The sequence below is a fragment of the Xanthobacter sp. genome, assembly GCF_041911315.1.
GTDB classification, from domain to species: domain Bacteria; phylum Pseudomonadota; class Alphaproteobacteria; order Rhizobiales; family Xanthobacteraceae; genus Xanthobacter; species Xanthobacter aminoxidans.
Genome location: NZ_JAYRPE010000001.1, coordinates 1 through 56,350, shown reverse-complemented (window position 1 = coordinate 56,350; position 56,350 = coordinate 1). Strand labels below are relative to the sequence as shown.

The 56,350-nt window shown below is 68.7% G+C and carries 53 protein-coding genes (1 of these 53 cut by a window edge); 37 read left to right on the top strand and 16 right to left on the bottom strand.

Going from position 1 to position 56,350, the window contains the following annotated elements; translation table 11 throughout:
• The 10 genes from ACE3QW_RS00265 to ACE3QW_RS00220 form a co-directional block, all read left to right on the top strand.
• Positions 1-248 carry the end of a branched-chain amino acid ABC transporter permease gene (locus ACE3QW_RS00265; protein ID WP_029554861.1) on the top strand. Its footprint begins 652 nt before the window's first position, so only the last 248 of its 900 coding nucleotides appear in the window; its start codon lies off the left edge, out of view; the stop codon is at positions 246-248.
• A gap of 5 nt (positions 249-253) precedes the next feature.
• Positions 254-2,245, top strand: coding sequence for an ATP-binding cassette domain-containing protein (locus ACE3QW_RS00260; RefSeq protein ID WP_024278225.1), 1,992 nt, complete (start codon positions 254-256; stop codon positions 2,243-2,245).
• Between the two features lie 10 nt (positions 2,246-2,255).
• On the top strand, positions 2,256-2,978 hold the full coding sequence (locus ACE3QW_RS00255; protein WP_024278224.1) for an ABC transporter ATP-binding protein: 723 nt from the start codon (positions 2,256-2,258) through the stop codon (positions 2,976-2,978).
• Between the two features lie 389 nt (positions 2,979-3,367).
• Positions 3,368-3,457: a K(+)-transporting ATPase subunit F gene (locus ACE3QW_RS00250; RefSeq protein ID WP_081762578.1), complete on the top strand. Its 90-nt coding sequence runs from the start codon at positions 3,368-3,370 to the stop codon at positions 3,455-3,457.
• A gap of 10 nt (positions 3,458-3,467) precedes the next feature.
• The gene (kdpA, locus tag ACE3QW_RS00245; protein WP_374249961.1) at positions 3,468-5,177 is read left to right on the top strand and encodes a potassium-transporting ATPase subunit KdpA; all 1,710 of its coding nucleotides are present in this window, start codon (positions 3,468-3,470) and stop codon (positions 5,175-5,177) included.
• 1 nt (position 5,178) lies between these two features.
• The gene (locus tag ACE3QW_RS00240; protein ID WP_280938437.1) at positions 5,179-5,310 is read left to right on the top strand and encodes a hypothetical protein; all 132 of its coding nucleotides are present in this window, start codon (positions 5,179-5,181) and stop codon (positions 5,308-5,310) included.
• A 17-nt stretch (positions 5,311-5,327) separates the two neighbouring features.
• Positions 5,328-7,391: a potassium-transporting ATPase subunit KdpB gene (gene kdpB, locus ACE3QW_RS00235; protein ID WP_374249959.1), complete on the top strand. Its 2,064-nt coding sequence runs from the start codon at positions 5,328-5,330 to the stop codon at positions 7,389-7,391.
• A gap of 188 nt (positions 7,392-7,579) precedes the next feature.
• Positions 7,580-8,188, top strand: coding sequence for a K(+)-transporting ATPase subunit C (locus tag ACE3QW_RS00230; protein WP_374249958.1), 609 nt, complete (start codon positions 7,580-7,582; stop codon positions 8,186-8,188).
• A gap of 38 nt (positions 8,189-8,226) precedes the next feature.
• A complete protein-coding gene (locus ACE3QW_RS00225; protein WP_374249957.1) occupies positions 8,227-10,932 on the top strand; it encodes a DUF4118 domain-containing protein in 2,706 nt (901 codons plus the stop codon).
• On the top strand, positions 10,929-11,618 hold the full coding sequence (locus tag ACE3QW_RS00220; protein ID WP_169122928.1) for a response regulator transcription factor: 690 nt from the start codon (positions 10,929-10,931) through the stop codon (positions 11,616-11,618). The genes ACE3QW_RS00225 and ACE3QW_RS00220 overlap by 4 nt, the downstream gene beginning before the upstream one ends.
• A gap of 10 nt (positions 11,619-11,628) precedes the next feature.
• Here the strand turns inward: ACE3QW_RS00220 and ACE3QW_RS00215 are convergent, their stop codons facing one another.
• From ACE3QW_RS00215 to ACE3QW_RS00180, 8 genes are all read right to left on the bottom strand, one after another.
• On the bottom strand, positions 11,629-12,537 hold the full coding sequence (locus tag ACE3QW_RS00215) for a CopD family protein (protein WP_374249956.1): 909 nt from the start codon (positions 12,535-12,537) through the stop codon (positions 11,629-11,631).
• Positions 12,537-12,902, bottom strand: a complete 366-nt coding sequence (gene copC / locus ACE3QW_RS00210) for a copper homeostasis periplasmic binding protein CopC (protein ID WP_374249955.1) — start codon at positions 12,900-12,902, stop codon at positions 12,537-12,539. The genes ACE3QW_RS00215 and copC overlap by 1 nt, the downstream gene beginning before the upstream one ends.
• A gap of 41 nt (positions 12,903-12,943) precedes the next feature.
• Positions 12,944-13,855 (bottom strand): hypothetical protein, encoded by a 912-nt coding sequence (locus tag ACE3QW_RS00205; RefSeq protein WP_374249954.1) that lies wholly within the window; start codon positions 13,853-13,855, stop codon positions 12,944-12,946.
• A gap of 43 nt (positions 13,856-13,898) precedes the next feature.
• Complete coding sequence (locus tag ACE3QW_RS00200; protein WP_374249953.1) at positions 13,899-14,306, bottom strand: hypothetical protein; 408 nt, start codon at positions 14,304-14,306, stop codon at positions 13,899-13,901.
• 261 nt (positions 14,307-14,567) lie between these two features.
• Positions 14,568-15,530, bottom strand: coding sequence for an amidohydrolase (locus ACE3QW_RS00195; RefSeq protein WP_374249952.1), 963 nt, complete (start codon positions 15,528-15,530; stop codon positions 14,568-14,570).
• Positions 15,531-15,618: 88 nt separating this feature from the next.
• A complete protein-coding gene (locus ACE3QW_RS00190; protein WP_374249951.1) occupies positions 15,619-16,458 on the bottom strand; it encodes a hypothetical protein in 840 nt (279 codons plus the stop codon).
• 626 nt (positions 16,459-17,084) lie between these two features.
• Positions 17,085-17,720 carry an NrsF family protein gene (locus ACE3QW_RS00185; RefSeq protein WP_029554873.1) on the bottom strand — a complete coding sequence of 212 codons (636 nt, stop codon included), beginning with the start codon at positions 17,718-17,720 and terminating at the stop codon, positions 17,085-17,087.
• A 9-nt stretch (positions 17,721-17,729) separates the two neighbouring features.
• The gene (locus ACE3QW_RS00180; RefSeq protein WP_024278211.1) at positions 17,730-18,275 is read right to left on the bottom strand and encodes a sigma-70 family RNA polymerase sigma factor; all 546 of its coding nucleotides are present in this window, start codon (positions 18,273-18,275) and stop codon (positions 17,730-17,732) included.
• A 451-nt stretch (positions 18,276-18,726) separates the two neighbouring features.
• Here ACE3QW_RS00180 and ACE3QW_RS00175 point away from each other — a divergent pair, with 451 nt between their 5' ends.
• The 7 genes from ACE3QW_RS00175 to ACE3QW_RS00145 all read left to right on the top strand — a co-directional run bounded on the left by ACE3QW_RS00175 (position 18,727) and on the right by ACE3QW_RS00145 (position 25,960).
• Positions 18,727-19,785 carry a carbon-nitrogen hydrolase family protein gene (locus ACE3QW_RS00175; RefSeq protein ID WP_374249950.1) on the top strand — a complete coding sequence of 353 codons (1,059 nt, stop codon included), beginning with the start codon at positions 18,727-18,729 and terminating at the stop codon, positions 19,783-19,785.
• Between the two features lie 76 nt (positions 19,786-19,861).
• Positions 19,862-21,055 (top strand): branched-chain amino acid ABC transporter substrate-binding protein, encoded by a 1,194-nt coding sequence (locus ACE3QW_RS00170; RefSeq protein ID WP_374249949.1) that lies wholly within the window; start codon positions 19,862-19,864, stop codon positions 21,053-21,055.
• 202 nt (positions 21,056-21,257) lie between these two features.
• Positions 21,258-22,178: a branched-chain amino acid ABC transporter permease gene (locus ACE3QW_RS00165; RefSeq protein WP_374249948.1), complete on the top strand. Its 921-nt coding sequence runs from the start codon at positions 21,258-21,260 to the stop codon at positions 22,176-22,178.
• Positions 22,179-22,185: 7 nt separating this feature from the next.
• Entirely contained in the window at positions 22,186-23,379 is a 1,194-nt protein-coding gene (locus ACE3QW_RS00160) for a branched-chain amino acid ABC transporter permease (protein ID WP_374249947.1), read from the top strand.
• A complete protein-coding gene (locus tag ACE3QW_RS00155) occupies positions 23,376-24,152 on the top strand; it encodes an ABC transporter ATP-binding protein (protein WP_374249946.1) in 777 nt (258 codons plus the stop codon). The genes ACE3QW_RS00160 and ACE3QW_RS00155 overlap by 4 nt, the downstream gene beginning before the upstream one ends.
• The gene (locus ACE3QW_RS00150) at positions 24,149-24,880 is read left to right on the top strand and encodes an ABC transporter ATP-binding protein (protein WP_029554880.1); all 732 of its coding nucleotides are present in this window, start codon (positions 24,149-24,151) and stop codon (positions 24,878-24,880) included. Before ACE3QW_RS00155 ends, ACE3QW_RS00150 begins: the two co-directional genes overlap by 4 nt.
• A gap of 30 nt (positions 24,881-24,910) precedes the next feature.
• Positions 24,911-25,960: a phenylacetaldoxime dehydratase family protein gene (locus tag ACE3QW_RS00145; RefSeq protein ID WP_374249945.1), complete on the top strand. Its 1,050-nt coding sequence runs from the start codon at positions 24,911-24,913 to the stop codon at positions 25,958-25,960.
• Positions 25,961-25,981: 21 nt separating this feature from the next.
• On the opposite strand, the gene ACE3QW_RS00140 is transcribed toward ACE3QW_RS00145, so the two are convergent.
• A complete protein-coding gene (locus ACE3QW_RS00140) occupies positions 25,982-26,875 on the bottom strand; it encodes a LysR family transcriptional regulator (RefSeq protein WP_024278203.1) in 894 nt (297 codons plus the stop codon).
• A 182-nt stretch (positions 26,876-27,057) separates the two neighbouring features.
• Between ACE3QW_RS00140 and ACE3QW_RS00135 the strand changes: the two genes are divergently transcribed.
• Both ACE3QW_RS00135 and ACE3QW_RS00130 read left to right on the top strand, forming a co-directional pair.
• On the top strand, positions 27,058-28,236 hold the full coding sequence (locus tag ACE3QW_RS00135; RefSeq protein ID WP_374249944.1) for an amidase: 1,179 nt from the start codon (positions 27,058-27,060) through the stop codon (positions 28,234-28,236).
• Positions 28,237-28,353: 117 nt separating this feature from the next.
• Positions 28,354-29,259, top strand: coding sequence for an AEC family transporter (locus ACE3QW_RS00130; protein WP_374249943.1), 906 nt, complete (start codon positions 28,354-28,356; stop codon positions 29,257-29,259).
• 77 nt (positions 29,260-29,336) lie between these two features.
• Here ACE3QW_RS00130 and ACE3QW_RS00125 read toward each other — a convergent pair whose 3' ends face one another.
• Positions 29,337-29,636 (bottom strand): putative quinol monooxygenase, encoded by a 300-nt coding sequence (locus ACE3QW_RS00125; protein ID WP_374249942.1) that lies wholly within the window; start codon positions 29,634-29,636, stop codon positions 29,337-29,339.
• A gap of 184 nt (positions 29,637-29,820) precedes the next feature.
• Between ACE3QW_RS00125 and ACE3QW_RS00120 the strand changes: the two genes are divergently transcribed.
• The 3 genes from ACE3QW_RS00120 (at position 29,821) to ACE3QW_RS00110 (ending at position 32,007) form a co-directional block, all read left to right on the top strand.
• Complete coding sequence (locus ACE3QW_RS00120) at positions 29,821-30,294, top strand: thioredoxin family protein (RefSeq protein WP_374249941.1); 474 nt, start codon at positions 29,821-29,823, stop codon at positions 30,292-30,294.
• A gap of 94 nt (positions 30,295-30,388) precedes the next feature.
• Positions 30,389-30,727 (top strand): Rieske 2Fe-2S domain-containing protein, encoded by a 339-nt coding sequence (locus ACE3QW_RS00115; RefSeq protein WP_374249940.1) that lies wholly within the window; start codon positions 30,389-30,391, stop codon positions 30,725-30,727.
• 56 nt (positions 30,728-30,783) lie between these two features.
• Complete coding sequence (locus tag ACE3QW_RS00110) at positions 30,784-32,007, top strand: NAD(P)/FAD-dependent oxidoreductase (RefSeq protein WP_374249939.1); 1,224 nt, start codon at positions 30,784-30,786, stop codon at positions 32,005-32,007.
• Positions 32,008-32,188: 181 nt separating this feature from the next.
• On the opposite strand, the gene aroB is transcribed toward ACE3QW_RS00110, so the two are convergent.
• Positions 32,189-33,979, bottom strand: coding sequence for a 3-dehydroquinate synthase (gene aroB, locus ACE3QW_RS00105; protein WP_374249938.1), 1,791 nt, complete (start codon positions 33,977-33,979; stop codon positions 32,189-32,191).
• A gap of 404 nt (positions 33,980-34,383) precedes the next feature.
• Between aroB and ACE3QW_RS00100 the strand changes: the two genes are divergently transcribed.
• Entirely contained in the window at positions 34,384-36,696 is a 2,313-nt protein-coding gene (locus ACE3QW_RS00100) for a PAS domain-containing sensor histidine kinase (RefSeq protein WP_374249937.1), read from the top strand.
• Between the two features lie 209 nt (positions 36,697-36,905).
• On the opposite strand, the gene ACE3QW_RS00095 is transcribed toward ACE3QW_RS00100, so the two are convergent.
• Entirely contained in the window at positions 36,906-37,787 is an 882-nt protein-coding gene (locus tag ACE3QW_RS00095; protein ID WP_374249936.1) for a hypothetical protein, read from the bottom strand.
• 117 nt (positions 37,788-37,904) lie between these two features.
• Here ACE3QW_RS00095 and ACE3QW_RS00090 point away from each other — a divergent pair, with 117 nt between their 5' ends.
• From ACE3QW_RS00090 to ACE3QW_RS00080, 3 genes are read left to right on the top strand one after another with little or no spacing between them, the layout of a single operon-like run.
• Complete coding sequence (locus ACE3QW_RS00090) at positions 37,905-39,500, top strand: serine hydrolase (RefSeq protein WP_374249935.1); 1,596 nt, start codon at positions 37,905-37,907, stop codon at positions 39,498-39,500.
• 22 nt (positions 39,501-39,522) lie between these two features.
• A complete protein-coding gene (locus ACE3QW_RS00085) occupies positions 39,523-40,020 on the top strand; it encodes a DUF6790 family protein (RefSeq protein WP_374249934.1) in 498 nt (165 codons plus the stop codon).
• Positions 40,021-40,051: 31 nt separating this feature from the next.
• A complete protein-coding gene (locus tag ACE3QW_RS00080) occupies positions 40,052-41,398 on the top strand; it encodes an AarF/ABC1/UbiB kinase family protein (RefSeq protein WP_029554892.1) in 1,347 nt (448 codons plus the stop codon).
• A gap of 179 nt (positions 41,399-41,577) precedes the next feature.
• Here ACE3QW_RS00080 and ACE3QW_RS00075 read toward each other — a convergent pair whose 3' ends face one another.
• Both ACE3QW_RS00075 and ACE3QW_RS00070 read right to left on the bottom strand, forming a co-directional pair.
• Positions 41,578-42,291: a sulfate transporter family protein gene (locus ACE3QW_RS00075; protein WP_374249933.1), complete on the bottom strand. Its 714-nt coding sequence runs from the start codon at positions 42,289-42,291 to the stop codon at positions 41,578-41,580.
• Between the two features lie 72 nt (positions 42,292-42,363).
• Positions 42,364-42,846, bottom strand: coding sequence for a DUF3574 domain-containing protein (locus tag ACE3QW_RS00070; protein WP_374249932.1), 483 nt, complete (start codon positions 42,844-42,846; stop codon positions 42,364-42,366).
• A 196-nt stretch (positions 42,847-43,042) separates the two neighbouring features.
• Here ACE3QW_RS00070 and ACE3QW_RS00065 point away from each other — a divergent pair, with 196 nt between their 5' ends.
• From ACE3QW_RS00065 to ACE3QW_RS00030, 8 genes are all read left to right on the top strand, one after another.
• Positions 43,043-43,693, top strand: a complete 651-nt coding sequence (locus tag ACE3QW_RS00065; protein WP_029554895.1) for a TetR/AcrR family transcriptional regulator — start codon at positions 43,043-43,045, stop codon at positions 43,691-43,693.
• 101 nt (positions 43,694-43,794) lie between these two features.
• Entirely contained in the window at positions 43,795-45,039 is a 1,245-nt protein-coding gene (locus ACE3QW_RS00060; RefSeq protein WP_374249931.1) for an efflux RND transporter periplasmic adaptor subunit, read from the top strand.
• The gene (locus ACE3QW_RS00055) at positions 45,039-48,170 is read left to right on the top strand and encodes an efflux RND transporter permease subunit (protein ID WP_374249930.1); all 3,132 of its coding nucleotides are present in this window, start codon (positions 45,039-45,041) and stop codon (positions 48,168-48,170) included. Before ACE3QW_RS00060 ends, ACE3QW_RS00055 begins: the two co-directional genes overlap by 1 nt.
• A 120-nt stretch (positions 48,171-48,290) precedes the next feature.
• On the top strand, positions 48,291-48,755 hold the full coding sequence (locus ACE3QW_RS00050) for a DUF1348 family protein (protein ID WP_374249929.1): 465 nt from the start codon (positions 48,291-48,293) through the stop codon (positions 48,753-48,755).
• The gene (locus ACE3QW_RS00045) at positions 48,755-49,318 is read left to right on the top strand and encodes a TetR family transcriptional regulator (protein ID WP_374249928.1); all 564 of its coding nucleotides are present in this window, start codon (positions 48,755-48,757) and stop codon (positions 49,316-49,318) included. Before ACE3QW_RS00050 ends, ACE3QW_RS00045 begins: the two co-directional genes overlap by 1 nt.
• A gap of 292 nt (positions 49,319-49,610) precedes the next feature.
• A complete protein-coding gene (locus tag ACE3QW_RS00040; protein WP_374249927.1) occupies positions 49,611-50,741 on the top strand; it encodes a methionine ABC transporter ATP-binding protein in 1,131 nt (376 codons plus the stop codon).
• Complete coding sequence (locus ACE3QW_RS00035) at positions 50,734-51,420, top strand: methionine ABC transporter permease (protein WP_051678687.1); 687 nt, start codon at positions 50,734-50,736, stop codon at positions 51,418-51,420. Before ACE3QW_RS00040 ends, ACE3QW_RS00035 begins: the two co-directional genes overlap by 8 nt.
• Positions 51,421-51,447: 27 nt before the next feature.
• Positions 51,448-52,239 (top strand): MetQ/NlpA family ABC transporter substrate-binding protein, encoded by a 792-nt coding sequence (locus ACE3QW_RS00030; RefSeq protein ID WP_374249926.1) that lies wholly within the window; start codon positions 51,448-51,450, stop codon positions 52,237-52,239.
• A gap of 18 nt (positions 52,240-52,257) precedes the next feature.
• Here the strand turns inward: ACE3QW_RS00030 and tam are convergent, their stop codons facing one another.
• Positions 52,258-53,031, bottom strand: coding sequence for a trans-aconitate 2-methyltransferase (tam, locus tag ACE3QW_RS00025; RefSeq protein WP_374249925.1), 774 nt, complete (start codon positions 53,029-53,031; stop codon positions 52,258-52,260).
• Positions 53,032-53,325: 294 nt separating this feature from the next.
• On the bottom strand, positions 53,326-54,360 hold the full coding sequence (locus ACE3QW_RS00020; protein ID WP_024278179.1) for a glutamine synthetase beta-grasp domain-containing protein: 1,035 nt from the start codon (positions 54,358-54,360) through the stop codon (positions 53,326-53,328).
• Between the two features lie 538 nt (positions 54,361-54,898).
• On the opposite strand from ACE3QW_RS00020, the gene ACE3QW_RS00015 reads away from it, so the two are divergent.
• The 3 genes from ACE3QW_RS00015 to ACE3QW_RS00005 all read left to right on the top strand — a co-directional run.
• Positions 54,899-55,096 carry a DUF2735 domain-containing protein gene (locus ACE3QW_RS00015; protein ID WP_024278178.1) on the top strand — a complete coding sequence of 66 codons (198 nt, stop codon included), beginning with the start codon at positions 54,899-54,901 and terminating at the stop codon, positions 55,094-55,096.
• Between the two features lie 108 nt (positions 55,097-55,204).
• Positions 55,205-55,519 (top strand): hypothetical protein, encoded by a 315-nt coding sequence (locus ACE3QW_RS00010; RefSeq protein WP_024278177.1) that lies wholly within the window; start codon positions 55,205-55,207, stop codon positions 55,517-55,519.
• 225 nt (positions 55,520-55,744) lie between these two features.
• Positions 55,745-56,350: solute carrier family 23 protein (locus ACE3QW_RS00005; protein ID WP_374249924.1), on the top strand; the 606-nt coding region annotated here is incomplete at its 3' end.

The following is a 56,350-nucleotide window of genomic DNA, read 5'->3' as shown; positions in this document are numbered from 1 at the left end:
TCACCCTCACCGGCGCCACCATGGGCGCGGTGCTGGGGCTGAAGGCGTTCGCGGTGGCCATCATCGGCGGCCTGTCGAGCGGCATGGGCGTCATCGTCGGCGGCCTCATCCTCGGCATCACCGAGACGCTGACCGGCTACTACATCTCCACCGGATACAAGGACGTGCCCGGCCTCGTCCTGCTGCTGCTGGTGCTCTCGCTGAAGCCCTCGGGCCTGTTCGGCCGCGCCACCATCAAGAAGGTCTGAGCCCCATGCTCGCGCGCCGCCTCCTCTCCTCCACGGGGTCGCTCCTCGGCCTCGCGGTGCTCGTCGTGCTGCCCTTCGTGGTGACGAGCCCCTATTATCTCCACCTGCTCGTCACCATCGCCATCTTCTCGATCCTGCTGCTCGGGCTCGATGTGGTGTTCGGCTATACGGGCGAGGTGTCCATCGGCCATGCCGCGCTGTTCGGCATCGGCGCCTACACGGCCGGCTGCCTCGCCATGCACTTCGGCATCGGCTTCTGGCCGGCGCTGCCACTGGCGATCATCGTCGCCTCCGTGTTCGGCGTGGTGCTGGCCCTTCCGGCGCTGCGCGTCACCGGCCCCTATCTCGCCATGGTGACTTTGGCCTTCGGCACGATCGTGCAGATCCTCATCAACGAGATGACGGACCTCACCAACGGCCCGCTCGGCATCAAGCTGACGACGCCCCTCTTCCTCGACCTGCGCTGGCTGGGCGACAGCATCCCGCTGTTCGACATGTCGCTGAAGCGCATGAAGGAAGTGGAGTATTACTACATCGCCGCCATCGCGCTGGTGCTGACGCTGATCATCATCAACCGCATCCTCGCCTCCCACCTCGGCCGGGCGTTCGAGGCGCTGCGCGACAGCCCCATCGCGTCGGACTGCATGGGCGTGTCGGTGTACAAGCACAAGGTGCTGGCCTTCGTGGTCTCCGCCGGCCTCGCGGGCCTCGCGGGCGCGCTGTTCGCCTATTCCGAGCAATATATCGCGCCGAACAATTTCGGCTTCGAGCTGTCGGTGCAATTCCTGCTGGCGGTCACGGTGGGCGGGCGCAAGTCGCGGCTGGGGCCGATCCTCGGCGCGGTCATCATCGTGTTCCTGCCGAACCTGCTCTCCGACATCGAACTGTTCCGCTACATCGCCGGCACCATCGCGCTCATCGCCGTCATCGCCGGGGCGCGGGCCTTCGTGAAGGACCCGGAGAACCGGGTGCGCAACGCCATCCCCGTGGTGCTGTGCCTCGCCTTCTTCGTCTTCTCGCTGCTGCTGCAGAAGATCACGGACTACAAGCTCGCCGTCTTCGGCGTGATGATCCTGTTCGTGGTCTATTACCTGCCGGATGGCATCGTCGGCTTCCTCAAGCGCGCCGCCGCCCAGCTCTGGCCGAGCCTCGTGCAGACCCACGCGGTGATCCATGCCGATACCCACGGCAAGGCCGTCACCGCCTCGCACGAGGGCCATGAGGGCGTGCTGCTCCACGTGGACAATGTGGTGATGCAGTTCGGCGGCCTCAGGGCGCTGGATCAGGTGTCCATCGAGGTAAAGCCCGGCACCATCCACGGCCTCATCGGGCCGAACGGCTCCGGCAAGAGCACCATGATGAACGTGCTCACCGGCATCTATGTGCCCACCGCCGGCGCCGTCCGGTTCAAGGGGCAGGCGGTGACCGGCAAGACCTCCGCCGACATCGCCAGCGAGGGCATCGCCCGCACCTTCCAGAACGTGCAGCTTTTCGCCGAGCTGACGCTCATCGAGAACGTGCTGGTGGGCCTCCACCACACCTATCAGGCGACCTTTGCCGAGGTGGCGCTGGGCCTGCCGCGCATCAGGCGGGAGGAGAAGGCGGCGCGCGAGCGGGCCATGAGCCTGCTCCACTTCGTCGGCCTCGCGGACCTTGCCAACGAGGAGGCGCGCAACCTGCCCTACGGCAAGCAGCGCCTGCTGGAAATCGCCCGCGCGCTGGCCCTCGACCCGGCTCTTCTCCTGCTCGACGAGCCCGCCGCCGGCCTCACCGCGCCTGATATCAAGCACCTGGTGGAGATCATCCGGAAGGTGCGCCACGCGGGGCTCACCATCGTGCTCATCGAGCACCACATGGATGTGGTCATGGGCCTGTGCGACACGGTGACGGTGCTCGATTTCGGCCAGAAGATCGCCGAAGGCAAGCCGGCCGAGGTGCAGGCCAACGAGCGCGTCATCGAGGCCTATCTCGGCGGCGTCGCCGCTGCGGCGGAATGAGGAGATCGCCATGCTCGAAGTGAACGATCTCGTCGCCGGCTACGGCAAGGTGAAGGTGCTGCACGGCCTCTCCCTCCATGTGGAGGAAGGCCGGCTCGTCACCCTCATCGGCTCCAACGGCGCCGGCAAGACCACCACGCTGCGCGCCATCTCCGGCATGATCGTGCCGGAGTCGGGCACGGTGCGCCTCGGTGGGGAGGATTTGACCGGCCAGCCCTCCTTCAAGATCACCAAGAAGGGCCTCGCCCACTCGCCGGAGGGGCGGCGCGTGTTCCCGACGCAGAGCGTGAAGGACAACCTGCTGCTCGGCGCCTTCCCCCGCCTCACCGGGGCGCGGGAGCGCGGCGACGTGGAGGGCGACCTCGACCGCATGTTCACCCTCTTCCCGCGCCTCGCCGAGCGCCGCGCGCAGCTCGCCGGCACCCTCTCCGGCGGCGAGCAGCAGATGCTGGCCATGGCCCGCGCGCTGATGCTGAACCCGCGCGTGCTGTTGCTGGACGAGCCCTCCATGGGCCTCGCCCCGCGCCTCGTGGCGGAGGTGTTCGCCACCATCGCGCGGCTCAAGGAGCAGAAGATCACCATGCTGCTGGTGGAGCAGTTCGCCGCCGCCGCGCTGGAGGTGGCCGACTTCGGCTATGTGCTGGAAAACGGCCGCGTCGCCGCGAAAGGCCCGGCCGAAGCCCTGCGCAACGACGCCGCCGTGCGCGCCGCCTATCTCGGCCACGCCCACTAGGGGCGACCGTCTGAACCCATGCGAAGGGCGCCCCCACGGGCGCCCTTTTTGCTTTTGCGCAGGCTTCCGCGCCGCGCTTTTCTTTATGCGATTTTTATTTCGGCCCATTGCGGCCCGTCTCGAATCTTTATGCGCAAGGTGACACCTTCCCATCGCTGAGCAGCGGCCGGGCAAAAGGTTCCCGGCGCTGCGGCCGACCGCGACGCAGGTCTTCCCGCGTCTTCGCGGCCCGACACTTCTGCGAGACCAACGTCCCATGCTCGACATTCTGATGCTCGCCCTGGCGGCAGGGCTTTTCGCCCTGGCCATCGGCTACGGCTACGCCTGCGAGCGGCTCTAGAGGCGGCCGAATACAGGCCGCGTGCGCGGCCGTATCGAAGGATACTCCAATGACCCTCGATTTCGCACTGGGAGGCCTCATCACCGTGGGCCTCCTCTTCTACCTCACCCTCGCGCTGCTGAAGCCCGAGCGGTTCTGAGGAGGCCCCGATGACTCCCAACGGCTGGATCCAGATCGCCCTGTTCTGCGCGATCATCCTTGCGCTGACGCCGCTGCTCGGCGGCTACATGACCCGCGTGTTCGCGGGCGAGCGCACCTTCCTCTCCCCCGTCCTGCGCCCCGTGGAAGGCGCCCTCTACGGCCTCGCCGGCGTGGACCCGAAGCGCGAGCAGACGTGGCTCGGCTACACCCTCGCCATGCTGGTGTTCCATGTCGGCGGCTTCCTGATCCTCTATGCCATCCTGCGCCTGCAGGACCTGCTGCCGCTGAACCCGCAGGAGATGGCGGCGGTGCCGCCGGACCTGTCGCTGAACACGGCCATCAGCTTCCTCACCAACACCAACTGGCAGAACTACGGCGGCGAGAGCACGCTGAGCTATCTCGCCCAGATGCTGGGGCTGACCCACCAGAACTTCCTTTCCGCCGCCACCGGCATCGCGCTGGCGGTGGCGCTGATCCGCGGCTTCTCCCGCGCCTCGGCGCAGACGGTGGGCAATTTCTGGGTGGATGTCACCCGCTGCACCCTCTACGTGCTGCTGCCGCTCTGCATCCCCTACACCCTGTTCCTGGTGTGGCAGGGCATCCCGCAGACGTTCGGCCCTTACGTGGATGCGACCACGCTGGAAGGCGCGAAGCAGACCATCGCGGTCGGCCCCGTGGCCTCGCAGGTGGCCATCAAGATGCTCGGCACCAACGGCGGCGGCTTCTTCAACGCCAATGCCGCCCACCCGTTCGAGAACCCCACCGCGCTCTCCAACTTCGTGCAGATGATCTCCATCTTCGCGCTGGGCGCCGGCCTCACCAACGTGTTCGGCCGCATGGTGGGCGACGAGCGCAAGGGCTGGGCGATCCTCGCCGCCATGGGCGTCATCTTCGTGGCCGGCGTCGCCGTCACCTACTGGGCGGAAGCGTCAGGCACGCCGGGGCTGAATGCGCTGGGGCTGACGGGCGGCAACATGGAAGGCAAGGAGGTGCGCTTCGGCATCGTCGCGTCCGCCCTGTTCGCCGTCATCACCACCGCCGCCTCCTGCGGCGCGGTGAACGCCATGCATGACAGCTTCACGGCGCTCGGCGGCATGATCCCGCTCATCAACATGGAGCTGGGCGAGATCATCGTCGGCGGCGTGGGCGCAGGCATGTACGGCATGCTGCTGTTCGTGGTCGTCGCCATGTTCGTGGCCGGCCTCATGGTGGGCCGCACGCCGGAATATGCCGGCAAGAAGATCGAGGCCAAGGAAGTGAAGATGGCCATGCTCGCTATCCTCGTCCTGCCCCTGATGATGCTCGGCTGGACCGCGGTCGCCACCGTGCTGCCCGGAACGGTGGCCGCCATCAGCAATCCCGGCCCGCACGGCTTCTCCGAGATCCTCTACGCCTACACGTCGGCGACGGCGAACAACGGCTCGGCCTTCGCGGGCCTCTCCGCCAACACGCCCTTCTACAACGTGACGCTGGCCGTCTCCATGTTCATCGGCCGCTTCATGATGATCGTGCCGGCCATGGCCCTGGCGGGATCGCTGGCGGCGAAGAAGACCGTGCCGGCCTCGGCGGGCACCTTCCCCACCCATGGCGGGCTGTTCGTCGGCCTGCTGGTGGGCGTCATCCTCATCGTCGGCGGCCTCACCTTCTTCCCGGCGCTCGCGCTCGGGCCGATCGTGGAGCACCTCGCGGCGGTGGCCGGCCAGACCTTCGGGGGCTGAGATGGCACGCCGCACCCTACATGCGCAGGCTTCGGCCCTGCGCACCTCCGAACTCATTCTCCTCGTGACCCTCGCCGCCTTCGTCCTCGTCGCCGCCATCCAGATGGTGGTGCTCGTTGTCGGCACACCCTGATCTATCGGGAGCCATAAATGGCCAAGCCCCGTTCCAGCAGCATCCCCGACCCGGCCATCCTGGTGCCGGCCATCGGCGCGTCGTTCAAGAAGCTCGATCCGCGCGCGATGGTGAAGAACCCGGTGATGTTCGTGGTGGAGGTGGTCGCTCTCCTCACCACCGTCCTCTTCGTGCGCGACCTCGTGACGGGAGGCGCCGGCCTCGGCTTCTCCTTCCAGATCATCCTGTGGCTGTGGTTCACCGTGCTGTTCGCCAATTTCGCGGAAGCGGTGGCGGAAGGGCGCGGCAAGGCGCAGGCGGATTCGCTCCGCCGCACCCGCACGGAGACGCAGGCAAAGCTCCTCACCGGCTCCGGCAATGACTGGCGCGAAGTGGCCGGCACCTCGCTCAAGGTCGGCGACGTGGTGCTGGTGGAGGCGGGCGATGTCATCCCCTCCGACGGCGAGGTGGTGGAGGGCGTCGCCTCGGTCAACGAGGCCGCCATAACAGGCGAGAGCGCGCCGGTGATCCGTGAGAGCGGCGGCGACCGCTCGGCCGTCACCGGCGGCACCACCGTCATCTCCGACCACATCAAGGTGCGCATCACGGCAGCGGCGGGCTCCACCTTCCTCGACCGCATGATCCACCTGGTGGAAGGCGCCGAGCGGCAGAAGACGCCGAACGAGATCGCCCTCAACATCCTGCTGGCGGGCATGACGCTCATCTTCGTCTTCGCCACCGCCTCCATCCCGAGCTTCGCCGCCTATGCGGGAGGCACCATATCCGTGGTCGTGCTGGTGGCGCTGTTCGTGACGCTGATCCCCACCACCATCGGCGCGCTGCTCTCGGCCATCGGCATCGCCGGCATGGACCGCCTCGTGCGCTTCAACGTGCTCGCCATGTCCGGCCGCGCGGTGGAGGCGGCTGGCGACGTGGACACCCTGCTCCTCGACAAGACCGGCACCATCACGCTCGGCAACCGTCAGGCGGCGGAATTCCGCCCCGTGCGCGGCGTGAGCCCGCAGGAGCTGGCGGACGCGGCACAGCTCGCCTCGCTCGCCGACGAGACGCCGGAGGGCCGCTCCATCGTGGTGCTGGCGAAGGAGAAGTACGCCATCCGCGGCCGCGACATGGCGACCCTCAACGCCCATTTCGTGCCCTTCACCGCCCAGACCCGCATGAGCGGCGTGGACGTGGACGGCACCGTGATCCGCAAGGGCGCGGTGGATGCCATCCTGAAGGATCTCCAGTCCCCCGGTTCGGCCATGCGTCCCGTCTCTCCGGAGACGCTGCGCGAGGTGCAGGCCATCGCCGAGGAGATCGGCAAGGCCGGCGGCACGCCGCTCGCCGTGGCCCGCGACGGCAAGGTGCTGGGCGTCGTCTATCTCAAGGACATCGTGAAGGGCGGCATCCGCGAGCGCTTCGCCGAGCTGCGCCGCATGGGCATCCGCACGGTGATGATCACCGGCGACAACCCGCTCACCGCCGCCGCCATCGCCGCCGAGGCGGGCGTGGACGACTTCCTCGCCGAGGCCACCCCCGAGGCGAAGCTGAAGCTCATCCGCGACGAACAGGCCAAGGGCAAGCTCGTTGCCATGTGCGGCGACGGCACCAACGACGCCCCGGCGCTGGCCCAGGCGGATGTGGGCGTCGCCATGAACACCGGCACGGTGGCCGCCCGCGAGGCCGGCAACATGGTGGACCTCGACAGCGACCCCACCAAGCTCATCGAGATCGTGGAGATCGGCAAGGCGCTGCTGATGACGCGCGGGTCGCTCACCACCTTCTCCATCGCCAACGACGTGGCGAAGTATTTCGCCATCATCCCCGCCATGTTCGTGGCCTTCTACCCGCAGCTCGGCGCGCTGAACGTGATGGGCCTCGCCTCGCCGCAGAGCGCCATTCTCTCGGCCATCATCTTCAACGCCCTCATCATCATCGCCCTCATTCCGCTGGCGCTGAAGGGCGTGAAGTTCCGGCCCATCGGCGCGGCGGCGCTGCTCAAGCGGAACCTGCTCATCTATGGCCTCGGCGGGATCGTGGTGCCGTTCGCCGGCATCAAGATCATCGACGTGGCCGTCACCGCCCTGCACCTCGTCTGAACGTCTGAAAAGGAGCACGCCTCCCTTCTCCCTTACGCCGTCATGGCCGGGCTTGTCCCGGCCATCCACGTCCGGCGGCCGGGCGCCCGCAAATCGAGCAGCGCACCAGCGGCACGACGTGGATACCCGGGACAAGCCCGGGCATGACGCAGGTGAAGGCAGGCGCCACGGCTCCAGGGAGATAGAACATGCTCAACACCCTTCGCCCCGCCTTCGTCCTCATCGTCCTGCTGACGGGGATCACCGGCCTCGCCTACCCCCTCGCCATGACCGGCGCCGCGCAACTCGTCTTCCCGTCGCAGGCCAATGGCAGCCTCATCGAGAAGAACGGCACCGTGGTCGGCTCCGCCCTCATCGGGCAGAATTTCACGTCCGACCGCTACTTCCACGGCCGGCCCTCCGCCACCACCGGCGCCGATCCGGCGGATGCCTCCAAGACTGTGCCGCAGCCCTACAATGCGGCCAATTCCATGGGCTCGAACCTCGGCCCCACCAACCCCGCCCTCATGGACCGGGTGAAGGGCGACATGGCGGCGCTGAAGGCCGAGAATCCCGGCGCGTCGGTGCCTGTGGATCTCGTCACCACCTCCGCCTCGGGGCTCGATCCGGATATCTCGCCGGAGGCCGCCCTGTTCCAGGTGCCGCGCATCGCCAAGGCGCGCGGCCTCAATGAGGACGTGCTGCGCCGGCTGGTGGCGCACGAGACGAGCGAGCGCACCTTCGGCCTCCTCGGCGAGCCCCGGGTGAACGTGGTCGCCATCAATCTCGCGCTGGACCGCTTCGCCGGCGCAAAATAGAACAGGCGGGACCGCAGCGGCCCGGCCGGGAGACGGCAATGCCCGAAGAGCGCGAGAGCGACCACCGCCCCTCGCCGGACGCCCTCCTGAAGGAGGCGCAGCGGGAGAGCCGTGGCCAGTTGAAGATCTTCCTCGGCGCCGCCCCCGGCGTCGGGAAGACCTACGAGATGCTCGCCTCCGGCCGCACCCGCCTGAAGGAAGGCGCCGACGTGGTGATCGGCGTGGTGGAGACCCACGGCCGCCGCGAGACGCAGGCGCTGGTGGAGGGCTTCGAGATCGTTCCCCGCCGCAGGGTCTCCTACAAGGGCCGGCAGCTGGAGGAGATGGACCTCGACGCCATCCTCGCCCGCAAGCCCGACCTCGTGCTGGTGGACGAGCTGGCCCACACCAACGCCCCCGACAGCCGCCACGCCAAGCGCTACATGGACGTGGAGGAACTGCTCGCCGCCGGCATCAATGTCTATTCCACGCTGAACATCCAGCATGTGGAGAGCCTGAACGACGTGGTGGCGCAGATCACCCGCATCCGCGTGCGCGAGACGGTGCCGGACGCCATCATCGACCGGGCCGACGAGATCGAGGTGATCGACATCACCCCCTCCGATCTCATCCAGCGTCTGCACGACGGCAAGGTCTACGTCCCCGACACCGCCCGGCGCGCGGTGGACAACTATTTCTCCCCCGGCAACCTCACCGCTTTGCGCGAGCTGGCCCTGCGCCGCACCGCCCAAAGGGTGGACGAGCAATTGCTCAGCCACATGCGCGCCCATGCCATCTCCGGCCCGTGGGCGGCCGGCGAGCGGGTGCTGGTCTGCATCAGCGAGGACAAGCGCTGCGCGGCCCTCGTGCGCTACGCCAAGCGCCTCGCCGACCGGCTGCGCGCGCCGTGGGTGGCGCTCTATGTGGAGACACAGCGCAGCTTCCAGCTCGGCGACACCGAGCGCGACCGCATCGCCGAGGTGCTGCGCCTCGCCGAGCGGCTGGGGGCGGAGGCCGTCACCGTGCCCGGCGGCGCGCACATCGCCGACGACGTGCTCGGCTATGCCCGCTCCGCCAACGTCACCCAGATCGTCATCGGCAAGTCGGACCGCTCGCGCTGGTTCGAGATCCTGCACGGCTCGGTGGTGCACGACCTCGTGCGCCGCTCCGGCAACATCTCCGTCCATGTGATCGCCGGCGACGCCGGGCCGCCGGCATCGGATGAAGCGCGCGCGGTCGCCCCGCTGCCGGTGCGCCGGGAGGTGCGGGCCTATGCGGAGGGCGCGTTCCTCGTCGCCGCCGCGACCCTCGTGGGCGTCGCCCTGCAACGGCTGCTGGGATTGCAGAACGTCGCCCTCGTCTTCCTCACCGCCGTGCTGGTCAGCGCTGTGCGCTCGGGCCTGTGGCCGGCGCTGGCGACCTCGGTCGCCGCCATGCTGGCGTTCAATTTCTTCTTCATCCCGCCGCTCTACACCTTCACCATCGCCGATCCGGAAAACGTGATCGCGCTGTTCTTCTTCCTGGTGGTGGCGGCCATCGCCAGCAACCTCACGGCGCGGGTGCGCGGGCAGGCGCTCGCCGCACGGGCGCGGGCGAAGACGACGGAAGACCTCTATCTCTTCTCGAAGAAGCTCGCGAGCGCGGTGAGCCTCGACGATCTCCTCTGGGCCACCGCCTTCCAGATCGCCTCCATGCTGAAGGTGCGCGTGGTGATGCTGCTGCCGGAGGATGGCGCGCTCACCGTGAAGGCCGGCTATCCCCCGGAAGACGCCATCGACGCCGCCGACCTCGCCGCCGCCAACTGGACCTATGAGAACAACCGCCCCGCCGGCCGCGGCGCGGACACGCTGCCCGGCGCGCGCCGCCTGTTCCTGCCCATGCACACCGGGCGCGGGGCGGTGGGCGTGGTGGGCATCGACAAGGACAAGGAAGGCCCGCCCCTCTCGCCCGAGGAACGCCGGCTGCTCGACGCCCTCGCCGACCAGGCGGCGCTGGCCGTGGAGCGGGCGAACCTCGTCTCCGACGTGGAGAAGGCGCGGCTCGACGCCGAGACCGACCGGCTGCGGTCGGCCCTGCTCACCTCCATCTCCCACGACCTGAAAACCCCGCTCGCCTCCATCCTCGGCGCGGCCGGCACCTTGAGGAGCTTCGCCGCCGCCCTCACCGAGGAGCAGCGCGGCGAGATGCTGGCGACCATCGAGGAGGAGGCGTTGCGGCTCAACCGCTTCATCGCCAATCTGCTCGACATGACGCGGCTCGAATCCGGGGCCATCGTGCCCAATGCCTCGCCCACCGACCTCGCCGAGATCGTCGGCAGCGCCATGCGGCGGGCGGCCTCCATCCTGAAGGACCACCGGGTGGAGATCGACCTTGCGCCGGACCTGCCCATGCTGAACGTCGATCCGGTGCTGTTCGAACAGGCGCTGTTCAACCTCCTCGACAATGCCGCAAAATACGCGCCCGCCGGCTCCCTCGTCTCCCTCCACGGCTGGGTCGAGAATGGACATGTGACGTTGCAGGTGCTGGACGAGGGGCCGGGCATTCCGGACGAGGACGTGGACAAGGTGTTCGACAAGTTCTTCCGCGCCCGCAAGCAGGATCAGGTCCGCGCCGGCACCGGGCTCGGCCTCGCCATCTGCCGCGGCTTCATCGAAGCCCTGGGCGGCACCATCGCCGTGGCCAACCGGGCCGACCGTTCCGGCGCCGTCTTCACCATCGACCTGCCCGCGCGGGCGCTCGCCCCCATGCTGGAGGCCGCCCCGTGAGCGCGGCGGTGAAGCTCCTGGTGGTGGACGACGAACCCGCCATCCGCCGCCTGCTCGCCACCGGCCTGCCGACGCAGGGCTACGGGGTGGAGAGCGCCGCCACCGGCGCCGAGGCGCTGGCGCTCATGGCCGCGGGCGCGCCCGATCTCGTCATCCTCGACCTCGGCCTGCCCGACATTCCCGGCCGCGACTTGCTGCGCCGCTGGCGCGAGGAGGGGCAGACCTGCCCCATCATCATCCTCTCCAGCCGCACCGACGAGCCCGGCATCGTGGAGGCGCTGGAGGCGGGGGCGGACGACTACGTCACCAAGCCCTTCGGCATGAACGAGCTGGTGGCCCGCATCCGCGTCGCTTTGCGCCATCGCCTCCAGCAGCAGGGCGAGAAGCCGCTGTTCGTGGTGGGCGACCTCTCGGTGGATCTGGTGCGGCGGATCGTGAAGGTGAAGGACAGGGAGGTGAAGCTCTCGCCCAAGGAATACGCCATCCTGCGGGTGCTGGTGCAGCACGCGGGCAAGGTGCTGACCCACCATTATCTGCTCTCGCAGGTGTGGGGCGAGATGCACGATCTGCAATATCTGCGCGTCTATGTCCGCCAGCTCCGGCAGAAGCTGGAGGATAACCCCGAAAAGCCCCGCTACATCCGCACCGAGACCGGCGTCGGCTATCGCCTCGCGGAGCCGGAGTGAGCCGACCCGGCTAAAGCTGCGGATCGCTCATGCCCAGCAGCGCCGCGAGGAAGACGGCGACAAGGGCCAGCGCCACCTCCAGCCGGCTGTTCATCGCGATGCGCGCAAGGTCCGCGCCCCGTGCGTCCGAGCGGGCGAGGCGCAGGGCGATGTGGCGGTTGCGCAAGGCGAGGCAGACGAGGCCGGCGAAGACCGAGGCTTTCAGGACGACGATGCGGCCGTAGATCGTCCCCGGCAGCGCGGCTGGCGTCTCGATGTGCAGGATCGCGGCAAGGCTACCGCCGAGGCCCACCATCAGCACCGCCCCGATGCCGACGCAGGAGAACCGCCGCAGTACGGCGCCCGGCGCCTTTCCGGCTTCATCAGGCGCTTTCGCCCAGCCGTCCAGCAGCACGATGAGCGGCAGCAGGCCGCCGATCCACACCGCCGCGCCCGTGCCATGGACGGCATGCACCGCCACCAGCATCACCGCCCGCGCCCCCTCGGCGGCACCGGGATGGCCGAGCAGGCTTTCGCTCGCGATCAGCACCACCCCCGCGCCGGCGACCGCCGCCAGCCTTCTGCGTCCGCGCAGGGCGAGGCAGGCGAGCGCGGCCAGAACCAGCACGACAAGGCGGAACGCCATGGCCCGGCCGAACCCGGTTTCCAGCAGGAAACCGGAGACGAGGCGCGGGTCGGCGAGGCTCGCCGGCGCACCAGTGATGTCCACCAGCGCAGCCCCCGCCCACATGAGCGCGGAGACAAGCGCGGCCGGCAGCGCGAGCAAAACCATCCGCTCCGCCGCCCGCACGGCTATGGCGCCCGCTGCCCCGGCCCACACCGGAACGGCGGTGAACACGAACAGCGGCGCCCCGAGCAGCACCAGCCCCGCCGCGAAGTGCACGAACCGCGCGGCGAGGATGAGGGGGAAGACGTCCACTATTTGCCGACCTGGAAGCCGAAGCTGCCCTCGGTCTTGTGGGTGTCCACCGAGACGATCTTCCACTGCACCTTGTAGGCGCCGGCCGGCAACGCCGCCCCCAGCTTCAGCACCAGCGCCTTGGGATCGGAGGCATCGGCCGCCGCGCCGGAGGCCACGGCCGAGCCATCCGCGCGGGTGACGACGATGGAGGAAAAGCGGGGCTCCACCGCCTCGCTGAAGACGAGGCGGACCTCGCTGGGGCCGGCGGAAACGGTGGTACCGACGCCGGGCACCGCCTTTTCCAGATGGGCGTGGGCGAAAGCGGCGGTGGCCGAGAGGAGGCCGAGGGCGGCCGCGGCGACGAGGGTTGCGATGCGCTTCATGATGCATCTCGCGAAAAGGGGATCAGGGAAGGAACGGACATTCAGGGAAAGAGAGGCTTTCCGATGCCGTTCGGGAAGATGTCGTCCAGGAAGAAATGCAGCTGGCCGATCACGCCCACATGGCTGCCGCTCTGGGCATTGATGGGAATGAGGGCCTCAAGGCCCACCTGCACCGCGCCGTTGGACCAGATGACACCGGGATTGATGGTGCCCGTGGTGATGCGCGCGCCGTCGCCGATGTTGGAGACCGGCGACTGGAAGCTGGCTTCGATGATGGGGGTGAGCTGCTTGATGAAATCCGGCTGGCCGGTCATCTCGCGCACGTTCTGATTGAGGTAGGGCAGGCTGTATTGCAGCGACAGGCCCCAGGTGAGCACGCGCGGGTTGGATTCGAAGGTCAGCGGATCAGTGAGCTGGGTGGGCAGGCCATAGCCCAGCTGGCCGGTGATGGCGAAGGGCCGGAGCAAGGCGAGGCTGTCCGGCAGGTCGCCGAAGCCCTTGCCGAAATAGAGGTTGGGCGAGACCGTGGTGTAGCTGTCCACCACCTTGGAATTGCCGGTGCCACCCCATTCGATGCTGAGGCCCACCGAGAAGATGAATTCATGCTCCGCATTGTTGAGGAGCATCCATTTCAGCGTCGTCTCGATGTTGTCGAAGCCCGAATGGCCGGGGGTGTTCTGCAGCCAACCGCTTTCGACGGAGATGCCGAGCCACGGGGTGATGGTCTTGGCATATTCGAACGAATAGCTGGTGCCGCCGACGCCGTCGCTATCCTTCAGATATTGCACGGTAGGCAAAGCGAGTTCGTCGGCCACGGCCGGATCGTCGAAGGTGAGGGTCGCCGGGAACACGCGGTCGCCCGCGATTCCATGGGCGTGCGCGGAGGGGGGATGGGCAGCGAGAAGAAGGCCGGTCAGCGCGCAAAGGCTGGCGGCACCGTGAAGCCGGGTCATGAAAAATCCTCGTGAGAAACCGAAGGCGCGCGAGCGCGCCGGTTCAGGCGGCCTTGACGGCGGTCACGAGGTGGGGAGGTGCGCGCGGCGGCGGCCCGCGCTTGAAGGGAAATTGGGTGGCAAGCTGGGCGGCCGGAAGATCGGCACGCACCATGTGGAATCTGCCCACGGCACCGAGGGCGACCGGGGCAGGCGGCGGCGCCAGCATCCCGTCGGCACAGGGACAGGCGATGCAATCCGCGCAGCAGGGATGGGCGGGGGATTGATCGGGGGCGGAAGAGCCCGCCTGCCCGCTCTCGTGCTCGCACAGCAGGCCAGAGGCGACGAGCCCTTCGACCTCGACCGCATTCCACCTGAGGCCCGCGGCATTGCCGGCCTGAACGAAGGTGGCGACACCGTTGACGAGGATCAGGACGACAAAAAGCAGACGCAACGCAACGGGAAGGCGCATGACGACCGGAAGGCGCAAAGCCAAGCGCGCGCGTCCGGCCCATCCGGCCGCGCCGTCATGCGCCCCACTGCCTGCCCCGCCCCGCATCCCGCCCTGCGTGTGTTCGTGTCCCGAAGGCTGCGAGAATACCAGCGAAGATGAGGATGACGCAACCAACGGCGCGGTTCGTCTTGCAGCCTTCGTCGAATTACAGAGAAAAACCGGAAATGACGCTGGGTAAAACCACGCCACCCCTCCCGACACAACCTGAACGCGCAGCCCCTATCCGCCGAAGAACACCCGCTCGGCCGTTCCCCGCAGCAGAAAGTCCCTTTGTTGATCGTCGAGGGGCGCGCGGCGGGCGATGAAATCGAAAGCCGCCTGGAGGGTGTTGGGCGGTTCGCGCTCCAGCACCGGCATGTCGCTGCCCCACATCAGCCGGCCGGCACCGAAGGCGGCGAGGAGGGCGACGAGTTGCGGGATCACCCGGTCGTAGGGGGGCGTGTCGAACTTGTTGAGGCCGGAGACCTTCACCGTCACGCCCGGAAAGGCGGAAAGCGCGAGAAGCCTGTCCAGCTGGCGGGAGTCGCCGGGCTTCACATGGGCCATGTGGTCGAGGCAGACATTCGTCGCGGGGTAGCGCCGACACATCTCGGCCACATGCACGAGCGCGTCGTCGCTCATATCCGCGCTGTCGCGCAGGAGCGGGCACAGCACGAGGTTTTCTTCCGCCGCCGTCACCCAGATGGTCGCCATCACCGAAGAGGTGAGCCAGGAGGCGGTATTGACGCCCCTCAGGCGGAACCCCTTCACGCCCGCCGTCTTGGCCGCCTGCATGGCCTCCGGCGCGTCGGCCCGCCGGTCGTCCACCGCACCCACCACCGCGAAGGTGCCGGGGTGCGCCCGCGCGGCATCCGTCAGATAGGAGCTGTCGAAACCGAAATAGCCGATGTGCTGAACCAGCACGACCCGCGACACCCCGATGGCCGCCTCCCGCGCCAGCACGGTGTCAATGTCGTAGTCCGGCGGATCGCGGTCGCGGGCGGTCTGGCCGTTGACCATGGGATAGCGGGAGAGGTCGCCGCCCCAGCTGTGGCTGTGTGCATCGATGAGCCCGCCGGCCGCGGCCCGCACGCCCGAAGTGATGCCCCCGGCGACGGCGAGCGCCGCCGCGCCTTTCAGCAGGCTGCGGCGATCAAAGCCGCCTCTGTCCCGCGCCCCGACCCGGCCCTCGCTTTGCGACATCGCCTGCCTCCCGCCCGGAACAGCCGCGCCCTAGATGGGCACGGCCCGCGCCGTTCTGGCAAGGGCATCGACGGCTGCCGGCCGCGGATCAGATCAGCGCATCCGCGCTCCCGTGCACGGGATGAAGCACGTCATGCACATGCGCCGCCAGCGCCGCCGCCCGGTCGGACAGCTCGTGCACCAGCGCGGGATGCGCCGACGGCGCATGGTCGAGAATGGATGAACCGATGGCATCGAGATAGTCGGCGACCGCCGCTGGGAGATGGAGGTCCGGCAGATGATCCGCGGCCAGCCCCCCATGAGCGTGCGACGCCGCCTCCAGCAGCCCCGCCGCCCGCGCTTCCAGCGTGGCGAACACGGCGGAGAGATCGTCCGGCGCGCCGGACGCGGCTGCCTTCAGGGTCGCGAAGGGATCGGAGACCATGGCGTTGGCGGAGAGGAGGGTCGGCGCATCCGCTTCGAACCCCAGCGAGACATGCGCGCTCGTCGAACTCTTCTCGGCGTCGGTGACGGTGAAGGTCACGTCCCGCCCGCCGCTCGGGGCGGAGGCGGCGGTGGAGCGATAGGACACCTGCTCGGCGAGTTGGCTCGCTTGCGCATCCGATATGGCGGCGGAGAAGGTGAAGGCCAGATCGTGCCCGTTGTGTCCGTCAGCCGAGACCGTGCCGACCTGCTTCCCATCGAGATAGAGTTTCTTGCCGGTGATGCTGAAATGCCCGTCCGACAGATAAAGCTGATCGGTCGCAGTCGCGCCGGCGAGATGGACTGCGAGCTTGCCGCCCTTGAAGCCGGTCAGATCGGGATTGGCCACATGGACGTCGGCGTCGATGACGACGCCCGCTGCCGCCTGCGAGGCGGAATGGACCGACTGGGCATCGAGGCCGGAGAACACGGGCGCGTCGTTCTCGGGCTTCAGCTTGAGCTGCATGGTGGCTGAGGTATCCGCACCGGACGAGTTTAAAACTCTATAAGTGACGACGCGACCGAACGCTGAGGGTGTGTCGCCATCGTAGTAATATGAGACCACTCTCGCCATAGCGGTCATAGATTCTGCTGTTACGTTCGGCTCAAGAGTGACCGATATGTACGGACCGCCTGACGTGACTGTTCCGACCAGCACATCATTATAATAAACAGATCCAAAATCTTGTCCGTAAACGACCTTTATCCCCCCACCGTCTTTAAGGTAGAAATGGTCATTTCCACCAAAATTGGTAACATCGACAAGAAAGTATCCTTGGGTGAAAATATCAGGCGATGCCGCCGTAAACGTCACATTCGAATCCAGGACCACCGGACCCGCATTCACCGTGTTCTCCGCCAGCGTCTTGCTCCTATCGAGCCCGCTGAAGCCGGTTTTTGCCTTTGCCGCCATGACCGCAACTCTCCCTGACCAGAGTTGCAATTAGGGGTAGCTAAGCGCCGTGGCGCGGTCTAGGCGGTGACGGAACGGCTGGCGGAAGACGGAGCCGGCAAGCGACCAAAGGGCAACAGTGACGGGCGGCGGCGCCGGCCGCCCGCGGCAACGGCGGCGCGGGAACCGGAGCCCCTGCCCTACCAGCGCAGCAATCGGCTACCCACGAGCGCGCCCACCGCCGTCACCACCGCCACCGCGATGCTGTACCAGGCGAGGACGAACAGCGGGGAATCGTCCACGCAATGGAGGGCGTAGAGGGCGGCGCCGATGCCGCCCGCCGCGAGGCCCGCTGCGGCACCGGCCAGCGTCGGGTGGGTGGGGGCGCCGCGCCGCAGGGCGAGGAGGAGCGCGCCCAGTGCCGGGGCGGCGATCATGGGAATGAGCGTCGTGCAATAGATGGCATAGCGACCGACGAGTTCGTGCCGCCACTGGCTCGCGGGCGTCGTCACCAGCTCGGACGCGACACCCGCCGCAAGCAGAAGGGCCGGCACCAGCAGGGCCCGCGCTGCCCGTCCCACCGGCGCGCCGGGCTGCGACAGGCGCAGTGCCAGCACCACCGCCGATGCGGCGAGGGTGAGCGTCACCGCGAACTTGAAGGCGAGGCGCCATTCCACCAGTTGCGTCAGAAGATGCGGCCGCGGCGAAAGACGCAGGGCGAACACGCACGCCGCCGCCACGACGCCAACGACGAGCGCCAGCGCCAGCGTGCTCCTGAAGCTGCGTACCGGCCGCGCATCGGCGGCGAGGGCGCGTATGAGGTCATCGGTCTTCACGTCGTTCCTTCACTCCTCCCTCAGGCGGGCCGAAAGGCTCGCAAAGGCGCGATGCAGCGCCACGCGCACCGCGCCGGGCGTCATGCGCATCCGCTCCGCCGTCTCGGCGACGGAGGCGCCCTCCACCGCCACCGAGCGCAGCACCGCCTGCTGCTTCTGCGGCAGCAGGGCCAGGTGCTGTTCCACCTCCATGGCCCCGGTGTCGGGCCGCTCCTCCGGCGCCGGGAGGAATTCGGCGAAATCCTCCACCGGCACCTCCACCCGCCGCCCCCGCCGACGCAGATGGTCCACCATCTTGTTGCGGGCGATGGTCCAAAGCCAGGGCCCGAGGGGGTCCTCGGTGCGCCAGGTGTGCCGCTTCAGATGCACCGCCAGCAGCGTCTCCTGCACAATGTCCTCCGTCTCCGCCGTGGGCGCGCCAAGGCGGACAAGGCGGCGCTGGACCACCATGCGCAGCGCGGGCGCCAGCTCACGGAGCAAGTGCTCATAGGCCGCGCCATCGCCGGCAAGCGCGCTCCGCATCAATTGCGCCCACCGCAGTTCGCGGTCGTCCATCTACACGTTCCCGAGGGTCAGTTCGCACGCGCCCACCCGAACGTTACAGCCCGAACCGGCGACGCGCTCATTTTTCGCAAGGATCATTCTTCGCCGCTTCCCGCAAGGCAATGGGCGAAGGCGGGGCGCTTGGCCGCGCCACGCGGATATTGGCCGCTCCCGAACTTCGCCGCGCCATCGGAAATCGTGCAAGGCGCGGTGCGCAAAGAGGGCGATGGTCGGCCCGAAGGCCATCCTTTGCGCACCGCGCCTCATCCAGAGGCGGCGCGCAGCCGGGCAATTGCGCCCTGTCGAGGCAAAGCGCCCCCGGCGCCGGCCCGGGAACCACGCCCACACCTGCCGCATAGGAATATGCGCAAGTGCCCCTGCACATTTGCACCCTTCCGCACACGGGACACCACGCCATCATGAGCCGGCGCACCCACCGCCGCCCCACTGGCAGAAGAGCCCGATGACCGTCCAATATCCCCGCTTCAAGGCCGCCGCCTGCCACGCCTCGTCCGTCTTCCTCGATGCGGACAAGACCGCCGAGAAGGCCTGCGACCTCATCGCCGAGGCCGCCGCCAACGGCGCCGCGCTGGTGGTGTTCCCGGAATCCTTCCTGCCGGGCTTCCCGGTGTGGGCGGCGCTGCAGGCGCCCATCTACAATCACGGCTTCTTCCGCGCGCTGGTTGCTGAGGCGCAGAAGCTCTCGGACGGCGCCATCCGCACCATCCGCATGGCGGCGCGCCGGCACGGCGTCCACGTCTCCCTCGGCTTCACCGAGGGGACGGACGCCAGCGTCGGCTGCATCTGGAATTCCAACGTGCTGATCGGGCCGGATGGCGCGATCCTCAACCACCACCGGAAGCTCGTCCCCACCTTCTACGAGAAGCTGGTGTGGGCGAACGGTGACGCGCGCGGCCTGCGCGTCACCGCCACAGAGATCGGCCGGGTCGGCATGCTGATCTGCGGAGAGAACACCAATCCCCTCGCGCGCTATGCCCTGATGGCGCAGGGGGAGCAGGTTCACATCTCCTCCTATCCGCCGATCTGGCCGACCCGTCCCCCGGAGGAGGATGGCGCCTATGACCTGAAGCGCGCCATCGAGATCCGCGCCGGCGCCCATGCCTTCGAGGCCAAGGTCTTCAACATCGTCGCCTCCGGCTTCGTCGATGCCGCCATGCGCGAGGCCATGGGCAGCATGGGGAAGGCGAGCCTCGACGTGATGGACAATTCCCCGCGCGGCATCTCCATGGTGCTCGATCCCACCTCCCAGGTGGTGGGCGAGGTGCTGGGCGAGCACGAGGGCATCCTCTACGCCGAGATCGACACCGCCCGCTGCGTGGAGCCCAAGCAGTTCCATGACGTGGTGGGCTATTACAACCGCTTCGACGTGTTCCACCTGGAGGTGGACCGCTCCGCCCGCGAGCCGGCCTATTTCTCCGAGGGCGCAGCCATCGCCCGCGCCGCCGACGACGGGGCGCTCGACCCCACGGCGGACATGCTCTTCGCCGATGGCGCGGCCTGAATTTTCCTCGACCGGGGCCGGCAACGACCGGCGCCGCACGGCCTCACCAGAACAAACCCTTCCAGAGGATCATCACATGGCAACGGATCAAATGCTGGCCCGCCGAAAACTGCTCAATGTCGCGGGCGCGGCGCTCGCCGCACTGTCGCTGGCGACGGCGCCCGCGCTGGCCCGCGACACGGTGAAGATCGCCTTCATCGGCCCGCTCACCGGCGGCAATTCCGCCACTGGCCTCGGCGGCCGCAATTCCGCGTCGCTGGCCGTGGACCTGCACAACGCGAAGCCCGACGCCAAATACACCTATGAGCTGGTGCCCTTCGACGACGAGTGCAAGCCGAACGTGGGCGTGCAGGTGGCCACCAAGGCGGCCTCCGACAAGTCCATCATCGCCGGCATCACCCATTATTGCTCGGCGGTCGCCATCGCCACGGTGGACACCTACAACCGCTTCGGCCTGCCGGTGGTGGTGTGGGGCGCGGTGCTGCCGGAGATAACCTACGGCAACGACTACAAGGAGATCCACCGCGTCAACGGCACGATGATCAATGAAGGCAAGATGGCCGCGGAGTTCCTCACCAAGCAGGGCTTCAAGACCTTCGTCGTCATCCACGACACCACAGACTACGGCAAGGGCCAGAACAAGTATTTCGCCGAAAATCTGAAGCCCCAGGGCGGCGAAATCCTCGCCACCTTCCCGGTGCCGCCGGACCAGCAGGACTTCACCGCCGAACTCACCAAGGTGAAGGAGCTGAAGCCGGATGTGGTGTTCATCGGCGGCCTCACCCCCCTCGGCGTGCGCGTGCGCTCGCAGATGGACCGGCTCGGCATCCCGGCGCAGCTTGCCGGCGTCTCCGGCATCATGAGCGCCGGCTTCATCGAGGGCGCCGGCCCGGCAGCCGAGGGCACCGTCTCGTTCCACAACGGCGCGCCGCTGACCAAGTATGCCGACGGCAAGGCCTTCATGGACGCCTATGCCAAGGCCGGCTATCGCGAGGACCCGGACGCCTACGGCCCGTTCGCCTTCTCCGCCGCCAACCTCATCATGGACGCCATCGAGAAGGCCGGCCCGGACCGCAAGAAGGTGCGCGACATCCTCAACACCACCAAGGGCTACAAGGCGCTGGTGGGCGAGATCAATTTCGACGACCACCGGCAGAACATCGTCTCTGCCAACGTCTATGTCTCGCAGGACGGCAAGTGGATCTACTGGCCGGACAGTGCCTATGCGACGGGCACCAAGAAGCTGCCGGGCAAGGCAGCGAGCAACTGAGGGGCCGGCTCTGGCCCCTCCGCCCGTCATCCCCCGGCTTGTCCGGGGGATCCACCGCAGCGCTACGACCGACGCCTGGCTTTCGAGCAGCGACCCCGCGGCCAAGTGGATGCCCCGGACGAGCCGGGGCATGACAGCTCCCCTTCGCCCCCGGCGCCCTTCTTGCAGCGCGCCGGCCTGTGCTCCCCTTGAGAGACCTGCCATGGATCCCGGACTTCTCGCCCAATACCTGTTCAACGGGCTGATGCTCGGCACCATCTACGCCATCGTCGCGGTCGGCTTCTCGCTGTTCTTCGGCGTGCTGGACGTGATCAAATTCTCCCACGGTGACGTGGTGACGGTGGGCGCCTTCTCCGCCTTCGGGGCGGCGGGGCTGATGGCGGCGCTCGTCACCCTCTCCGGCCCGCTGGCGCTGGCGGTGGGGCTCATCGCGGCGCTGGGGGCGGGCGCGCTCTCCGGCGTCATCATCGGCCGGCTTTTGGTGCTGCCGCTGAAGAACGCGCCGGGCGTCAACGTGCTGCTCGCCACCCTCATGGCCGGCACCGTGCTGCGCGAGGCCATCCGCCTCGGCGTGCCCAACGGCGGTAATCCCAAGCCCTTCCCGGCCCTGCTGCCGGACGGCGTGCTGAAGGCGGGGTCGTTCAGCGTGGGGATCGACAGCGTGATCATCCTCATCGCCGGCCTCGCGGTGGTGCTGGCGACCCATCTCGTCATCACCCGCACCCGCCTCGGCCTTTCCATCCGCGCGGTGGCGCAGGACGAGGAGGTGGCGCAGCTCGCGGGGGTCAGCTTCAACCGAACCGTGCTTGGCACCTTCGCGCTGGGATCGATGCTCGCCGGCCTCGCGGGGCTGATGCTCGGGCTCTACTACCGGGAGATCAACTTCAACATGGGCGTCATGCTGGGCATCATCGGCTTTGCCTGCGCGGTGGTGGGCGGCCTCGGCAGCCTCATCGGGCCGATCATCGGCGGCTTTCTGTTCGCGGGCGTGCAGACCCTCGTCACCGTCGTCCTGCCCTTCACCAGCGCCTACAAGGACGTGGTGGCCTTCGCCGTCATCATCGCTTTGATCGGCCTCTTCCCCACCGGCCTCATCGCCGAGAAATCCAGCGAGCGGGTATGAGATGAGCATGGCGGACCTTGCCCCCTCCCTTCCCGCTGATACGACCCGCACCGGCGGCCGCGCGCGCCTCGCCGTGGCCGCCACGGTGGCCCTCCTGTTCGCCGGCGGCGGCTTCCTGCTCCACGCCGAACAGCAGGGCCAGGTGATCGCGCTGCTGGCCGCCTTCGTCGCGGTGTTCGCGCTGGCGGAGAAGGTGCCCGCCGGGCGTCGCATCGTCGGCCTCTGCCGCGCCCATCCCGGCACGGTGAACCTCACCGCCGCCCTCAGCATCCTCGCCATCGCCGCCGCGCTGCGCGAGGAGCATTACACGCTGCTGATGATGGCCACCGTCGCCCTGTTCGCCACTGCCGCCGCGGGCCTCACCTTGCAGATGGCCTTTGCCGGCGTGCCCAATTTCGCCGGGGCGGCCTTCTTCGCGGTGGGCGCCTATGTGGCGGCTCTCTTGGGGAATACGGGTATCCCGCACCTTCTCGTCCTGCTCATCGCCGGACTTGCGGCGGCGGTGCTGGGGCTGGTGCTTCTGCTGCCGGTGCTGCGCACGCGCGGCCATTATGCCGCCCTCGTCACCATCGCCTTCGGCCTTTTGCTGCGCGCCTTTCTGGAGGTGAACGACGTGCTGGGCGGCCCGCAGGGCATGAAGGTGAAATCCTTCTCTTTGTTCGGCCTCGACTTCAGCCGGATGACCGAGATCGGGCCCTACGACGTCTCCTTCTATCTGCCCTACGCGCTCGCCTCCTGCGCCCTGTTCGGCCTCGCCTTCTTCCTGGTGCGGCGGCTGGAGACCTCGTTCGTGGGCGTGGCGCTGGACGCGGTGCGCTCGGACGAGGTGGCGGCCAGCGTGTTCGGCCTCTCCATCGCCCGCTGGAAGGCCACGGCCTTCCTGCTCGGCAATGCCATGATCGGTGTCGCCGGCGCGCTCTACGGCATGATGAACGGCTTCGTGAATCCCAACAGCGCCAATTTCGGCGACAGCCTCATCATGCTGTCCATCCTTGTGCTGGGCGGGCTCGGCAATCTCTGGGGCGCCGTGGTGGCGGCGGTGGTCATCCTCGTCATTCCGGAGAAATTGCAGGCGATCCAGGAATTCCGCCTCGTCATCTTCGCCCTGCTGGTCATCGCCATCCTGCGCTTCCGCCCCTCCGGCCTCATGCCGCGCGCGGTGCGCGATTTCTCCGCGCTCGTGAAGGGAGGTTCCCGATGAGCCCGCTGCTCGCCTGCTCCGGCCTCACCATGCGCTTCGGTGGCCTGACGGCGCTGGACGCCCTCGACATCAGTGTCGGCAAGGGCGAGACCATCGGCCTCGTCGGACCGAACGGCTCGGGCAAGACCACCTTCTTCAATGTGCTCACCGGCCTCTACAAGCCCTCTGCCGGGGCGGTGCAGCTCGCCGAGCAGGACCTGTTCGCCCGCTCGGCGCAGGAGATCGGCCGGGCCGGCGTCGCCCGCACCTTCCAGCGCTCGCGGCTGATGCTGGACCAGACGGTGTTCGACAACATCGCGCTCGGGGCGCTCGGGCGGCTCGACCTCAGCCTCCTCTCCGCCCTCCTGCTGCGCGGCCGTTTCCGCCGCCAGCTGTCCGAGCTGGTGGAACGGGCGACCGCCCTCACGCGCCGGTTCAACCCGCAGATCGCGACCAATCTGTTCAAGCCGGCCGGCAGCTTCACCATGATCGACCGGCGCCGCATCGAGATCTGCCGGGCTTTGGTCGGCGCCCCGCGCCTGCTCTTGCTGGACGAGCCCTCCGCCGGCATGACCCATGAGGAGACGCGGGCGCTGATGGACGACCTCCTCGCCTTCCGGGAGGAAATGCCGGACCTCGCCATCGTCCTCGTGGAGCATGAGATGGACGTCATCCGCCGCATCTCGGACCGCTGCATCGTGCTCAACTTCGGCAAGAAGATCTTCGAGGGCCCGTTCGATGCCCTCATCGCCGACCGCGAGGTGCAGACCGCCTATCTCGGAGGCGCGCAATGAGCCGGCCCGAAGCCTCCCGCCGCCTCTCCGTCTCCGGCGTCACCACCGGCTATGACCGGGCGGACGTGCTGCACGACGTCTCCATCGAGGCGAAGCCCGGCCGCATCACCTGCATCCTCGGCGCCAACGGGGCGGGCAAGTCCACCCTCATCCGCTCCATCCTCGGGCTGACGCCGGTGCGGCGCGGATCGGTGGCGTTCGGCGGCGATACCATCACCAATCTCGCCACCCACCGCATCGCCGCGCTGGGCATCGCCACCGTGCCGGAGGGCAACCGCGTGCTGCCGCGCATGACCGTGCTGGAAAACCTCAAGGTCGGCGGCCTGCTCGAGAAGGACCGCCACCGGCTCGCCGCGCGCATGGAGCGCATGTTCGAGACCTTCCCGCGGCTGAAGGAACGTCGCAACCAGCTGGCCGGCACCCTCTCCGGCGGCGAGCGCTCCATGCTCTCCATCGCCCGCGGGCTGATGACCGATCCCGAGCTGATCGTATTCGACGAGCCGTCCCTCGGCCTGTCGCCCTTGTTCGTCTCGGAGGTGTTCCGCATCGTGCGGCAGCTGAAGGAGGAGGGCTACACCATCCTCCTCGTGGAGCAGAATGTGCGGCAGACGCTGGATGTGGCGGACGACGGCTATGTGCTGGCGCAGGGCCGCGTCGTCGCATCAGGCACCAGCGCGGCGCTCGCCGCCGATGGGGAGCTGCACAAGGCCTATTTCGGCGTTCATTGAACAATCAACAACACTTCGGGACGATACCCCATGGCCATGCCCGTCTATGACCGCGTCCATCCCCTGCGCAAGCCGAAGGGCTTCGAGCCAGTGGTGCAGCGCTGGTCCACCGCCTTTGCCAATAACTGCCGCGCGCTCTGCGTCGCCTTCCACGGGGTGCAGGGCAAGAGCGCGGAGGAGGTTCACGCCTCGCCCTTCTTCGGCTGGATCGAAAAGGTGCTGGCCCTGCCGGACGGCCCGACCGTCAGCGACCATGCCGCCTTCGTGGACCAGAACGGGCTCTATACCCACATTGTTGCCGCCTACTGGCTGGACGAGGCGAGGCGCGACCGCTTCCTCACTGACCCGGTCGTCGCCGGCTGGTGGGAGGACGCCGCCCGCCTCGCCGAGCCTACCGGCTATTTCCGCGAGAGCATGACCGTGCCGGTGGAGCGGCAGGAGAGCATTTACTGGCAGGACTATGCCGGCGGCCTCTCCGCCGCACCGGATGTGGCGCTCTATCCCACCCCGTGGTGCGGCTATTACGGCGCCATGCGCGACCGCATCCCGCTCGCCGCCGCCGACACGATGGCAAGCCCCGTTGCCGCCCTCGTTCCGGTGGAGCGTGAGACGAAGGGGGCGCGCTGGCGGCTCACCATCCCGCACAATTTCGCGGTCATCCGCTCCGCCGCCTTCTGGGGCCGCTGCGACCCCGAGCAGGCGGAGAACTACATGCGCGAGCTGCGCGAACCGCTGCTCAAGGGCATGGACTTCCTGAAGGAGAATGGCGAAGCCTCCGGCTGCGCCTCCCTGCGCTTCCAGCAGACCTGCGACGCGGCCGGCGTGCCGGTGCTGGAGACCCATGCGCTGGGCTATTTCCTCTCCCTCGGCCATCTGGAGAACTGGGCGGAGCACCACCCCACCCACGAGGCCATCTTCTCCGCCGCCATGGCCCGCTATCGCAAGTACGGCAAGGCCAACCAGCTGCGCACCTGGCACGAGGTGTTCGTGCTGCCCGAGGGCGACACGCACCAGTTCGAGTATGTGAACTGCGCGCCGGGCACGGGGCTGCTGGGTTTTTTGCCGGGGGAGCGGGTGTAGGGGCGCTCACGCGCCCTCCCCTCAAAACTCCGTCAGATAGGCCGCGTCCCGCTGCACCACCTCGGCGAGGTGCTGGAGCACGGCGCGGAAGCGGCCCATGAATTCCAGATCCTCGTGGACGCTCACATAGATGTCGCGCATCACCACCACCTCGTCGGTGAGGATGGGGATGAGGCGCGGATTGCTCTTGGCCGAGAACAGCGGCAGGAGGCCGATGCCGGCGCCGCGCGCCACCGCATTCTGCTGGGCGTGCATGGAGGTGGAGCGGAACGACACCTTCAGCGGCTCCAGCACATCCAGCAGCCAATGCACCGGCTGGATGGCGACCAGATCCTCCACATAATCCACGAAGGTGTGGGCGGGCAGCTCCGCCCGCGTCCTCGGCATGCCGAAGCGCCGCACATAGTCCGGCGCCGCATAGAGCGCGAGGCGGAAGGCGCCGAGGCGGCGCACGGCGAGGCGCTGGCCCTGCGGCGGCACGAAGGAGATGGAGATATCCGCCTCGCGCTTGGTGAGGTTGATGAGGTGGCGCTCGGTGACCAGCTCCACCACCAGCCCCGGCTCCTTCTCCGCCAGCTCGGCGAAGCGCTCGGCGAGATAGAAGGCGCCGATGCCCTCCATGGAGGCGACGCGCACATGCCCGCGCGGCGCGCTGGGGGCCGCCTGCAGCGTCTCCTCGACGCCCACCGCCTCCTGCTCGATGCGCTCGGCCACCGCGAACAGGCGATGGCCCGGCTCGGTCAGCACGAAACCGTCGGGCTTGCGATCGAACAGCTTGAGGGAGAGATCCTTCTCCAGCTCGCTGATGCGGCGGGAAACCGTCGTGTGGTCCACCTTCAGCCGCCGCGCCGCCGGCATCAGCCGGCCCTGCCGCGCCAGTTCGAGGAAGAAGATCAGGTCGTTCCAGTTGAACATGGCTGAAGATCCTCGGGCGCCCGCCCGGTGATAGCAGCAGCGGGCGCCCCGCCCAACCCCGCCCCGGTTGCAGGACACGGCACGCGAAGACACTGGAGCACGCGGAGACACGGGCGCGCGGATCGGATAAGCCTTGTCGCCTCACCCTGCCCTCTCGCCACCCGCCGCCCCACGGATCGCTCATGCCGGTGAATGACACGCTCGACGCCTTCGTCTCCCATGGCCATTTCGAGCTTGCCCCCACAAGCACGGGGCCGCTCGAAGGCCTCACCTTCGCGCTGAAGGACCTGTTCCATGTGGCCGGCGTGCCCACCGCGGCCGGGAGCCCGGCGTGGCTGGCGAGCCATGGGGTGCCGGACACGAGCGCCCCTGTCGTGGACATGCTGCTGGGTGCCGGCGCGCGCCTCGTGGGCAAGACCCATACGGACGAGATGGCCTGGAGCCTCAACGGCGAGAACCACCATTACGGCACGCCCATCAACCCCGCCGCGCCGGAGCGCATTCCCGGCGGCTCCTCCTCCGGCTCCGCGGCGGCGACGGCCGGCGGGCTGGTGGACTTCGCCATCGGCTCCGACACCGGCGGCTCGGTGCGGCTGCCGGCGAGCTATTGCGGCCTGTTCGGGTTGCGGCCGACCCACGGGCGCATCCCCATCGCCGGCGCCGTGCCGCTGGCGCCCTCCTACGACACGGTGGGCTGGTTCGCGCGCGATGCGCAGACCTTCGAGAAGGTCGGCGCCGTGCTGTTGGGCGACCCCGTGGTGCCCCCCGCGCCGCGGCTGCTGCTGGCCCGCGACCTGTTCGAGGCAGCCGGGCCGAAGGTGACGGCCGCGCTGGCGCCGGCCCTCGCACGCATGACCGCGCTTTATGGTCCGGCGGAGGCCGTGGACGTGGCCCACGGCGCCCTGCCCCACTGGCGCAATGTCTTCCGCATCCTGCAATCGGCCGATGCCTGGGCAGCGCATGCCGACTGGGTGCGCGCCGCGCAGCCGGACTTCGGCCCGGGCGTGAAGGAGCGCTTCGCCGCCGCCGCCACCCTCGATCCCGCCGAAGTGGCCGAGGCGCGCGCCTTGCGGGCGCAGGTGCGGGCGCGGATCGATGCGCTGCTGGGAGAGGACGGCATCCTCCTTCTGCCCACGGCGCCCGGCATCGCGCCCCTGCGCGGCACGCCCTTGGCCGATCTGGAGGCGTTCCGCGCCCGCGCCATCGAGCTTCTGTGCCTCTCCGGCCATGCCGGAACGCCGCAGATCTCCCTGCCGCTGGCGACGCTGGAGGGCTGCCCGCTCGGGCTCTCCGCCATGGCGCCGCGCGGCAAGGACGAGATGCTGCTCGCCTTGGCTGTCGCCGTCGCTCGCGCTCGATGATCGGCTGGGGCAGAGCGTCCGTCTGCGGATAGCACTGCCCCGCCTATTCCCTTGCGGTGAAGCCCAAGCCATTGTCCCGGGGATTGGCGGCGCCGCCCCGGGGGGAGGGGCATCGGGATGCACGAGATTTCCTTGATCGTCACCTGCCTCCTGATCGGCGTCCTGCTGCGCTGGTCCGGGAGGCTGCCCGACACCGCCACGAAGGCCTTCGGCGGCTGGGTCATCAATGTCGCGCTGCCGGCCACCGCCCTGCGGAGCGTCCATCACCTGAAGATGGATGACAGCTGGTGGCTGGCCGCGGCCACCCCCTGGATGGGCGCCCTCCTCGCCATCCTCGTCATCATGCCCCTGTGCCGCGCCCTCGGCTGGTCGCACCGGCGGGCCGGCGCATTGCTGCTGGTGGGCGGCTGGGGCAACACCTCCTTCGTCGGACTGCCCATGATCGCGGCCTTCGCCGGCAGCCAGTGGCTGGGGCTCGGCATCGTCATCGACCTGTTCGGCTCCTACCTCGCGTTGTCCACGCTGGGCCTCGCCATCGCCGCCGTGGCGAGCGCGGGGCATTTCGACTGGCGGGCGGTGGCGAAGCGGATCGCCACCTTCCCGCCCTTCTGGGCCATCCTCATCGCCTTCGCCACCAACGATCTGCCGCGCCCGGAGTGGCTCGACCATCTGGTCGAGGCGCTGGCCCAGACGCTCACCCCCATCGCCCTCGCGGCCGTGGGCTTTGCCCTTCGGCTGGATCGCTTTTCCGGCCGGGTCGGGGCGCTGGCGGTGGGGCTCGGCTATCGGCTGCTGCTGGCGCCGCTGGCCATCTTCCTGATGTATGCGGCGCTCGGGCGGACCGGCGATCCGATCGCGCAGGTGGCGATGCTGGAAATGGCCATGCCGCCCATGCTGGGCGCCAGCATCATCGCGCTGGATCACGATCTGGAGCCGGACCTCGTGGCGCTGGTCATCGGCATCGGCGTGCCGTTGTCCATGCTCACGGCGTGGATGTGGTGGGGCCTCGTCATCCACCCATGAGCGGCGGAGCACCGGCCGCAAATCCTTGAAAGTCCAGAGATTTCAGCCGGCAGGCGCTTATTCGTCAGGCCACTTTCTCAGGCGACTTGCGCCATCCGGTGGATCACCTTGTCGGCGATCAGGTCCCCCCCGCCGGCCGCGGCGAAGTTCGCCAGCGCCGCGCCGTCGATATGGGCGCGCCACTTGGCCTCCGTCTCCCAGGTCTCGACGAAGATCAGGATGCGCCCGTCGTCCAGCGACTGGTTCAGCTCGTAGCGCAGGCAGCCATCTTCCTTGTGCGTCTCCACCACCAGCTTTTCCTGAAGCGCGCGCAGGGCCGCCTCCTGCCCCTCCTTCGCGGTGATGATGGCGATGACGGTGAGGGGCGCTGCGCTCATGTCTCAATTCCCTAAAGCGTTTCCCCGCGAAGGGGGTACCGGTTCGCGGACAGGAAACGCGGTCTCGATCTCGGCCGCCCGGCGCGGCCGGCGCCACCATAGCGCATAGGCGGCGGGACGCACCCCTCCCCCGGCCCCGTTCTTGCTCGGCCATTCCCACACGCCCGCGCCCCGAGGAGCCGTGATGACCGAAGCCGACACCGCCACCCGCCTGCGGACCATAGCCTGCCCCGCCTGCCACACGGTGACGACCGTGCCGGCCGGCACGGACCCCCGCGCGCTTTCGTGCCCGGCCTGCGGCGGGCCGCTCTTCACCGGAAAGCCCATGACGCTCACCGCCGAGAGCTTCACCGCCCACACATCCGAAAGCGACCTGCCCCTCGTCATCGACTTCGGGGCGGACTGGTGCGGCCCCTGCAAGACCATGGCGCCGGTGTTCGAGGCGCTGGCCGCCGAGTTCGAGCCCCATGTGCGCTTCGCCAAGGTGGACACGGACAAGGAGCGGGAGCTGGCCGACTATTTCCGCATCAGCTCCATCCCCACCCTGAGCTTCATCGCCAACCGCAACGAGGTGGCGCGGGTGGCCGGCGCCCTGTTCGCGGGCGACCTCAGGCGCTGGCTCTATGACGCCCTCTCCCGTGCCGGGGAGGCAAAATAGGGGCGTCGGATTTCCGACAATTGGAAGGGGTCCGGGCTGGCCCTGATCTTGCGATGCGCCCTGCCGAAGCTTCACCGGACAGGATGCACGTGCCATGGCCTTCACTGTCATCTGCAACAAGGATGCCCTCGCCGAGGGCGCGATGGGCCTTTTCCAGGTCGGCAAGAAGAGCGTGCTGCTGGTGTGGCCGGCGGGCGGGGAGATCAAGGCCTATCGCGGCCGCTGCCCGCATGCCGACATGCCGCTGACGGAAGCCACCTTCGACGGCAAGACCCTCATGTGCACCCACCACATGTGGGGCTTCGACTGCGCCACCGGCAAATGCTCCACCCACCTCGTGCGCAATGCGCTGCATCCCTATGAGATCAAGATCGAGGGCGACGAGATCCAGGTGGATGTCGGCCCGGTGAAGCCCGCCCGGACGCCGGCCTGATCGCCGGTCGCCGGCTCTTCGCGCCTGTCCTATGCTGGGGCCGGGAGGCTCCGGCAATGACACAGAACGCGGGAACACAGCGCATCGTCGTGATCGGAGGCGGCTTCGCCGGCCTGTGGGCCGCCGCTGCGGCAGCGCGGGCGCGGGAGCTGTTCGGCATCGATCCCGGCACGCTGGAGATCGCCCTCGTGGCGCCGGAGGCGTTCCACACCATCCGCGTGCGCTGCTACGAGGACGACCTCGCCGCCATCCGCCTGCCGCTGGACGATCTGCTCGCCCCCATCGGCGTGAGGCGCATCGAGGCGGCCGTGACCGCCATCGATCCCGCCGCGCGGCGCCTCGCCACCGGGGCCGGGCCGCTCGCCTATGACCGGCTGATCCTCGCCGCCGGCAGCGCGCTGAGGATGCCGGACATTCCCCGCGCGCAGCCCATTTTCGACGTGGACAGCTACGCCGGTGCCGAGCGCCTCGCGGCGCACCTTGCCAGCCTCGCCGCCGGCCCGCGCGATGCGGCGGCAGGAACCGCCGTGGTCATCGGCGGCGGACTGGCGGGGGTGGAGATCGCCTGCGAGCTGCCGGGCCGACTGCGCAGCGTATTGGGGGACGACGCGCCGGTGCGCGTCGTTCTCGTGGATCGCCACGAAATCGGCGCGGCCATGGGTGCGGGCGCGGCCACCGTCCGCACCGCGCTCGCGGCATCCGGCGTGGAGGCGCGCGACCATGCGGGCATCGCGGCCGTGGAGGCGGACGGCGTGCGGCTCGCGGACGGCACTTTCATCCCCGCCCGCACGGTCATCTTCACGACCGGCACCCACGCGAGCCCGCTTGCCGGACAGCTCGGCGTGCCGCTCGACCGGCTGGGGCGGGTGGCGGTTGATGCCTTTCTGAAGGTGGAGGGCGTCACAGATATTTATGCGGCGGGGGATTGCGCGGTGGCGGCGGCGGACGATCTCGGCCACGTCACCGTCATGTCCTGCCAGCACGCCCGCCCCATGGGCCGCCTCGCCGGCCACAATGCGGTATGCGACCTCGCCGGCCGGCCGCAAGACCGCGTCGCCTTCTCCGCACCGGATTATGTGACGGTGATGGACCTCGGCCCCGAGGGCGCCGTCTACACCTCCGGCTGGGATCGCGGAACGCTGGTCGCGTCGGGTGCCGCCGCCAAGACGGTGAAGCAGACCATCAATTGCAGCCGCATCTACCCACCTGTGCCGCCGACGAAGGAGGCGATGTTCGCCGCCGCCGCACCGGTCTTGCAGGCGCCACCGGCGACGAAGTGAACCGCCCTCGCGCCCCGGACGCATGGAGCGACAGCGGAATGCGATCCGGGGCCCAGCGCAAGGAGCCGCCGAAGGCGCTTCCGAACTCCGGCGCTCCCCGGCATTGACCGCTGCGCGGAATTTCTGCGCTGGACCCCGGATCGGCGCTCCGGCTGTCGCCGTCGCTTGTCCGGGGAACGGCTCACCGCATCTCGGCGAGGAAGGCGCGGACCTCTTCGGGGTTCACGTCCTTGGCGATGAAGGCTTCGCCGATGCCGCGCACGAGGATGAAGGTCAGCGCGCCACGGCTCACCTTCTTGTCCTGGGCGATGAGGGTCATCAGCCCGTCCGTGTCGGGCAGTTCGCCGGGCACGTCGGAAATCTTGGTCGGCAGGCCCACGGCCTCCAGATGCCGCACCACCCGCGTCACGTCCTGCCCGGAGCACAGACCGAGTTTCGCCGAGAAGGCGAAGGCGAGCGCCATGCCGATGGCGACGCCCTCGCCATGGAGCAAGCGCTGGGAATAGCCGGCGCCGGCCTCCAGCGCGTGACCGAAGGTGTGGCCGAGGTTGAGCAGCGCGCGGTCGCCGGTCTCCTTCTCGTCGCGGGCGACGATGGCGGCCTTGGCCATGCAGCTTGCGGCCACGGCGGTGATCCGCTCCTGCCCGCCGCCGATCACGCCCGGCCAATCGCGCTCAAGGGTCTCGAACAGCGCGTAGTCGCCGAGCAGGCCGTATTTCACCACCTCGGCATAGCCGGCCTTCACCTCGCGCACCGGCAGGGTGTTCAGCGCGGCGGTGTCGGCCAGCACCAGCACGGGCTGGTGGAAGGCGCCGATGAGGTTCTTGCCCTGGGGCGAGTTGATGCCGGTCTTGCCGCCAACGGAGGAGTCGACCTGGGAGAGCAGCGTCGTCGGCGCCTGCACCACGTCCACGCCCCGGCGCAGCACCGAGGCTGCAAAGCCCGCGAGGTCGCCCACAACGCCACCGCCCAGCGCGAGCACGAGGTCGCGGCGCTCGATGCGGGCGGCGATCAGCCCCTCCACCACCTGCTCCAGCCCCGGCCAGCCCTTGGTCTTCTCGCCGGGCGGCACGACGATGGCGGTGTGGGGGATGCCGGCAGCGTCCAGCGAGGCGGCAACGGTTGCGAGATGGCCGGCGGCCACCACGTTCTCGTCGGTGACGATGGCGACGCCCGCGCCCTTGCGCAGGGCCGTCACATGGGTGCCGGCCTCGGCCAGCAGGCCAGGGCCGATATAGATGTCATAGGGCTTGCCGGCCACGTCCACGCGCACGGTGCTGCGGGTGATCTCGCCCATGGGGAGGCCTTCCGCCTCGGCGGAGATGGCGGTGGCGGAGGAGAGGGGCGCCATGGCAATGCTTTCGGGATGCGCGACGAGATGGGCGTGGACGGCGCCGATCACCTCTTCCACCACCAGTTCGTGGACCACGTCGCGGCTGTCCACGGTCACGTCGGCGAGGGCATAGGTGTCGGCCCGCTGGGCGTGGAGCGCGGCGAGCTTCTGCGCCGGGTCGCCCTGGGCGAGGAGGGGGCGGTCGGTGCGCTTCTTCACGCGTCGCAGCAGGGTGTTGAGATCGGCCCGCAGCCAGACGGAGACGCCATGACGTCCCACCGCCGCGCGGGTGTCCGCATTCATGAAGGCGCCGCCGCCGGTGGCGAGCACGCAGGGGCCGGACTGCAGCAGGCGCGCGACCACGCGCTTCTCGCCCTCGCGGAACTCGGCCTCGCCGTGGCGGGCGAAGATTTCCGGAATGCTCATGCAGGCGGCGCGCTCGATCTCCTCGTCGGCATCGACGAAGGTGAGCCCCAGCCGTTTCGCAAGGCGCCGCCCCACGGAGGACTTGCCGGCGCCCGGCATCCCCACCAACACGATGGAGCGTCGCCCCAGCCGCTTCAGCATCTCGGGGGAGGAGATCGGCCCCGTCGTCTCGGTCTCGCCGGTGCGGGGCTCGGGGAACTTCTGCGTCTGCACCGGTGGGCCTCGTTCAGCGCGCTCAGGACGGATGGGGGATCGGGCCTCAAGGATTTCCACCCTTGCCGAGCCTGCGGCTCTAGCATCCGCCGCGCGAGCGGGCAATCAGGGCTGTCCCCAGCCCCGGCGTCCGCAGGCCCCCTCCATCCCCAGCCGACAGCCCTGCCACGGGCAACGCCCCAATCACCCTCCCGGCCTACCGCCGCAAGGCTTTGCCCCTTCACAAACCGAGGCGTGGCCGTAGTTTTGTGCCTCTTGACTCACGCGGACTCTAGACAACAGCCCCCCGATTCGATTCCAATGGCCTTGATTCGGAGAGATGCGGCACGTCCCTCCAGATCGAGGACGTGGGGGCGTGGGACTTAGGCCGTCCGGTGCCCCCGGAGACCCGGAGGAGACCGGCGATGGCACGCGCCAACGCTGCGAGCGTAGGCGCGCGCGACCAAGCCATGCGAGGCCTGGCAAGGTCGATCGCGCGCCCTGCCTACCAGCGCCTGCTGGATGCGGAGCCGGTCCTGCGCCGGATCGTCCCGGCCCTCATTATCACCTTCCTCGGCGTCATCGGCGTCGGCGCGGTCGTGCAGGTGCACGCCCACCGCGTCGCCGAGCTGAACAACGCCAAGGACGACATCGCCCTCCTCGCCCTCGCCACCGCCGATGCGCTGACGCTGCGCGCGGGCAATGCGCTCGCCAAGGTGCCCGGCGCCCTCGCAGAGAGCCTGCCCCCCCGCGCCACCGAGGCCGGACGGCGGGTGTTCGTCACCGACGGGCAGGGCCACGTCATCGCCGCCGCCCCGACAGGCGAGGCTCCGGCCAATCTCTCCGACATTCTCGATCCCTCCCAGCCCCTCGTCATCTTCGCCGAGCGGGCGGGCGTGCTCGAAGTGCCCTACGGCACCGGGACCGCGCTCGCCACCGTGCGCAATCTCCAGGCGCCGCTGGGCCAGATCGTCTATCTCCAGCCCACCGAGAAGGCGCTCGCCGCGTGGTCGGACACCACCACGCTCACGGTGACGCTGTTCACCACCACCGGCGCGGTGCTGCTCATCCTCGGCTTCTCCTTCCACTGGCAGGCGAGCCGGGCGCGTGAGGCGGACGTGATCTACGAGACCGTACGCCGCCGCATCGACACCGCCCTCAACCGCGGCCGCTGCGGCATGTGGGACTGGGACATGGCCCGCGGGCGCATGTACTGGTCCGACACCATGTTCGAGATCCTCGGGCTGGAGCACCGGGACGAACTCGTCTCCTTCGGCGAGATCTCCCGCCTCGTGCATCCCGACGACGGCGACCTCTACGAGCTGGCGCAGGAACTCGCCGAGCGGCCCGGCACCCCGGTGGATCGGGTGTTCCGCATGCGCACGGCCAAGGGCGACTTCGTGTGGCTGCGCATGCGTGCCGAAGTGGTGCAGCAGGCGGGCGAGGACGGCCCCCACCTCATCGGCATCGCCATGGATGTCACCGAGGCGCAGCGCATGGCGGAACGCACCGTCACCGCCGACATGCGCCTGCGCGACGCCATCGAGAGCATTTCCGAGGCGTTCGTGCTGTGGGACAGCCAGAACCGCCTCGTGCTGTGCAATTCCAAGTTCCAGTCGCTGCATGAGCTGCCCGACGAGACCATCGTCGCCGGCACGCCCTTCGACACCATCGCCTCGGTCGGCCGCCACCCGGTGACGCGCACCCCGCTGAAGCCGGAAGACAAGCCGGAGGAAGGCTCCCGCGCGTTCGAGGCGCAACTCTCCAACGGCCGCTGGCTGAAGATCGCCGAGCGCCGCACCAAGGATGGCGGCTACGTCTCCGTGGGTACGGACATCACCACCATGAAGCGCCACGAAGAGCGCCTCATGGACAATGAGAAGCGCCTGATGGCGCTGGTCGCCGACCTGCGCAAATCCCAGCAGACGCTGGAGCATCAGGCCCAGCAGCTCGCGGAACTCGCCGAGAAGTATTCGGAAGAGCGCAACAAGGCCGAAGACGCCAACCGCGCCAAGAGCGAATTCCTCGCCAACATGTCCCACGAGCTTCGCACGCCGCTCAACGCCATCATCGGCTTCTCGGAGATCATGGAGAGCGGCATGTTCGGCCCGCTCGGCTCGGCGAAGTACGCGGAATACTGCTCCGACATCAAGGGCTCTGGCACTTACCTCCTCGACGTCATCAACGACATCCTCGACATGTCGAAGATCGAGGCGGGCCGCATGCAGCTCGAGGTGGAGAACGTGGCCCTCGGCGAGATCATCGCGGACGCCATGCGCGTCACGGCGGTGAACGGCGACGAGAAGGGTGTGGCCATGACCATGGAGGCCGCCGACAACCTCGTCATCAAGGGCGACCGCCGCGCGCTGAAGCAGATCCTGCTCAACCTCCTCTCCAACGCCGTGAAGTTCACCCCCGAGGGCGGGCGCATCGCGGTGAAGGCGCGGGTGAACGGGGCGGCGGCGGTGATCGCCATCGAGGACACCGGCATCGGCATCGCCAAGGGCGCGCTCGCCCGCATCGGCCGGCCGTTCGAGCAGGTGGAGAGCCAGTTCACCAAGACCCACAAGGGGTCCGGGCTGGGGCTCGCCATCGCCAAGTCGCTGGTGGAACTGCACGGCGGCGCCATGCGCATCCGCTCCATCGAAGGCTCCGGCACCACCGTCTTCGTCCGCCTGCCGGTGGACGGCCGCGCGGCGAACTCCAACGAGACGCCGAGGCTGGCTGCGGTGATGTGAGGGAGCGGGGGCGTCCACGTCCCTCCCTCTGACAAGCCCCTCCCATCGGCCACCGTCCCACCTACCCTCAGCCGTCATCGCCCGCCTCGTGCGGGCGATCCACTTCGGGGCCAGAGGGGGGTTCCCGGATTTTGCGATAGGCGGACGAACGGAGGAGTGGATCCCCCGGACAAGCCGGGGGATGACGCCCCCCAAGCGTCATGGCCGCGTCACCCGTTGTCATTCCCCGCCGCCAGCCCGAACGGCCCGGCTGTGATCCTGAGGCAGAAGCCGACGCCCGCCGCATAATCGATCACGCCATCGGCCCAGCGCCCCGGCGGCACGTCCGACAGCACCAGCGACAGACCGCCCGCCTCCAGAGACGGCCCAGCGGGCGTGGGATCGCCCGGCCGCAGGAACACCGCCGCCACCTCGCGACACGGGCTGCCGTCCAGCCAGAAGGTGGCGCCGGGATCAAGCCGCACATCCCCGGAGAGCGGGGTATCAGCGACCACATCGCGGCAGGCGGAGAGAGCGGCCACTGCCGCGTCCGAGAGCGTCACCGCAGGCGCGCCCGTTGCCCGGTCGCCGATCAGCAGCGCGTCGTATCCCTCGTCCCACATCGCCTGAAGCGGCACCATGCCGGGCCAGCGGATCTCGGGGCCGAGCGCCCCCAGCCGCGCCCCGCGTGCGACCCAGCGCGGCCAATCCGAGCCGCCGAGGGCGCGGAAGCGGTTGTCCGCCCCGCTCACGGGATCGCGCAGGAAGAAGCCGTCGCCCTCGGCATGGTCGATGATGCGGCCATCGAGCGCCGCGTGGTCCCCATCGTCGGTGATGAAGAGGATGAGGAGGTCCTCCACTGTCTGGGCCAAAGCCCGCAAGTCCGCGCTCCGCGAGGCCGGTTCGACGACGACATGGAGCACCTCCGCCTCCCCATCGCCGTCGCGCGAAACGGAACCGACAGAGACGATCAGCAGCCCCGGACCGCCGTCCTCGGCCTGCGAACACGTCGCGACCAGCGCCGTCATCTGCCGGCGCGCATCCGGCGTGAGGCGACAGGTGACCGGACGAAGCCCCTCCAGCATGACGATCCCCCCAAGCAGCCGCGCCACGCTAGCCCCCGTCCCGTGGCGCCGCAACGGCACCTGCCCTTGCACGCGACCGCGCGGAGCCGTTAAGCCTGTCGGCTGCGGGTGCACGGCACGATGCCCGCCACCGGAGGCCGCCCCATGATGACCCCGCTCAGCCTCGCCCGTCTCTTGCTCACCCGCCCCCTCCTCGCCGCCCTCCTCGCGACCGCGCCCCTCCCCGCTTTCGCCCACGACCCCATCGACGGCTCGAAGCCGCCGCCGCAGACCTCGGGCGTCTCCATCCAGCCCGGCCAGATCGCGCGGGCGGTGAAGGAGATCGACTCTCTGGCGCAAGAGATGATGGCGCGCTCCGGCGTGCCCGGCCTCGCCGTGGTGGTGGTGCAGGACGGCAAGGTGCTGGCCCTCAAGGGCTATGGCGTGCGCAAGGCGGGCGAGGCGGCGCCGGTCGATGCCGACACCGTGTTCCAGCTCGCCTCTTTGTCGAAGGCGGTGGGGGCGGGCGTGGTGGCGCATGAGGTGGGCAAAGGCCGGGTGAAGTGGGACATGCCGGTGCGCACCCTGCTGCCGTGGTTCGCACTGAGCGACCCCTGGGTGAGCGACCACGTCACCCTCGCCGATCTCTACAGCCACCGCTCCGGCCTGCCGGACCATGCGGGCGACGAGTTGGAGAGCATCGGCTTCGACCGCCGGCAGGTGCTGGAGCGCTTGCGGCTGCTGCCGCTCGCCCCCTTCCGCGCCAGCTATGCCTATACCAATTTCGGCCTCACCGCCGCCGCCGAGGGTGTCGCCACAGCCGCCGGCAAGGAGTGGGCGGACCTCTCGCAGGCGGTGCTCTACAAGCCCCTCGGCATGGCGGCGACCTCCTCGCGCTTCGCCGATTTCATGGCCCGCCCCAACCGCGCCATCCCCCATGTGCGGGCGGACGGGAAGGCGGACGGCAGCTTCGTGCCGAAATATCAGCGCGATCCCGATGCCCAGGCGCCGGCGGGCGGGGTGTCCTCGTCCGCGCGAGACATGGGGAAGTGGCTCGCCTTCGTGCTGGGCAACGGCACGGTCGAGGGCAAGGAGATCGTTCCCGCAGCCGCGCTGCTGCCGGCCATGCGGGGCGAGACCATCTCCTCCCCCGCTTATGCGGTGGATGCCCGCCCCGGCACCTATGGCTACGGCTTCGGCGTCGGCGTCTCCCCGGCCGGGCGGGTGACGCTGGACCATTCCGGCGCCTTCATCCTCGGCGCGGCGACGAACTTCGTGCTGCTGCCCTCGGAGAAGCTCGGCATCGTCGTGCTCACCAATGCCCAGCCCACCGGCGCCCCCGAGGCGCTGGCCATGAGCTTCATGGACTTCGTTCAGTTCGGCGGGCTGACGCGGGACTGGTACGCCGCCTACCAGCCTCTCATCATGCCCATGTACAAGCCGGCCGGCGACGTCGTGGGCAAGGCGCCGCCGCAGAAGCCGGAGCCGGCCAAGCCGCTGGCGAATTATACCGGCACCTATGCCAACGCCTATTTCGGCGACGCCACGGTGGCGGAGGAGGCCGGCGGCCTCGTGCTCATCATCGGCCCCCTGCCCCGCCGCTACCCCCTCGCCCACTGGAGCGGCGACACCTTCACCTTCCGCCCGGTGGGCGAGGAGACGTTCCCGCCGGGCACCATCTCACAGGTGAAATTCGCCGACGGGCGGATGAGCGTGGAGATCTTCAACGACAACGGGCTCGGCACCTTTGCCCGCAAGTGAGAGCGCCTGAAGGGAGAGCGCCATGGTCTTCTGGGTTCCGCTCATCGCCTATACGGCGGTCCTCCTCCTGTCGGCGCTCTCCTTCGCCCGCCAGCCGGCGCCGCGCCGGCTAATCGATCTCGCGCGGGCGCTCCTGCGATACATCAATCTCTTCCCCGTGGGCCTCATGGGGTTGTGGGGGGCGCTCGGGCATATCGTGTTCCCGGCGCAGTCCGCCGCCGCCATCGGCTGGGCGACCAGCCCGTTCCAGACCGAGGTGGGCCTCGCCAATCTCGGCATGGGGCTCGCGGGAATCATCGCTGCCTTCTGGCGCGACTGGGGCTTCCGCGCCGCCGTGGCGGTGATGATGGCCGGCTTTCTCGGCGGGGCGGGCATCAACCACATCATCCAGATCGGCAAGACCGGCAATTTGGCCGCAGGCAATGCCGGCCCCATTCTCTACACGGACCTCCTCACGCCGCTTTTGCTGGTCATCCTCCTCGCCCTGACCTACCGATCCGACCGGGCCGCGCGCCCGTAGGACGGGATAGAGCTGGAGCGCCTGGACGGGCATGGTGGACGAGGAAAGAAACCGCTTCTCCGCGCGGGCCGCGCGCTATGCCCGGGTGGGCGCCAATGTGGGCGGGGTCGCCGCGCGCATCGCAGGCGCCCGCCTCATGGGGCTCGATCGCGACGGCAACAACGCAGCCGCCCTCGCCTCCGCCCTCGGCGGGCTGAAAGGGCCGCTGATGAAGGTGGCCCAGCTCATGGCCACCATTCCGGACGTGCTGCCCCCCGAATATGCCGCCGAACTTCAGAAGCTGCAGAGCGATGCCCCGCCCATGGGCTGGGCCTTCGTGCGCCGGCGCATGATGGCGGAGCTGGGCCGCGACTGGGAGCAGAAATTCGCCAGCTTCGAGCACGCCCCCTCCGCCGCCGCCTCCCTCGGGCAGGTGCACAAGGCGGTGACGCTGGAGGGCGCGCGCGTCGCCTGCAAGCTCCAGTATCCGGACATGCAGGCCGCCGTGGAGGCGGACCTCTCCCAGCTCGATGTGCTCTTTTCCATCCATCGCCGCATGGACGGCGCCATCGACACCCGCGAGATCGCCCGCGAGATCGGCGAGCGGGTGCGCGAGGAGCTGGACTATCGGCGCGAGGCCAAGCACGCCGCGCTCTATGCCCATATCCTGAAGGACGAGCCCAAGGTCCGCGTGCCCGGCACCCATGCCGATCTCTCCACCGGCCGGCTCCTCACCATGGACTGGCTGGACGGCGAGAAGATCCTCGGCTTCACCGACCATCCTTTGGCGGAGCGCAATGCGCTCGCTGAGGCCATGTTCGCCGCCTGGTGGCAGCCTTTCTCGCGCTTCGGCGTGATCCATGGCGATCCCCACCTCGGCAACTACACCGTCTTCTCGGTAGAAGGGCGGCCGGCCGGCATCAACCTGCTCGATTACGGCTGCATCCGCATCTTCCCGCCGGCCTTCGTGGCGGGCGTGGTGGACCTCTATCGCGGCCTGATGGCCGGCGACGACGCGCGGGTGGTGCACGCTTACGAGACGTGGGGCTTCAAGGGCCTGAAGCGCGAATTGATCGATGTCCTGAACATCTGGGCGCGCTTCATCTACGGCCCGCTCATGGACGACCGGGTGCGCACCATTGCCGACGGGGTGTCGCCCGCCGCCTATGGCCGCAAGGAGGCCTTCACCGTCCACACCGCGCTGAAGCAGCTCGGGCCTGTGACGGTGCCGCGGGAGTTCGTGTTCATGGACCGCGCCGCCATCGGCCTCGGCGGCGTCTTCCTGCACCTCAAGGCGGAATTGAACTTCCACCGCCTGTTCGAGGATGCCATCGCCGACTTCTCCGCCGAGGGCGTCGCCGCGCGGCAGGCGGAGGCGATGACGGTGGCCGGGCTCTAGGGCCACCGCGTCCCGGACCAGCGACACCGAAGGTGGAGCGCCGATCCGGGACCCAGGGGAAAAGGCGGCGAAGCCGGCAACGCCTGCCGCATCCCCGCTTGAGCCGCCTTCGGCGTACCTTTGCGCTGGACCCCGGCTCTCCCTCCGCTCACGCTCCGCTCGGCCGGGGTACAGAGCCGCTAGACCGGCCGCCCCTCGATCACCAGCGAACCATCCCCCGCCCGCGCGGCCGGCAGCGGGGCGAGGCGACGGTGGAGGTGGACCATGAAGGCGGTGCCGAACACCGGCAGGATCAGGTTGAGGATCGGCACGAACAGGATCGGCGCGATGAGCAGGCCGGCGACGAACACTGTCACCCCGTTCGCCCGCCTGAGCGCCCGTGCCTCTTCCGGCGTACGATAGCGCATGGCGGCCAGCTCGAAATATTCCCGGCTGATGAGATAGGCGTTGGCCACGTAGAAGATGATGACGTTCACCCCCGGCACCAGCAGCAGGAGCAGCGCCGCGAGGTTCACCAGCAGCACCAGCCCGAAGAAGCGCACCGAATAGAACAGCGCGCGCAGGAAGGGCTGCGGTTGGCCGGGCGGATCGTTGGGATAGGTCGTGGTCTCCACCCGCTCGGCCACCTCGTCGAGGAAGAGGCCCGCCACCAGCGAGGACACCGCCGGCATCAGATAGACGATGCCGAACACCAGCCCCAGCCCTGCAATCACGGCCAGCGTGGTCTCGATCCACGGATAGGACGCGATGTGGACGAAGTGGGTGAGCGCCGCCTCCAGTCCCACGGCCAGGGCAATGAGCAGCGCCAGCGCCAGCCCCATGGATTTCAGCAGCACGCCGCGCAGCAGCGGCGAGAAGGTCTGTCGCAAGGCGAGGATGGCGGCGGCGAGCATGATCGTTCCCGGTGAGCGCGGACCTTCAGGCGCAGGCGAGAGGTAGGGTGTGCGGCCCTCCCCCTCAAGTCGTCACAGCGTGACGCGCACCGCGTTCGTCACCTGCAGAACGCCCCACTGGTGGAAGCGTTCGGAATAGAGCTTGCGGATTTCGGCGAGCTTGGCCGCCGCCTCCGGCGTGTCCGGGTGATAGATGAGCACGAGGCGCATGCCCTCGCGCACCACCTGCGCCGTGCCGTGGGCCTCGCCCTTCACCTGCCCGTAGGCAGCGATCACGGTAAGTCCGTCCGGGAAGCGGGGCGTCACCTCGGTGGTGAGGAAGCTCTCCCATTCCTGCTCGCTCACCCCGCTGCCGTCGGCGCTGGCGAGGCCGAAGAGCAGCTTGGTTTCGATCATTACCACGCTGATGCCCGGCTTGAGCGTCGCGGGGGCGGACTCCTCCGCGCGGGCGGCGGTGGGCAGAAGCAGGCAGGTGAACAGCAGGCAGGCGACCGGCAGCGCGGCGCATCGCCACGCTTCGCGTCTGCTGGCGGGAAAGGGCGTCGGAAGCGGCATCGGGAATCAGGGCTCCGCTAAGGAAGCCTGAGCATTGGCGGCCCCGCGCCCGGCCGCAAGCGCCCGCCGTCGTGCGCGCGGGAGCGGTCCTCGCCCGGACCGCGAACGAACGTTCACTCTTGTGCCGCAATCGTGCCCGCAGTATTGCGAACGAACATTCGCTCTCGCTCATGTCCCAAGGTGCCGATCCGCGCTGATGTCACGCCCCATCCCAGAGACCGCGCTGCGCGAAGCCGCCGCCCCGCGCCCCGACCACCGGCAGGAGCAGCGCAAGCGCATCCTTGATGCCGCCAAGGCCTGCTTTGGCCGCGACGGTTTCCATGGCGCCTCCATGCAGAAGATCTGCGCCGAGGCGGACATGAGCCCGGGGGCGCTCTACCGCTATTTCCCCTCCAAGGAATCCCTCATCGCCGCCATCGTCGAGAGCGAGCGGGCCGAACGGCTCGGCATGTTCGACATGATCACCAGGGCGCCGTCCGTGCTGGGCGCCCTGTCGTCCTGCCTCGCCCTGCTGCTGACCGAGGATCACATGGCCTCGGCCCGGCTCGGCCCGGAGATCATGGCCGAGGCGATCCGCAATGCCGACCTGCGCAAGACCATCGACGCCTGCGAGGCCGAAACCAGCACCCTCCTGGCCGATGCGCTTGCGGCCGCCGTGAAGCAGGGCGAGATCGACCCCGCGCTCGACATCGAGAGCGTCGCCATCGTGATCCAGCTCATCGGCGACGGCGTGCTGCTGCATCACCAGCTCCATCCCGAATGGAAACTGGAGGAGCGGATGCCCGCCATCGAGGCGATGGTGCGCCGGATGCTGGCCCCGGCCCAACCGAAAGCGGTGCCGGAATGACACGCACCATCGAGAACTGCATCTTCGCCCCCTTACGTCACGGGAATGCCGCGGTTGAACCGCACGTTCCCGCGCCCATCCGGAACGAGGTTCTTTCCGCCATGTCCGCGTCCGTCCGTCCGGCGCTCCGTCCCGCCCGCTCCGCGGCGTCCCGCCTTGCCGTCTCGGCCTGCTTTGTCCTCGCCGCCGGCGCCCTTGCCGCGCCCCCTGCGACTGCGGCCGAGCCCGCGAAGGCGGCCGACGCGGCCCGCGCGTCGGCGCTTTCGGTGACGGTGGTGAAGCCCCGGCCCGATACCCTGACCGACACGCTGCTTGTCACCGGCTCCATCAAGCCGCGCGAAGAGATCGAGGTGGGGCCGGAGATCGAGGGCTATCGCCTCATGGAGATCCTGGTGGAGGCCGGCGATCGGGTCCAGAAGGGCCAGGTGCTGGCCCGCCTCTCGCGCGACGTGCTGGAGACCCAGCTCGCCCAGAATACCGCCTCCGCCGCCAAGGCCCGCGCCGCCATCGCCCAGCAGCAGGCGGCGCTCGATCAGGCCATCGCTCAGGAGACCGAAGCCACCTCCGCCGTGGAGCGCACGCGCCAGCTCAGCAAGACCGGCACCTCATCCCAGGAGCAGCTGGAGCAGCGCGAGCGCGCGGCCAAGGTCGCCACCGCCCAGGTCGCCGCCGCCCGCGAGACGCTGATCGCCGCCCAGGCGGAAGCGGTGTTCGTGAAGGCGCAGCGCGACGAGATCGAGGTGAAGCTGAAGCGCACCGATGTGCGCGCCCCCGCCGCCGGCCTCGTGCTGTCGCGTGAGGCGAAGCTCGGCGCCATCGCGCTCTCCACCCGCGCCGCGCCGCTGTTCCGCATCGCCGAGGACGGCGCCATGGACCTCGACGCCGACGTGCCGGAAGGCGCCATGCCGCGCATGAAGGACGGGCTTTCCGTGCAGGTGGTGCCGGCCGGCTTCGACGAGCCCATCGGCGGCAAGGTCCGCCTCGTCTCCGCCGAGGTGGACCGCGCCTCGCGCCTCGGCAAGGTGAAGATCGCTTTGCCCGACGACCCGCGCCTGAAGTCCGGCGCCTACGGCCGCGCGGTGATCGCGCTCGGCGAGGTGAAGGGCCTGAGCCTGCCCCAGTCCGCCGTGATGTTCGACGCGGAGGGCGCCTATGTGCTCACCGTCACCGACGGCATCGTCGGCATCCAGCGCATCACGCCCGGCCTGAAGAAGGAAGGCCGCATCCTCGTCACCGAGGGGCTCTCCGCCGACGCGGACGTGGTGGCGCGGGCCGGCAGCTTCCTGCGTGACGGCGACCGGGTGACGCCGGTGACGGCGCCCGTCTCCCTGGGCGAGGCGCGCTGATGGCCCTCAACGTTTCCGCCTGGGCGATCCGCAAGCCCGTCCCCGCGCTCGTCTTCTTCTTCATCCTGACGGCGCTCGGCATCGTGCATTTCCGGGAACTCCCGGTGACGCAGATGCCGAACATCGACCTGCCCATCGTCATGGTCACCGTCACCCAGTCCGGCGCCGCGCCGAGCGAGCTGGAGACGCAGGTGACGAAGAAGGTGGAGAACGCCATCGCCGGCATCTCCGGCGTCAAGCACATCACCTCCTCCATCAGCGAGGGGGCGAGCGTCACGCTGGTGGAATTCCACCTGGAGACGCTGGTGGACCGCGCCGTGAACGACACGCGCGACGCCATCACCAAGATCCGCATGGACCTGCCCCGCTCCATCGACGAGCCGCAGATCCAGCGCATCGACATCGAAGGCCTGCCCATCGTCACCTACGCGGTCTCCGCGCCCAACATGACGACAGAGCAGGTGAGCTGGTTCATCGATGACACCCTCGCCCGCGCTTTGCAGGGCGTGCGCGGCGTGGCGCAGGTGAAGCGGCAGGGCGGCGTGGACCGCGAGATCCGCATCTCCCTCAATCCCGACCGGCTGATGTCGCTCGGCATCACCGCCGCCGAGGTGAGCCGGCAGCTGCGCGCCACCAATCTCGACGTCTCCGGTGGCCGGGGCGAGGTGGGCACGCAGGAGCAGCCCATCCGCACGCTCGCCGGCGCGTCCTCGGTGGAGGCGCTGGCCGATACCCGCATCGTGCTCTCCAACGGCCGCTCGGTGCGGCTCGGGGAGCTGGGCACCGTGGTGGACGGCGCGGCCGAGCAGCGCGTGTTCGCCCGGCTCGACGGCAAGAGCGTGGTGGCCTTCGGCGTCTACCGCGCCAAGGGCTTCTCGGACGTGACGGTCTATGACCGCGTGACCGAGGAACTCGCCAAGCTGCGCGCCGCCCATCCCGACGTCACCATCACCGAGATCGACACCACGGTCCGCTTCACCAAGTCGGACTACCAGAGCGCCATGCACACGCTGATCGAGGGTGCCATCCTCGCGGTCATCGTGGTGTTCCTGTTCCTGCGCGACATCCGCGCGACGCTCATCACCGCGCTTGCGATCCCCCTGTCCATCCTGCCCACCTTCTGGGTCATGGACATGCTGGGCTTCTCGCTGAACGCGGTGAGCCTGCTCGCCATCACGCTCGTGACCGGCATCCTGGTGGACGACGCCATCGTGGAGATCGAGAACATCGTCCGCCACATGCGCATGGGGAAATCTCCCTATCGCGCGGCCATCGAGGCGGCGGACGAGATCGGCCTGGCGGTGGTGGCAACCACCCTCACCATCGCCGCCGTGTTCGCGCCCGTATCCTTCATGGGCGGCATCGCGGGCCAGTACTTCAAGCAGTTCGGCCTGACGGTGGCCATCGCCGTGCTGTTCTCGCTGGCGGTGGCACGGCTCATCACGCCCCTGGTGGCGGCCTATTTCCTGAAGGACACCGGCCACCGCGAGGGCCGGGACAGCCTCGTGATGCGCGGCTACGTGCGCCTGCTCTCCTGGTCGGTGAAGCACCGCTTCGCCACCATCGGCATGGGCATCGCCATCTTCGCCGGCTCCATCTGGCTGTCCACGCTGCTGCCCTCCGGCTTCCTGCCCACCAACGACATCTCCCGCGCCCTCCTCTCGGTGGAGCTGCCGCCCGGCAGCACGCTGGCGGAGACGCAGAAGGTGTCGGACGAGATCGCCCGCGCGGCCCTCAGCCTGCCCGAGGTGAGGAGCGTCTACGCCACCGCCGGCTCCGGCGGCTCCGGCGGCCTCGCCCTCACCTCCGGCGAGGTGCGCAAGGCACAGGTCGTCATCAACCTGAAGCCGCGCAGCGAGCGCAAGATCGACCAGAAGACCTTCGAGACCCAGTTCTCGAAGACCCTGGCGGCCATGCCGGACCTGCGCGTCTCGTGGAGCCAGAACGGGCAGAACACCCAGCGCGGCTTCCAGGTGATCCTCTCCGGCAGCGATGGCGCGTCCGTCGCGGACGCCGCCGTGGCGGTGGAGAAGGCGGTGCGCGCGGGCGTGCCGGAACTTGCCAACGTGGTCTCCTCCGCCGCCCTGGACCGGCCGGAAATCCGCATCGTGCCCAAGCTGGACGAGGCGGCCGAACTGGGCGTCTCGGTGGACACCATCGCCGAGACGGTGCGCATCGCCACCATCGGCGACATCTCCGCCAACCTCGCCAAATTCTCCGCCAAGGACCGGCAGATCGACATCCGCGTGCAGCTCGCCGAGAACGCGCGGACCCGCCTGTCCACCTTCGACGCGCTGAAGGTGCCCACCGCCTCCGGCGGCGCGGTGCCGCTCTCCGCCGTGGCGGATGTCCAGTTCGGCAAGGGCCCGACGGCCCTCGACCGTTACGACCGCGCGCGGCGCGTGGCGGTGGAGGCGGACCTCGTGGGCGACACGCCTTTGGGCGACGCACTTGCCAAGGTAAAGGCCCTGCCCGCTTCGCAGAACCTGCCCGCCGGCGTCACCCTGAAAGAGGCCGGCGACGCCGAAATCATGGCCGAGGTGTTCTCCGGCTTCGCCATGGCCATGGCGGCGGGCCTGATGCTGGTACTGGCGGTGCTGGTGCTGCTGTTCCACGACATCCTGCAGCCCATCACCATCCTCGTCTCGCTGCCGCTAAGCGTGGGCGGCGCCTTCATCGCACTGCTCATCACCGGCAATTCGGTGTCCATGCCGGTGGTCATCGGCTTCCTGATGCTGATGGGCATCGTGACGAAGAACGCCATCCTGCTGGTGGATTTCGCCATCGAGTCCATGCACCAGGGCGTCGACCGCTTCACCGCCCTCATCGAGGCCGGCCGCAAGCGGGCGCAGCCCATCGTCATGACCACCATCGCCATGGTGGCGGGCATGGTGCCCTCGGCCATGGCGCTGGGCGAAGGCGGCGCCTTCCGCGCGCCCATGGCCATCGCGGTCATCGGCGGCCTCATCACCTCCACCGTGCTGTCGCTGGTGTTCGTGCCGGCGGTGTTCACGGTGATGGACGATTTGAGCCACATCCTCGGCCGCATCTTCGGTCGCTTCATCGGCGCCAAGGACGAGCCGGATGGCCACGATCTTCCCCCGGCCCTGCACCATCCGGCCGGCGAATAGCCGGCCTTTCATCCCCCAAGCCAGCGGCCCTCCCCTCCACCCGGACGGGAGGGCCGCTTGACTCGCGCCGCTATCTGTACCATTCAGTACATTATTGACCAATTGGTACAGGAGACACCCATGGCCCGCCCGCCGCTGCCACCCTTCACCGTCGAGACCGCCACGCAGAAGGTGCGCATGGCGGAGGATGCCTGGAACACCCGCGACCCCGAGCGCGTCTCCCTCGCCTACACGCCGGACAGCCGCTGGCGGAACCGCTCCGACTTTCTCACCGGCCGGCCGGAGATCGTCACCTTCCTCACCGCCAAGTGGCGGCGGGAGCTGGACTATCGCCTCATCAAGGAGCTGTGGGGGCTGAACGACAACCGCATCGCGGTGCGCTTCCAGTATGAGTGGCACGATGCCGATGGCGCGTGGTACCGCTCCTATGGCAACGAGCAGTGGGAGTTCGACGCCGAGGGCCTGATGCGCCGGCGCGAAGCCTCCATCAACGACGTGGCGATCGCCGAGAGCGACCGCCGTTTCCACTGGCCCCTCGGCCCGCGTCCGGCGGACCATCCGGGCCTCGCCGAACTGGGGATGTGATGGCACGAACGGTGGCCGAGCGCGCGGACATCCTGCCCCTTCTGGGCGAGGTGTTCCGCGAGCACGGATACGAGGGGGCGAGCCTCGCCCACATCACCGCCCGCACCGGGCTCGGCAAGGGCAGCCTCTATCACTTCTTCCCCGGCGGGAAGGAGGAGATGGCGGCCGCCGTGCTGGCCGAGATCGACGGCTGGTTCGAGGCCAACGTCTACGCCCCGCTGCGCGCGGACGAAGACCCGGCCGCCGCGATACGGGACATGCTGGCGCGCACGGATGCCTATTTCCGCTCCGGCCGGCGGGTGTGCCTTGTGGGCGTATTCGCTTTGGGCGAGGTGCGGGACCGGTTCGGCGCAGCGGTCGCCTCCTACTTCGCCCGCTGGCGCGATGCGCTGGCCGCCGCCCTCACCCGCGCGGGCTTCCCCTCCGCTCAAGCGGACGACCGGGCGGAGGAAGCGGTGCTCGCCATCCAGGGCGCGCTGGTGCTGGCCCGCGCGCTGGACGATCCCGCTGTGTTCGGCCGGGCGCTGGAGCGACTGGGCCGGCGGCTGCTGGACGGACTCTAACCAGACAAATATAATCAACTTAATTCAGACTTGACGCGTTCGATAAAACGAACGATATTGCCGCCATGTTCGCCCCGGAACGGATGGGCCTTCCTATGATGATGTGTCGCTGACAGCCGCTGGAGCGGCGTGAAACCGCCGAATGCCGCGCAGAGCGTGGCCCTGTCCCGGTTGCGCCGACACCCATCCCTTCCCGAGCCGCCTGTTCCCCCGTCCTCCGCTCCCTCCCGCCGCGTCTCCGCGCCGGACGAAAGACCGGATTGACGAACAGCCGGCAATGCCGGAGCCTTTCATGAACGCCCCCCTGACTTTGGCGGCCGCCGTGCCTACCCTTCCAGACCCGTCTGCCGCCCCCGCTGCCATCCCCGCGCCCGCGCGCTCCATCATCCGCTTCGAGCGGGTGGCGAAGACCTTTCCCGCCCGGAGCGGCCACGCGGCGGTGCATGCCCTCTCCGACATCACGCTGGATGTGCCGGAAGGCGCCATCCTCGGCGTCATCGGCCGGTCGGGGGCGGGCAAGTCCACCCTCATCCGCCTCGTCAACGGGCTGGAAAAGCCCTCCGGCGGGCGCGTGCTGGTGGACGATGTGGATATCGGCGCCCTCGACGAGGCCGCGCTGCGCAAGGAGCGGCGCTCCATCGGCATGATCTTCCAGCACTTCAACCTGCTGGCGCGCCGCACCGCCTTCGACAACGTCGCCCTGCCGCTGGAAATCGCCGGCGTGCCACGCGCGGAGATCAAGGCGCGGGTCGAGCCCCTGCTCGATCTCGTCGGCCTGTCCGACAAGCGCGACCGCTACCCGGCCGAACTCTCCGGCGGCCAGAAGCAGCGCGTCGGCATCGCCCGCGCGCTCGCCACCCGCCCCCGCGTGCTGCTCTCCGACGAGGCGACCTCTGCGCTCGACCCCGAAACCACCGAGCAGATCCTCGCTTTGCTGCGCCGGGTGAATGCGGAACTCAACCTCACGGTGCTGCTCATCACCCACGAGATGGCGGTCATCAAGGCGGTGGCCGACAAGGTGGCGGTGATCGACGGCGGCCGCATCGTCGAGGACGGCGCCACCTATGAGGTGTTCGCCCGCCCGCGCCACCCCACCACCCGCTCCTTCCTCGCCGCGCTGACCGCGAAGAGCCTGCCGCGCCGCGTCGCAGAGCAGCTTTCCGCCGAGCCGCGCGAGGGCCGCGACCAGGCGGTGCTGCGCATCGTCTTCACCGGCGCGCACGCGCAGGACCCGGTGCTGTCGCGGGTGTCGCGCCTGCTCTCGGTGGATGTGAACATCATCCAGGCCCAGGTGGACGAGATCGCCGGCACGCCCTTCGGCGTCATCGTGGTCTCGGTGCCGGGCGACGCGCCCACGCTCAGCGCCGTCATCAATGCCGTGGAACGGCTCAATCTGACGGCGGAGGTTCTCGGCTATGTTTGACATTACCTTCGGCCTGCTGCCGCCCACCATCGTCGACCTCATCATCGACGCCACCCAGCAGACGCTCTACATGGTGGCCGTCTCCGGCGCGCTCGGCACGCTCATCGGCCTGCCGCTGGGCGTGTTCCTCGCCACCAGCCGGTCGGGCGAGCTGTTCGCGGCGCCGTGGCTCAACCAGTCCCTCGGCCTCGTGGTGAATGCGGCGCGCTCCACGCCCTTCATCATCCTCGTGGTCGCCATCATCCCCTTCACCCGCCTCGTGGCGGGCACCTCCATCGGCACCAGCGCGGCCATCGTGCCGCTGACGGTGGCGGCGGCGCCCTTCATCGCGCGGCTCATCGAGGCGGCCATCCGCGAGGTGGACCAGGGGCTGGTGGAGGCGGCGCGGGCCATGGGGGCGAGCCCCATCCAGATCGTCGCCAAGGTGCTGCTGCCCGAGGCGCTGCCCGCCATCACCCTCGCCCTCACCCTCGCAGCGGTGTCGCTGCTCGGCTACTCGGCCATGGTGGGCGCGGTGGGCGGCGGCGGCCTCGGCGATCTCGGCATCCGCTTCGGCTACCAGCGCTTCATGCCTGAGGTGATGGCGGCGGTGGTGCTCGTGCTCATCCTTCTCGTGCAGGCGGTGCAGACGCTGGGCGACCGCCTCGCCCGTCGTCTCGACAAGCGCAGCCGCGGCTGAGCGGCGCACAGACCCTTTCAAATTCAGATGGAGGTTTCCATGAAGGCCCTCGCTTTGGCGCTCGCCGCCGGCATTTCCCTCGTCGCGTTCTCCGCTTCCGCCGAGACCATCAAGGTCGGCGTCACCCCCGGCCCCCACGCCCAGATCCTGGAGAAGGTGAAGGAAGAGGCGGCCAAGAAGGGGCTCGACATCAAGGTGATCGAGTTCTCCGACTATGTGGTGCCCAACGCCGCCCTGTCGTCCGGCGACATCGAGGCCAATTCCTTCCAGCACCAGCCCTATCTCGACAACCAGATCGCCGATCGCGGCTACAAGATCGTTTCCGTGGGCAGCACGGTGAACTTCCCGATCGGCATCTATTCCACCAAGTACAAGAAGTTCGAGGACATCCCGGCCGGATCGTCCATCGGCATCCCGAACGATCCCACCAATGGCGGCCGCGTGCTGCTGCTGCTCGCCGACAAGGGCCTCATCAAGCTGAAGCCCGGCGTGGGCGTGAAGGCTTCGGTGATCGACGTGGTGGAAAACCCCAAGAAGCTGAAGTTCGTGGAGATCGACGCGGCGCAACTGCCGCGCTCCCTCCCCGACCTCGCGGCGGCGGGCATCAACACCAACTATGCCAAGGAGGCCGGCCTCGATCCGGTGAAGGACCCCATCCTGCGCGAGGACCCCAAGGGGCCCTACGTGAACGTCATCGCCGTGCGCGCGCAGGACAAGGATAAGCCGTGGGTGAAGACCTTCGTCGAAACCTACCAGTCGCCGGAGACGCGCACCTTCATCCTCGAAACCTTCAAGGGCGCGGTTCTGCCGAGCTGGTGAGTGGTTGGCGGTGAAGCTTTACTTCACCGCCACGATGAAGAAGCGGGGGAAGGCGAGGAGCACCTTGCCATCCACCCGCGGCAGATAGGAATCGGAGAGCCGGGCGGCGTATTCCTCCAGAAACTGCGTGCGCTCGTCCCCCTCCAGCGGATCGATGAAGGGGCGCAGGCCGGTGCCCTTCACCCATTCCACGATGGCCGGGATGCCGTCGAGCGGGTGGTTGTAGATGGTGTGCCACACGTCCACTGCCCCCGCGTGGGGCTTCAGCATGTCGTAATAGGCGCCGGGCTCCGACAGCACGGTGCGGGCGCGGGTGGCGGCGTGGAGCGTGTCCGCCCACGGTCCGGCCATGGCGGTCTCGCGCATAGCGACGTGGGACGGCTCCTCCAGATTGTCCGGCATCTGCACCGCCAGCACCCCGCCGGGCGCCAGCAGCGACATGAGGCGCGGCAGGAGGGTGGCGTGATCCGGCACCCATTGCAGCACGGCGTTGGCGTAGATGAGGTCCGCCGGCTTCGGCAACGTGAAGGTTGAGGCGTCGCCGAGCGCGAAGCTTACGCCGGGCAGGCGGGCGCGGGCGGACTCCAGCATGGCCGGCGAGGTGTCGAGCCCGAGCAGCTCCGCGCCGGGAAAGCGCTGCGCCAGGATTTCGGTGGAATTGCCGGGGCCGCAGCCGAGATCCACCACGAACGCCGCCTTCTGAAGCGGCACCGCCGCGAGAAGATCGCGCGCCGGGCGGGTGCGCTGGTCCTCAAACTTCAGATATTGGCTGGCGTTCCAGTCGGCGGGCATCGGCGGCTCCGGGCGCGAGGGAATCGGCGGTGCCTCGGCGCGGCGCCGCAAGGGGTGTCCCCCGCTTATACCAGCTTCGCCGCGGAGGGCGACCGGCACGGCGCTGGATCTCATCCCCAGGGGACGGTGCTTGCCGGAGATCGGACGGAAAATCGGGCGCGAATGGCGCGGGCTCGACGGCAAAGGCCGGAGGGAGGGCACGAGAAGACGCGCGCACGGCAGTCGGCGGAACGAACAGGTCGTCACGGCCACAAAAAAACGCCACGGCGCGCGGAGGGCGCCGTGGCGAAGGCGTCAGGCCGCAGCCGAGACGTCAGTGGAAACCGAAGAGATGGTCTTCAGGATCTGGGAGGCGATCTGGTAGGGGTCGCCCATGGAGTTCGGGCGGCGATCCTCAAGATAGCCCTTGTAGTCGTTCTTGACGAAGGAGTGCGGGACGCGGATGGACGCGCCACGGTCCGCGACGCCGTAGGAGAACTTGTTCCACGGCGCGGTCTCATGCTTGCCGGTGAGGCGCATGTGGTTGTCCGGGCCATAGACGGCGATGTGGTCGTCGAGGTTGGCCTCGAACGCCGCCATCAGCTTCTCGAAATACGCCTTGCCACCCACTTCACGCATGTAGGAGGTGGAGAAGTTGGCGTGCATGCCCGAGCCGTTCCAGTCGGTGTCGCCGAGCGGCTTGCAGTGGAACTCGATGTCCACGCCATACTTCTCGGTGAGACGCAGGAGCAGGTAGCGGGCCATCCACACTTCGTCGGCGGCCTTCTTGGAGCCCTTGCCGAAGATCTGGAATTCCCACTGGCCCTTCGCGACTTCCGCGTTGATGCCCTCGTGGTTGATGCCGGCGGCGAGGCAGAGGTCGAGGTGCTCCTCGACGATCTGGCGGGCGACGTCGCCCACGTTCTTGAAGCCGACGCCCGTGTAATAGGGGCCCTGCGGCGCGGGATAGCCGGCCTCGGGGAAGCCGAGCGGGCGGCCGTTCTTGTAGAAGAAGTATTCCTGCTCGAAGCCGAACCAGGCGCCGGCATCATCGAGGATGGTGGCGCGCTTGTTGGTCGGGTGCGGGGTGACGCCGTCCGGCATCATCACTTCGCACATCACCAGGGCGCCGTTGGTGCGGGCCGGGTCGGGATAGACGGCGACCGGCTTGAGCACGCAATCCGAGCTGCGGCCTTCGGCCTGCTGGGTCGACGAACCGTCGAAGCCCCAGAGCGGCAGCTCCTCGAGGCTCGGGAACACGTCATATTCCTTGATCTGGGTCTTGCCCCGGAGATTGGGAACCGGGGTGTAGCCGTCGAGCCAGATATACTCGAGCTTAAACTTTGGCATTGCAGTCTCTCTGAGCCGATGACGTGAAATTCGGGACTTTGCTTCTCGAACTCTTTGATTCAGGAACTCTTTGCAGCGTCCGGCCGTGAAGGGTCCACCGGCCGCGGGGGCCGGCGCATATCTAGCAATCCGCGTGCCAGCAGCGACCCCATAGCCGGACAACGGCTTTTTAACCGCCGCCGCAACGTCAGCTGCCCATTACTGCATCAGGATTAGGCCGAACCCTTAGGCGCCCCGCACACCCGCTGTGCAGCTACCCCGTGCGCAGCGCGGCGCCAGGAACATTCGCCATCGCCCGGGAACAAAAGCGCGGCGCCCGCGCTTGGAACAAGGCATTCCGCTGCACTGCGAAAGACGCGCGCGGGCCATGCAGCAAACGCGCAAATAAAAGAGATAAGTGACGTCAATTTATATCCGCCTAAAAAATAGGCACTAAACTAAAATATACCGGCTTTGATGTATATGCAGGGTGCAAATCATGTTATGAAGTTCCCAAGTGATGGCGCCCAGGAGGCTCATCGGACAGGAGACCGGAGTGATGACTGCGAACCACGAGCGCGAGACCGCGAAAATCTATGTCTTCCCGGTGAAGAATGACGCGAAGAACGGCATGCCCTCCAAAGAGGCGAAATGGGCTGCCGAGATCGCTGCCGTGGGAGCCGCGCAGGCCGTGATCGGAAGCAGCTGGTATCACGAAGAGGCGGTGAAGGCCGCCGATCTCCCCAACCGCCGCTGAACCATCGGGCTTGGGTCGGCGCCCTGCGCGCCGGCCGTCCCGCGTCCGCGATGGACCGCTTCTTGCGTGACGTCCTCCCCGAGACCTCATCGGGTAGGACTTGCGACAATGGCCCTCGACCTCAACACAGACTGGACGAACGCGGAGCTTGCCGCCCTCATCGGCTCCGTGGTGGATGATCGCGACTGGCGTCTGGAAGTGAGCAAGGACGGCATCGCCTCCCTCGCCGACAAATCCGCCAATCCCACCGGCGCGGACTATGACGAGGGCCTGCACGGTTTCTTCGAGACCTGGATGGCCGGCACCGATTTCGTCGGCCCCTCGGCTGCGGGCGACAAGGACCTGATCGGCAAGATCGCCACCGCGCTCCGCGCCAACTACCCCACCCTGAAGGCCGACAAGTTCATCTACGTGGCCCTGTAGCCGCGCGGCCTGCCCTGCCGGCAACGGTCCCGCGTGCAGCACGCGGGACAAGCCTCTGGAGCGCTTTCCCCTTTTTCCCAAACCCTTTAGGTTCACCCAGCCGGTTTCCGCCGGATCGCCTCATGCCGTCACGCGCCATGCAAGATGAGTCGCGCGGGCCGCCCTGAGCGGGGTCTCGGCAGGGCAGACAAAGAGCCGCCAAGCGGCCGGGTTCGGGAGGGGCGCGTGGGAACGGGCAGGCTGCGATACGATCACGAGTCCCACCCGCCGATCGCCGTGCTCGTCGGCTCGGTGGCGCAGCACATGGGCCTGATGGCGGTGACGCTGGTGTTTCCGCTGCTGGTGGCGCAGGCGGCCGGCGTCGATGCCGAGATGCAGCGGCGCTATATCGATCTCGCCATGCTGGCCATGGGGGTCGCGACCCTCTTCCAGTGCTGGGGCCGGCCTGTCCTTTTCCTGTCCCGCATCGGCTGCGGCTATCTCCTGCCCGCGGTCTTCACCGCCGCCTATCTGCCTGCCGCCCTCTATGCCGCCCGCGCCGGCGGGCTGGGCGCGGTGGCAGGCATGACCATTACGGCCGGCCTCGCGCAGGTGCTGTTCAGCCGCGTGATGCATCGGGTCCGTCCCTTCCTGCCCATCGAGATCGTCGGGCTGGTGGTGATGCTCATCGGCATCATCCTCGGCGTCGTCGCCATCAAGCTGATGGTGGGCTACAGCCCGTCGATGGCGCAGGTGACCCTCACCGGCACCGGCGGCGCATTGGCCGGCCTCGCGGTGATGGTCGCCCTCGCCGCCTGGGGCAGCCCGCCGTTGCGCGCCATGGCGGTGCTG

Bases quoted from the DNA above. Each gene is read 5' to 3' on its own strand.
- ACE3QW_RS00165 (WP_374249948.1), top strand. From the start codon at position 21,258: ATGGATCCCGGACTTCTCGCCCAATACCTGTTCAACGGGCTGATGCTC.
- tam (WP_374249925.1), bottom strand. From the start codon at position 53,031: ATGCCCGCCGACTGGAACGCCAGCCAATATCTGAAGTTTGAGGACCAG.
- kdpA (WP_374249961.1), top strand. From the start codon at position 3,468: ATGACTCCCAACGGCTGGATCCAGATCGCCCTGTTCTGCGCGATCATC.
- ACE3QW_RS00260 (WP_024278225.1), top strand. From the start codon at position 254: ATGCTCGCGCGCCGCCTCCTCTCCTCCACGGGGTCGCTCCTCGGCCTC.
- ACE3QW_RS00195 (WP_374249952.1), bottom strand. From the start codon at position 15,530: ATGTCGCAAAGCGAGGGCCGGGTCGGGGCGCGGGACAGAGGCGGCTTT.
- ACE3QW_RS00020 (WP_024278179.1), bottom strand. From the start codon at position 54,360: ATGCCAAAGTTTAAGCTCGAGTATATCTGGCTCGACGGCTACACCCCG.
- ACE3QW_RS00010 (WP_024278177.1), top strand. From the start codon at position 55,205: ATGGCCCTCGACCTCAACACAGACTGGACGAACGCGGAGCTTGCCGCC.
- ACE3QW_RS00150 (WP_029554880.1), top strand. From the start codon at position 24,149: ATGAGCCGGCCCGAAGCCTCCCGCCGCCTCTCCGTCTCCGGCGTCACC.
- ACE3QW_RS00120 (WP_374249941.1), top strand. From the start codon at position 29,821: ATGACCGAAGCCGACACCGCCACCCGCCTGCGGACCATAGCCTGCCCC.
- ACE3QW_RS00170 (WP_374249949.1), top strand. From the start codon at position 19,862: ATGGCAACGGATCAAATGCTGGCCCGCCGAAAACTGCTCAATGTCGCG.
- ACE3QW_RS00240 (WP_280938437.1), top strand. From the start codon at position 5,179: ATGGCACGCCGCACCCTACATGCGCAGGCTTCGGCCCTGCGCACCTCC.
- ACE3QW_RS00050 (WP_374249929.1), top strand. From the start codon at position 48,291: ATGGCCCGCCCGCCGCTGCCACCCTTCACCGTCGAGACCGCCACGCAG.
- ACE3QW_RS00255 (WP_024278224.1), top strand. From the start codon at position 2,256: ATGCTCGAAGTGAACGATCTCGTCGCCGGCTACGGCAAGGTGAAGGTG.
- ACE3QW_RS00200 (WP_374249953.1), bottom strand. From the start codon at position 14,306: ATGCGCCTTCCCGTTGCGTTGCGTCTGCTTTTTGTCGTCCTGATCCTC.
- ACE3QW_RS00035 (WP_051678687.1), top strand. From the start codon at position 50,734: ATGTTTGACATTACCTTCGGCCTGCTGCCGCCCACCATCGTCGACCTC.
- ACE3QW_RS00225 (WP_374249957.1), top strand. From the start codon at position 8,227: ATGCCCGAAGAGCGCGAGAGCGACCACCGCCCCTCGCCGGACGCCCTC.
- ACE3QW_RS00070 (WP_374249932.1), bottom strand. From the start codon at position 42,846: ATGCCGCTTCCGACGCCCTTTCCCGCCAGCAGACGCGAAGCGTGGCGA.
- ACE3QW_RS00085 (WP_374249934.1), top strand. From the start codon at position 39,523: ATGGTCTTCTGGGTTCCGCTCATCGCCTATACGGCGGTCCTCCTCCTG.
- ACE3QW_RS00160 (WP_374249947.1), top strand. From the start codon at position 22,186: ATGGCGGACCTTGCCCCCTCCCTTCCCGCTGATACGACCCGCACCGGC.
- ACE3QW_RS00155 (WP_374249946.1), top strand. From the start codon at position 23,376: ATGAGCCCGCTGCTCGCCTGCTCCGGCCTCACCATGCGCTTCGGTGGC.
- ACE3QW_RS00090 (WP_374249935.1), top strand. From the start codon at position 37,905: ATGATGACCCCGCTCAGCCTCGCCCGTCTCTTGCTCACCCGCCCCCTC.
- ACE3QW_RS00065 (WP_029554895.1), top strand. From the start codon at position 43,043: ATGTCACGCCCCATCCCAGAGACCGCGCTGCGCGAAGCCGCCGCCCCG.
- ACE3QW_RS00015 (WP_024278178.1), top strand. From the start codon at position 54,899: ATGACTGCGAACCACGAGCGCGAGACCGCGAAAATCTATGTCTTCCCG.
- ACE3QW_RS00060 (WP_374249931.1), top strand. From the start codon at position 43,795: ATGTCCGCGTCCGTCCGTCCGGCGCTCCGTCCCGCCCGCTCCGCGGCG.
- ACE3QW_RS00080 (WP_029554892.1), top strand. From the start codon at position 40,052: ATGGTGGACGAGGAAAGAAACCGCTTCTCCGCGCGGGCCGCGCGCTAT.
- ACE3QW_RS00115 (WP_374249940.1), top strand. From the start codon at position 30,389: ATGGCCTTCACTGTCATCTGCAACAAGGATGCCCTCGCCGAGGGCGCG.
- ACE3QW_RS00180 (WP_024278211.1), bottom strand. From the start codon at position 18,275: ATGGACGACCGCGAACTGCGGTGGGCGCAATTGATGCGGAGCGCGCTT.
- ACE3QW_RS00140 (WP_024278203.1), bottom strand. From the start codon at position 26,875: ATGTTCAACTGGAACGACCTGATCTTCTTCCTCGAACTGGCGCGGCAG.
- ACE3QW_RS00125 (WP_374249942.1), bottom strand. From the start codon at position 29,636: ATGAGCGCAGCGCCCCTCACCGTCATCGCCATCATCACCGCGAAGGAG.
- ACE3QW_RS00055 (WP_374249930.1), top strand. From the start codon at position 45,039: ATGGCCCTCAACGTTTCCGCCTGGGCGATCCGCAAGCCCGTCCCCGCG.
- ACE3QW_RS00145 (WP_374249945.1), top strand. From the start codon at position 24,911: ATGGCCATGCCCGTCTATGACCGCGTCCATCCCCTGCGCAAGCCGAAG.
- ACE3QW_RS00135 (WP_374249944.1), top strand. From the start codon at position 27,058: ATGCCGGTGAATGACACGCTCGACGCCTTCGTCTCCCATGGCCATTTC.
- ACE3QW_RS00130 (WP_374249943.1), top strand. From the start codon at position 28,354: ATGCACGAGATTTCCTTGATCGTCACCTGCCTCCTGATCGGCGTCCTG.
- ACE3QW_RS00175 (WP_374249950.1), top strand. From the start codon at position 18,727: ATGACCGTCCAATATCCCCGCTTCAAGGCCGCCGCCTGCCACGCCTCG.
- copC (WP_374249955.1), bottom strand. From the start codon at position 12,902: ATGAAGCGCATCGCAACCCTCGTCGCCGCGGCCGCCCTCGGCCTCCTC.
- ACE3QW_RS00250 (WP_081762578.1), top strand. From the start codon at position 3,368: ATGACCCTCGATTTCGCACTGGGAGGCCTCATCACCGTGGGCCTCCTC.
- kdpB (WP_374249959.1), top strand. From the start codon at position 5,328: ATGGCCAAGCCCCGTTCCAGCAGCATCCCCGACCCGGCCATCCTGGTG.
- ACE3QW_RS00190 (WP_374249951.1), bottom strand. From the start codon at position 16,458: ATGCAGCTCAAGCTGAAGCCCGAGAACGACGCGCCCGTGTTCTCCGGC.
- ACE3QW_RS00030 (WP_374249926.1), top strand. From the start codon at position 51,448: ATGGAGGTTTCCATGAAGGCCCTCGCTTTGGCGCTCGCCGCCGGCATT.
- ACE3QW_RS00040 (WP_374249927.1), top strand. From the start codon at position 49,611: ATGAACGCCCCCCTGACTTTGGCGGCCGCCGTGCCTACCCTTCCAGAC.
- ACE3QW_RS00110 (WP_374249939.1), top strand. From the start codon at position 30,784: ATGACACAGAACGCGGGAACACAGCGCATCGTCGTGATCGGAGGCGGC.
- ACE3QW_RS00230 (WP_374249958.1), top strand. From the start codon at position 7,580: ATGCTCAACACCCTTCGCCCCGCCTTCGTCCTCATCGTCCTGCTGACG.
- ACE3QW_RS00075 (WP_374249933.1), bottom strand. From the start codon at position 42,291: ATGCTCGCCGCCGCCATCCTCGCCTTGCGACAGACCTTCTCGCCGCTG.
- ACE3QW_RS00100 (WP_374249937.1), top strand. From the start codon at position 34,384: ATGGCACGCGCCAACGCTGCGAGCGTAGGCGCGCGCGACCAAGCCATG.
- ACE3QW_RS00205 (WP_374249954.1), bottom strand. From the start codon at position 13,855: ATGACCCGGCTTCACGGTGCCGCCAGCCTTTGCGCGCTGACCGGCCTT.
- ACE3QW_RS00045 (WP_374249928.1), top strand. From the start codon at position 48,755: ATGGCACGAACGGTGGCCGAGCGCGCGGACATCCTGCCCCTTCTGGGC.